This window comes from Pseudoalteromonas sp. APC 3694 (assembly GCF_030407565.1).
Classification (GTDB): domain Bacteria; phylum Pseudomonadota; class Gammaproteobacteria; order Enterobacterales; family Alteromonadaceae; genus Pseudoalteromonas; species Pseudoalteromonas tetraodonis.
In genome coordinates this window covers 1-48,585 of record NZ_JASDDE010000030.1, presented here as the reverse complement: position 1 = coordinate 48,585, position 48,585 = coordinate 1, and the positions used below count along the sequence as shown (strand labels likewise).

41 protein-coding genes are annotated in these 48,585 nt (G+C 40.8%); 22 read left to right on the top strand and 19 right to left on the bottom strand.

Annotation, left to right across the window (positions count from 1 at the left end; all coding sequences use genetic code 11):
* Nucleotides 1-88: 88 nt before the first annotated feature.
* Nucleotides 89-487, bottom strand: coding sequence for an 8-oxo-dGTP diphosphatase MutT (gene mutT, locus QMA00_RS11590; RefSeq protein WP_076923115.1), 399 nt, complete (start codon nt 485-487; stop codon nt 89-91).
* Nucleotides 488-557: 70 nt separating this feature from the next.
* Nucleotides 558-3,266 (bottom strand): preprotein translocase subunit SecA, encoded by a 2,709-nt coding sequence (secA, locus tag QMA00_RS11585; protein WP_013463887.1) that lies wholly within the window; start codon nt 3,264-3,266, stop codon nt 558-560.
* Nucleotides 3,267-3,884: 618 nt separating this feature from the next.
* On the opposite strand from secA, the gene QMA00_RS11580 reads away from it, so the two are divergent.
* Entirely contained in the window at nt 3,885-4,655 is a 771-nt protein-coding gene (locus QMA00_RS11580; protein WP_076923114.1) for an NADP-binding protein, read from the top strand.
* Here the strand turns inward: QMA00_RS11580 and hutH are convergent.
* The 3 genes from hutH to hutC are packed head-to-tail and all read right to left on the bottom strand — an operon-like array spanning nt 4,652 to nt 8,611.
* Nucleotides 4,652-6,184, bottom strand: coding sequence for a histidine ammonia-lyase (gene hutH / locus QMA00_RS11575; RefSeq protein ID WP_076923113.1), 1,533 nt, complete (start codon nt 6,182-6,184; stop codon nt 4,652-4,654). The two genes, QMA00_RS11580 and hutH, sit on opposite strands and share 4 nt — an antisense overlap.
* Entirely contained in the window at nt 6,181-7,860 is a 1,680-nt protein-coding gene (hutU, locus tag QMA00_RS11570; RefSeq protein ID WP_290157306.1) for a urocanate hydratase, read from the bottom strand. The genes hutH and hutU overlap by 4 nt, the downstream gene beginning before the upstream one ends.
* 22 nt (nt 7,861-7,882) lie before the next feature.
* A complete protein-coding gene (gene hutC / locus QMA00_RS11565) occupies nt 7,883-8,611 on the bottom strand; it encodes a histidine utilization repressor (protein WP_028834481.1) in 729 nt (242 codons plus the stop codon).
* 110 nt (nt 8,612-8,721) lie between these two features.
* On the opposite strand from hutC, the gene hutI reads away from it, so the two are divergent.
* Complete coding sequence (gene hutI, locus QMA00_RS11560) at nt 8,722-9,969, top strand: imidazolonepropionase (protein ID WP_076923111.1); 1,248 nt, start codon at nt 8,722-8,724, stop codon at nt 9,967-9,969.
* Nucleotides 9,970-10,028: 59 nt separating this feature from the next.
* Nucleotides 10,029-11,753, top strand: a complete 1,725-nt coding sequence (locus QMA00_RS11555; RefSeq protein WP_076923110.1) for a GGDEF domain-containing phosphodiesterase — start codon at nt 10,029-10,031, stop codon at nt 11,751-11,753.
* Here the strand turns inward: QMA00_RS11555 and QMA00_RS11550 are convergent, their stop codons facing one another.
* Both QMA00_RS11550 and rraA read right to left on the bottom strand, forming a co-directional pair.
* Nucleotides 11,754-12,803: a formimidoylglutamase gene (locus QMA00_RS11550; RefSeq protein ID WP_013463896.1), complete on the bottom strand. Its 1,050-nt coding sequence runs from the start codon at nt 12,801-12,803 to the stop codon at nt 11,754-11,756. It abuts the gene before it with no gap.
* Nucleotide 12,804: 1 nt separating this feature from the next.
* Nucleotides 12,805-13,302, bottom strand: a complete 498-nt coding sequence (gene rraA, locus QMA00_RS11545) for a ribonuclease E activity regulator RraA (RefSeq protein ID WP_008115004.1) — start codon at nt 13,300-13,302, stop codon at nt 12,805-12,807.
* A gap of 420 nt (nt 13,303-13,722) precedes the next feature.
* Here rraA and QMA00_RS11540 point away from each other — a divergent pair, with 420 nt between their 5' ends.
* Nucleotides 13,723-15,603 carry a methyl-accepting chemotaxis protein gene (locus QMA00_RS11540; RefSeq protein ID WP_008115005.1) on the top strand — a complete coding sequence of 627 codons (1,881 nt, stop codon included), beginning with the start codon at nt 13,723-13,725 and terminating at the stop codon, nt 15,601-15,603.
* A 269-nt stretch (nt 15,604-15,872) separates the two neighbouring features.
* Here the strand turns inward: QMA00_RS11540 and QMA00_RS11535 are convergent, their stop codons facing one another.
* The 5 genes from QMA00_RS11535 to priA all read right to left on the bottom strand — a co-directional run bounded on the left by QMA00_RS11535 (nt 15,873) and on the right by priA (nt 20,984).
* The gene (locus tag QMA00_RS11535; protein ID WP_008115008.1) at nt 15,873-16,247 is read right to left on the bottom strand and encodes a gamma-butyrobetaine hydroxylase-like domain-containing protein; all 375 of its coding nucleotides are present in this window, start codon (nt 16,245-16,247) and stop codon (nt 15,873-15,875) included.
* A 65-nt stretch (nt 16,248-16,312) separates the two neighbouring features.
* Entirely contained in the window at nt 16,313-17,641 is a 1,329-nt protein-coding gene (gene hslU, locus QMA00_RS11530) for an HslU--HslV peptidase ATPase subunit (protein WP_013463899.1), read from the bottom strand.
* Nucleotides 17,642-17,653: 12 nt separating this feature from the next.
* Complete coding sequence (hslV, locus tag QMA00_RS11525; RefSeq protein WP_008115012.1) at nt 17,654-18,172, bottom strand: ATP-dependent protease subunit HslV; 519 nt, start codon at nt 18,170-18,172, stop codon at nt 17,654-17,656.
* Nucleotides 18,173-18,252: 80 nt separating this feature from the next.
* A complete protein-coding gene (locus tag QMA00_RS11520; RefSeq protein WP_008115014.1) occupies nt 18,253-18,780 on the bottom strand; it encodes an SPOR domain-containing protein in 528 nt (175 codons plus the stop codon).
* Between the two features lie 20 nt (nt 18,781-18,800).
* The gene (gene priA, locus QMA00_RS11515) at nt 18,801-20,984 is read right to left on the bottom strand and encodes a primosomal protein N' (protein ID WP_008115016.1); all 2,184 of its coding nucleotides are present in this window, start codon (nt 20,982-20,984) and stop codon (nt 18,801-18,803) included.
* 230 nt (nt 20,985-21,214) lie between these two features.
* On the opposite strand from priA, the gene rpmE reads away from it, so the two are divergent.
* Complete coding sequence (gene rpmE, locus QMA00_RS11510; RefSeq protein WP_008115018.1) at nt 21,215-21,430, top strand: 50S ribosomal protein L31; 216 nt, start codon at nt 21,215-21,217, stop codon at nt 21,428-21,430.
* A gap of 523 nt (nt 21,431-21,953) precedes the next feature.
* Nucleotides 21,954-23,195, top strand: coding sequence for a malic enzyme-like NAD(P)-binding protein (locus QMA00_RS11505; protein ID WP_008115020.1), 1,242 nt, complete (start codon nt 21,954-21,956; stop codon nt 23,193-23,195).
* Nucleotides 23,196-23,263: 68 nt separating this feature from the next.
* Here the strand turns inward: QMA00_RS11505 and metJ are convergent, their stop codons facing one another.
* Entirely contained in the window at nt 23,264-23,584 is a 321-nt protein-coding gene (gene metJ, locus QMA00_RS11500) for a met regulon transcriptional regulator MetJ (RefSeq protein ID WP_008115021.1), read from the bottom strand.
* 198 nt (nt 23,585-23,782) lie between these two features.
* Here metJ and metB point away from each other — a divergent pair, with 198 nt between their 5' ends.
* Nucleotides 23,783-25,030 carry a cystathionine gamma-synthase gene (gene metB / locus QMA00_RS11495; protein WP_008115023.1) on the top strand — a complete coding sequence of 416 codons (1,248 nt, stop codon included), beginning with the start codon at nt 23,783-23,785 and terminating at the stop codon, nt 25,028-25,030.
* A gap of 49 nt (nt 25,031-25,079) precedes the next feature.
* Nucleotides 25,080-27,425 (top strand): bifunctional aspartate kinase/homoserine dehydrogenase II, encoded by a 2,346-nt coding sequence (gene metL, locus QMA00_RS11490; RefSeq protein ID WP_076922869.1) that lies wholly within the window; start codon nt 25,080-25,082, stop codon nt 27,423-27,425.
* Between the two features lie 48 nt (nt 27,426-27,473).
* On the opposite strand, the gene QMA00_RS11485 is transcribed toward metL, so the two are convergent.
* A complete protein-coding gene (locus QMA00_RS11485) occupies nt 27,474-29,948 on the bottom strand; it encodes a penicillin-binding protein 1A (protein ID WP_008115027.1) in 2,475 nt (824 codons plus the stop codon).
* 131 nt (nt 29,949-30,079) lie between these two features.
* Between QMA00_RS11485 and QMA00_RS11480 the strand changes: the two genes are divergently transcribed.
* The 9 genes from QMA00_RS11480 to QMA00_RS11440 all read left to right on the top strand — a co-directional run bounded on the left by QMA00_RS11480 (nt 30,080) and on the right by QMA00_RS11440 (nt 39,212).
* Nucleotides 30,080-31,159, top strand: coding sequence for a pilus assembly protein PilM (locus QMA00_RS11480; RefSeq protein ID WP_013463905.1), 1,080 nt, complete (start codon nt 30,080-30,082; stop codon nt 31,157-31,159).
* Nucleotides 31,147-31,719: a PilN domain-containing protein gene (locus QMA00_RS11475; RefSeq protein WP_008115031.1), complete on the top strand. Its 573-nt coding sequence runs from the start codon at nt 31,147-31,149 to the stop codon at nt 31,717-31,719. The genes QMA00_RS11480 and QMA00_RS11475 overlap by 13 nt, the downstream gene beginning before the upstream one ends.
* Nucleotides 31,709-32,311: a type 4a pilus biogenesis protein PilO gene (locus QMA00_RS11470; protein WP_008115035.1), complete on the top strand. Its 603-nt coding sequence runs from the start codon at nt 31,709-31,711 to the stop codon at nt 32,309-32,311. The genes QMA00_RS11475 and QMA00_RS11470 overlap by 11 nt, the downstream gene beginning before the upstream one ends.
* A complete protein-coding gene (locus QMA00_RS11465) occupies nt 32,311-32,847 on the top strand; it encodes a pilus assembly protein PilP (protein WP_175610062.1) in 537 nt (178 codons plus the stop codon). The genes QMA00_RS11470 and QMA00_RS11465 overlap by 1 nt, the downstream gene beginning before the upstream one ends.
* Nucleotides 32,834-34,924 (top strand): type IV pilus secretin PilQ family protein, encoded by a 2,091-nt coding sequence (locus QMA00_RS11460; RefSeq protein WP_036955760.1) that lies wholly within the window; start codon nt 32,834-32,836, stop codon nt 34,922-34,924. Before QMA00_RS11465 ends, QMA00_RS11460 begins: the two co-directional genes overlap by 14 nt.
* Before the next feature lie 447 nt (nt 34,925-35,371).
* A complete protein-coding gene (gene aroK / locus QMA00_RS11455; RefSeq protein ID WP_008466255.1) occupies nt 35,372-35,890 on the top strand; it encodes a shikimate kinase AroK in 519 nt (172 codons plus the stop codon).
* Between the two features lie 29 nt (nt 35,891-35,919).
* Nucleotides 35,920-36,990 carry a 3-dehydroquinate synthase gene (gene aroB / locus QMA00_RS11450; RefSeq protein ID WP_033104301.1) on the top strand — a complete coding sequence of 357 codons (1,071 nt, stop codon included), beginning with the start codon at nt 35,920-35,922 and terminating at the stop codon, nt 36,988-36,990.
* Nucleotides 36,991-38,307 carry an AAA family ATPase gene (locus QMA00_RS11445; protein WP_290157294.1) on the top strand — a complete coding sequence of 439 codons (1,317 nt, stop codon included), beginning with the start codon at nt 36,991-36,993 and terminating at the stop codon, nt 38,305-38,307.
* A gap of 53 nt (nt 38,308-38,360) precedes the next feature.
* Complete coding sequence (locus QMA00_RS11440; protein ID WP_008115051.1) at nt 38,361-39,212, top strand: Dam family site-specific DNA-(adenine-N6)-methyltransferase; 852 nt, start codon at nt 38,361-38,363, stop codon at nt 39,210-39,212.
* Here the strand turns inward: QMA00_RS11440 and QMA00_RS11435 are convergent.
* Nucleotides 39,175-39,360 carry a DUF2970 domain-containing protein gene (locus QMA00_RS11435; RefSeq protein WP_008115053.1) on the bottom strand — a complete coding sequence of 62 codons (186 nt, stop codon included), beginning with the start codon at nt 39,358-39,360 and terminating at the stop codon, nt 39,175-39,177. The genes QMA00_RS11440 and QMA00_RS11435 overlap by 38 nt on opposite strands.
* 4 nt (nt 39,361-39,364) lie before the next feature.
* Nucleotides 39,365-39,664, bottom strand: a complete 300-nt coding sequence (locus tag QMA00_RS11430; RefSeq protein ID WP_008115055.1) for a hypothetical protein — start codon at nt 39,662-39,664, stop codon at nt 39,365-39,367.
* Between the two features lie 286 nt (nt 39,665-39,950).
* On the opposite strand from QMA00_RS11430, the gene rpe reads away from it, so the two are divergent.
* From rpe to trpS, 3 genes are read left to right on the top strand one after another with little or no spacing between them, the layout of a single operon-like run.
* Nucleotides 39,951-40,634 (top strand): ribulose-phosphate 3-epimerase, encoded by a 684-nt coding sequence (gene rpe, locus QMA00_RS11425; protein ID WP_076922872.1) that lies wholly within the window; start codon nt 39,951-39,953, stop codon nt 40,632-40,634.
* The gene (locus QMA00_RS11420; RefSeq protein WP_008115059.1) at nt 40,634-41,299 is read left to right on the top strand and encodes a phosphoglycolate phosphatase; all 666 of its coding nucleotides are present in this window, start codon (nt 40,634-40,636) and stop codon (nt 41,297-41,299) included. The genes rpe and QMA00_RS11420 overlap by 1 nt, the downstream gene beginning before the upstream one ends.
* Nucleotides 41,300-41,332: 33 nt before the next feature.
* Nucleotides 41,333-42,337, top strand: a complete 1,005-nt coding sequence (trpS, locus tag QMA00_RS11415; protein ID WP_008115060.1) for a tryptophan--tRNA ligase — start codon at nt 41,333-41,335, stop codon at nt 42,335-42,337.
* A gap of 55 nt (nt 42,338-42,392) precedes the next feature.
* Here trpS and QMA00_RS11410 read toward each other — a convergent pair whose 3' ends face one another.
* The 3 genes from QMA00_RS11410 to uvrA all read right to left on the bottom strand — a co-directional run bounded on the left by QMA00_RS11410 (nt 42,393) and on the right by uvrA (nt 46,308).
* Complete coding sequence (locus tag QMA00_RS11410; RefSeq protein ID WP_036979320.1) at nt 42,393-42,872, bottom strand: hypothetical protein; 480 nt, start codon at nt 42,870-42,872, stop codon at nt 42,393-42,395.
* A gap of 230 nt (nt 42,873-43,102) precedes the next feature.
* Nucleotides 43,103-43,453 carry a hypothetical protein gene (locus QMA00_RS11405; protein WP_254843687.1) on the bottom strand — a complete coding sequence of 117 codons (351 nt, stop codon included), beginning with the start codon at nt 43,451-43,453 and terminating at the stop codon, nt 43,103-43,105.
* Nucleotides 43,454-43,482: 29 nt separating this feature from the next.
* Nucleotides 43,483-46,308, bottom strand: coding sequence for an excinuclease ABC subunit UvrA (gene uvrA / locus QMA00_RS11400; protein ID WP_075170529.1), 2,826 nt, complete (start codon nt 46,306-46,308; stop codon nt 43,483-43,485).
* Nucleotides 46,309-46,471: 163 nt separating this feature from the next.
* Between uvrA and QMA00_RS11395 the strand changes: the two genes are divergently transcribed.
* Together QMA00_RS11395 and ssb are read left to right on the top strand one after the other, a co-directional pair.
* Nucleotides 46,472-47,839 carry an MFS transporter gene (locus QMA00_RS11395; protein WP_024602150.1) on the top strand — a complete coding sequence of 456 codons (1,368 nt, stop codon included), beginning with the start codon at nt 46,472-46,474 and terminating at the stop codon, nt 47,837-47,839.
* A 20-nt stretch (nt 47,840-47,859) separates the two neighbouring features.
* Nucleotides 47,860-48,561, top strand: a complete 702-nt coding sequence (ssb, locus tag QMA00_RS11390) for a single-stranded DNA-binding protein (RefSeq protein ID WP_013463917.1) — start codon at nt 47,860-47,862, stop codon at nt 48,559-48,561.
* The last annotated feature ends 24 nt before the right edge of the window (nt 48,562-48,585 follow it).

Below are 48,585 nucleotides of genomic sequence, written 5' to 3'. Positions count from 1 at the left end.
TATGGGGAATAACCACACCACATAGGCTCTGCCTTGCCTAAATACCAAACAGACTACTGCAAATTTAACCTTGAAAGATCAACAGACCCTAGTTATATTTCGTTTTTATGGCGCTGATTATCTCAACATTAGCAGCAGGAAAATCATAGTTATCAAGTTCGTCAATGCCTACCCATTCGCTTGGTTGCCCTTCTGCGCCATGAGCTTGACCGTTAAAGTTACTGACCACATGCACATTAAGTCGTACGCATTTATCGCCATAGTCATGCTCTATAGTGATAAGTTCGCTTGAACTATGAATAGTCAGTCCTACTTCTTCTAGCAGTTCACGTTTTAGGGCTTGAAACACACTTTCTCCGGCTTCAACTTTGCCACCAGGAAACTCCCATAACCCACCTTGATGTTGCTCATCTGCACGTTTACAAATAAACACATTGTTATTTTTTTTAATTACACCCACAGCAACATTGATAATTACTTTAGTCATTACCTCTCCCTTAAATAGCATAAAAAAAGCGACGCAAGCGTCGCTTTTTATCTAACGTAACAAAGTGGTGTTATTTTAATTTACCACAACATTGTTTGTATTTTTGACCTGAACCACATGGACATGGATCGTTACGGCCAACTTTTGGCTCGCTACGCGCCATAACCTGAGCGCTTTGCGGTGCTTCACCACCTACGTGTTCTGCTTCTTCATGTTGATATTCGCGAGGGGCATTTTCACTTTTACGGTGTTGCTCTTCTACTTTTTCAACATCTTCTTCAGCGCGAACTTGCACTTTACTTAAAATACCGACCACATCGACTTTTAAGTTTTCTAGCATTTCAGAGAATAACTCAAACGACTCACGTTTGTATTCTTGCTTAGGATTCTTTTGTGCGTAACCACGTAAGTGAATACCTTGGCGTAAGTGATCCATTGCAGCAAGGTGGTCTTTCCAATGTTGGTCAAGACTTTGAAGCATAATGGCTTTTTCAAACTGACGAAGTACAGAATCGCCGACCATTTCTTCTTTTTGCTTGTAAGCTTGTTCAACCGCTTCTTCAATACGCTCACGCAGTTTTTCTTCGTACAGTTTATTGTCATCAGCTAACCACTGAGTAATTGGTAACTCGATTAAGAAGTCTTGTTTTAAGCGTTCTTCAAGTCCTGGTATATCCCACATTTCAGCCAAGCTTTGTGGAGCAATGTATTGATCAATCACACCAGCGAGCACATCACCACGGATAGCAGTAATCGTTTCTGAAATATCACCTTCTTCAAGCAATTCGTTACGTTGTGAGTAAACAACACGACGTTGATCGTTTGCTACATCATCGTACTCAAGTAGCTGTTTACGCACATCAAAGTTACGTGCTTCTACTTTACGCTGAGCGTTTTCGATTGCGCGGTTAACCCATGGATGTTCAATCGCTTCACCGCGTTGCATACCTAGTTTACGCATCATATTAGTCATGCGCTCACCAGCAAAAATACGCATTAACGCATCGTCCATCGATAGGTAGAAACGGCTTGAACCGGCATCACCTTGACGGCCAGAACGACCACGTAATTGGTTATCAATACGACGTGATTCATGACGCTCAGTACCAATAATGTGTAAGCCGCCAGCATCAATTACCGCATCATGGCGAATTTTCCATGCGGCTTTTATTTCAGCAATTTGTTCGTCAGTTGGGTTCTCAAGTTTTTCAACTTCGCTGTTCCAATTACCACCAAGTACAATATCGGTACCACGACCGGCCATGTTGGTGGCAATGGTGACTGTGCCCGGTAAGCCCGCATCAGAAACAATGTCTGCTTCTTGTGCGTGGAATTTAGCATTAAGTACGTTGTGCTTAATTTTTTCTTTGCGTAAAAACTGCGATAAGTACTCAGAGCTTTCAATTGAGATAGTACCTACAAGTACCGGCTGACCACGTTCTTGACAGTCTTTAATGTCTGCTAAAATCGCTTCGTACTTTTCTTCTTGCGTTAAGTAAACTAAATCAGCGCGATCATCGCGGATCATTGGTTTATTGGTTGGCATAACCACAGTGTCTAAACCGTAGATAGACTGAAACTCAAACGCTTCTGTGTCGGCTGTGCCTGTCATACCTGCTAGCGTTTCGTACAAGCGGAAGTAATTTTGGAACGTAATAGAGGCTAATGTTTGGTTCTCGTTTTGAATTTTCACACCTTCTTTTGCCTCTACAGCTTGGTGTAAACCTTCTGACCAACGACGTCCTTCCATAGAGCGACCTGTGTGCTCATCGATAATGATGACTTCGTTTTCTTTAATAACGTAGTCAACATCTTTTTGGTAAAGCTTGTGCGCACGAAGAGCTGCATAAACGTGACTAAGTAGCGTGATGCTCGCTGCTGAGTACAGTGAATCACCTTCTTCAATTAAGCCGCGCTCTGTAAGTAGCTCTTCAACTTTTATTTGCCCACGCTCAGTTAGATGAACTTGCTTAGATTTTTCATCGATAGTGAAATCGCCATCGCCTTCAATCCCTTCCTCATCTTCTTTTTCTTGTAGTTCAAGTAAAGGAACAATGGTATTTATTTCAGTGTATAGCTCAGAGCTATCTTCAGCGGGACCAGAAATAATCAGTGGCGTACGTGCTTCATCAATAAGGATTGAATCCACTTCATCCACTACAGCATAAAATAATGGGCGTTGTACGCGCTCATCAATACTAAATGCCATGTTGTCACGCAGGTAATCAAAACCAAATTCGTTATTGGTACCGTAAGTGATGTCAGCTGCATAAGCTTGTTTTTTCTGTTGTGGCATCATGCCCGGAACATTACAGCCTACGGTTAACCCTAAAAATTCAAATAATGGGCGATTGGTTTCAGCATCACGTTTGGCCAAGTAGTCATTCACGGTAATGACATGAACACCTTTACCTGTTAAACCATTTAAATAAGCCGGCAGTGTCGCTGTGAGTGTTTTACCTTCACCGGTACGCATTTCTGCGATACGACCTTGGTGTAAAACCATACCACCTAATAACTGCACGTCGAAATGACGCATACCGTTTACACGCTTTGATGCTTCACGCACCACTGCAAATGCTTCTGGTAGAATATCACCTAAGCTTTGTCCGTTATCGTAACGCTCTCTAAACTCGGCTGTTTTAGCTTTTAAATCTTCATCTGAAAGCGCTTCTAGCTGCGTTTCAAGTGCATTGATCAGTGCGACCGTCTTTCTTAGGTTTTTAATAGTGCGGTCATTGCGACTACCAAAAATCTTGGTAAATAAATTAGATATCATGATAAAACCGTTACAATGTGTTTTTTGCTAGCCGTGCATCGGCTAACCCATTTTTTACAATTGATAATTAATGTATTCTTTAAATTAACCTTTAGGACACATTAATTAGCAATTTTGTATTAAGCTGCTTAAAAAGCACTGTTTATTACCTGCGCTACTATACCAGACTCTGCTAAACATCAAACTACCTCAATAAAAAGATCTTCATTTAAAACAGGAAAATGAGATCTCGCTCATAAAAATAGCGTTATGTAACGAAACTTGATTAAAACTGCAGATAAACAGACCCTTAAGATATGGTGCTGAATAAATTAAAAACAAGAGCGAAGCGCTTAAATTTCACCCTTAAATGCCTTGTTTGTCGCTATCGTTTTTTAATCCTTAAATTGAGCAATAATTTTATTAATTAATCTCGGTAGGTCACTTAAGTCATGCGGTTTATCGGCAGATGTGTATGCACGGAAGCTTTATCATTAAGAGGTTGTTAATCGTAAAAAAGGTGTATGTTAATATCTTCTGCAACCAGCGTTTGCTAATATTATTTTTAGTCGCATAAAGTTAATTATATTTTTTATCGCTATAAAACGCGATGATTGAGTTTTAATAAGGGTAAATAAAGTGCAAACCAACAAAGATAATTTAGTCGTTCTTGGCGCTGGCTGGCTTGGCCAAGCCTTATGTATTGATGCACAAAAACAAGGCTGGCAAGTGCAGGGAACTCATCGAAGTGACACTCATCAATTTGATTTTGAACGTCAGTTTGTTTTACAAAACGGCGAGTTGCAGCACCAAGTGGATTTACAAAATGCGTATTGGGTCTGTGCAATCCCGCCTCGCAGTCGAGATAGCGAAAGTGATTATCCGCAAGTGCTTGAGCAGGCGTTAAAGCTGGCAACTGAGCTTAATTGCAAAGGCTTTTTATTGTGCTCATCGACTGGGGTATATGATCAAGAACCTGGCGTTTATAGTGAAAGCAGCGATATATCAGGCACTAACGAGCGACAAATAAAGCTGTATGACGCCGAAGAGCAAGTGCTTGAACAGCAAGGTAAAGTGCTTCGCTTAGCTGGATTGTTAGGGCCAAATAGAGAGCCTGGTCGTTTTGTGGCGGGTAAAGAACTCAATACTTCTAGTAAGCAAGTAGTGAATATGGTGCATCAACAAGATGTGATCAATGCTATTTATGCGGTCCTTAATAACTGGTCGCAAGGACAGAGCATTTATAATGTGGTGAACCCAGCGCACCCGAGCAAAGAAGATTATTATGCACAAAAGTGTGAGCTGTATGGCACACAAATGCCAAGCTTTAGTAGTAATGAGGTCGCTGAGCGCAAAGTTATTGGCTCAGCGATAGAAGCACTGGGTTTTAGTTATCAGTATGGTATTTAATAAGAAGGTAAGGGGGAGTGGCTTATGAAGTCACACAACTTACCTTCACTTAGTAGCGTGTTGGCCGCTTCAATATCGGGAGCAAAATACCGGTCTTTGTCGTAATAGCTAACATGTTGGCGTAGCAGTGCTTTGGCACTTTCTACTTTATCACACGCGCGTAGTGGCGCTCTAAACTCAAGCCCTTGGGCAGCACTGAGCCATTCTATGGCCAGTACGCCTTGCGTATTATTAGCCATATCAACCAGTCGTCGTGCTGCAAACGTTGCCATAGAAACATGGTCTTCCTGATTTGCTGAAGTCGGTAAGCTATCTACCGAGGCAGGGTGTGCTAAGGATTTGTTTTCAGAGGCGAGAGCAGCTGCGGTGACTTGAGCAATCATAAATCCTGAATTTACCCCACCGTTTTTTACTAAAAATGGCGGTAATTTAGATAAATTAGAGTCAATCAATAGAGCAATACGTCGCTCAGCTAAGGCGCCAATTTCAGCAACAGCAATCGCCAGGTTATCAGCGGCCATAGCAACGGGCTCAGCATGAAAGTTTCCGCCTGAAATAATATCCCCTATATCGGCAAATACGAGAGGGTTATCGGTTACCCCGTTTGATTCACAAAGTAATACTTCGGCGGCTTGGCGTATTTGGGTTAAGCATGCACCAAGTACTTGAGGTTGGCAACGCAGGCAATAAGGGTCTTGTACTTTTTCACAATTAATATGTGAGTCACTAATTTGTGAGTGCGTATCGAGTAATTCTCTAAATACATGCGCGGTATCAATTTGTCCTTGTTGACCACGAACCTCATGAATACGAGCATCAAATGGTGCGCGACTGCCCATGGCCGCTTCTATACTGATAGAGCCAATTACACAGCTTTGTGCGTACAAGTCTTCGGCTCTAAATAATCCCTGAAGTGCAAATGCAGTAGAGGCTTGCGTGCCATTTAATAAGGCTAAGCCTTCTTTTGCAGCTAATGTTAGTGGCTCAAGCCCTGCAATGTTGAGTCCTTGTGCAGCACTTATCAGCTCACCTTGGTAACGCATTTGCCCTTCACCTAATAAAGGCAAACACATATGCGCAAGCGGTGCTAAATCGCCCGATGCGCCCACTGAGCCCTTTTTAGGCACGCAAGGGTAAACTTCACTTTTAAGCAGCTGCATAAAAAACTCAAGCACAGCTAAGCGAATGCCAGAATAACCGCGCGATAAGGAGTTTATTTTTAGCGTGATCATCAACCTAACGGTGCTGTCATCCATTAACTCACCAATACCTGCGGCGTGTGAAAGCACGATACTGCGTTGTAATAGTTCGAGTTCATCGTCAGCGATTTTAGTATTGGCCAATAACCCAAAGCCAGTATTAATACCATATACAGTGCGATGTTCGTTTATCACGTTTTGTACTGTTTGGGCACTGGCTGCTATTTGCGCCTGTGCATCATTGGCCAGAGTTAAGTGTATGGCTGATTTGTTAATTTTTCTTAGCGTGTTTAAGTCAAGCTGACCCGGTTTGAGTGTATATGAAATCATGACTTATCCTCATTAAGGATTGGTAAGTCTAGCTGCTGCTGTTGCGCACAGTTTTTTGCAATTTCATAACCCGCATCAGCATGGCGCATTACACCGGTGGCGGGATCGTTCCATAATACTCGAGCAAGACGCTGCTCTGCTTCATCAGTGCCATCGGCAACAATCACTACGCCTGAGTGCTGGCTAAACCCCATACCTACACCACCGCCATGATGAAGCGATACCCAAGTAGCACCGCCTGCGGTATTAAGCAGAGCATTTAATAGTGGCCAGTCGGAGACCGCGTCGGAGCCATCTTTCATACTTTCAGTTTCACGGTTAGGACTGGCAACTGAACCTGAGTCGAGATGATCTCGTCCAATAACTACCGGCGCTTTAAGTTCACCGCTTTTAACCATATCGTTAAAGGCAACAGCAAGGCGCGCTCTATCTTTTAAACCGACCCAACAAATACGTGCAGGCAAGCCTTGAAATTGAATTCGCTCACGCGCCATATCAAGCCAATTATGCAGGTGTTTATCATCTGGAATGAGCTCTTTTACTTTTGCATCGGTTTTATAAATATCTTCAGGATCGCCAGATAGCGCTACCCACCTAAATGGACCAATACCTTCACAAAATAATGGACGAATATACGCAGGCACAAACCCAGGGAAATCAAATGCATTACTCACGCCTTCTTCTAGGGCCATTTGACGAATATTATTGCCATAGTCGGTTGTTGCTGCGCCCGCTTTTTGTAGTGCCAGCATCGCCTTTACTTGGACTGCCATTGACTGTTTAGCCGCTTTTACAACTGCTTGTGGGTTATCGATTCGCATTTTAGCTGCGTATTCCATACTCCAATCTTGTGGCAGGTAACCGTTAAGTGGATCATGAGCTGAGGTTTGATCGGTAACTATATCGGGGGTCACCTCACTTTTTACTAAGGTACTAAACACATCGGCGGCGTTACCTAGTAAACCCACAGAAAGCGCTTCACCTTTTATGCAAGCATCTGTTATTAATTTTAGTGCATGCTCAAGATCTGTGGCTTTTACATCGACATATCCTGTTTTTATCCGAAAATCGATACGGCTTTCATCACATTCCACCACCAAGGCACTAAAGCCTGCCATGGTAGCCGCTAATGGTTGTGCGCCCCCCATACCTCCAAGGCCACCCGTTAATACCCACTTACCTTTAGCATTACCAGCAAAATGCTGTTTTGCCATAGCCACAAACGTTTCGTAAGTGCCTTGCACTATGCCTTGAGAGCCAATGTAAATCCAAGACCCTGCGGTCATTTGGCCATACATCATCAAGCCTTTTTTATCTAGCTCGTTAAAGTGCTCCCAGTTTGCCCAGTGCGGTACTAGGTTAGAATTTGCAATTAATACCCGTGGTGCATTGCTATGAGTTTTAAATACACCCACAGGTTTGCCTGATTGCACTAATAAGGTTTCGTCATTTTCAAGGCGTTCAAGTGTAGCAATTATTTTGTCATAACTTGGCCAATCACGTGCAGCACGGCCAATACCACCATAAACCACCAGAGCTTGAGGGTGCTCTGCAACATCAGGGTCTAAATTATTCATTAGCATGCGTTTAGCCGCTTCGGTTTGCCAGCTTTTGGTGGTTATTTTATTGCCATGTTGCGCGCGTATTTCGCGTTGTGTGTCCAGTCGATGATTCATTGTTCACTCCTGTTAAATAGTATTAAGCGTTATGCGCTTTATTATTATTTTTAAATGTTAATTGTCCGCCCAAGCGGTACTTACTACCCGGCGATATAAGTCGTGCAAAGCTTACAATCCCGTTAACCGACCAAGTGCGGCGTATTACTTGTAAGCATGGCTCTTCGTTATATAGGTTAAGCCATTGGCACATTTCACTGCTTGGTGTAATAGCCTCTACCGTGTGCCTTGCTTGTGTTAAAGGGGCAACCGTTGATAGGTATTCGTGTGGGGTAAGAGCGGTAAAATTTTGTTGTAAATAATCCTTGGCAAGTAACGGGTTTACAAAGCGTTCTTCAACTTGCAAGGGACTGTCATTTTCGTTATGAATAATGACACTTCTATACACCACACTATCTACCTCAACACCTAAAGCAATAGCAATTGGCGCCACGGCATTGATTGATTCCAGCACCTGTACTGTGCAGCTGTAGTTTCCGTTTCGCTCTTTGACTTCATGTGCAATGTTTTTTATTTCGAGTAATGATGACTGCGACTTAAAGCTTGCGACAAAAGTACCTAGCCCTTGGCTACGGGTTAAAATGCCTGTATCAGTTAGCTCACTTAACGCTCGACGTGCGGTCATTCTGCTTACCGCAAACTGCTTTGCCAGTTCATTTTCTGAGGGCACGCGTTGGTTTTCAAGCCAAAGCCCACTGCGTATTTTGTCCACAATAAACTGTTTTATTTGTGTAAATTTAGGTGTTGGCATAAACGCTTTTGGTGTATTAAAAATAAACAATACTTAATAAGATGGCATAATTACCTTGTATATACAAGATGTGTTGTTAAACTCATTTGAACATTATCGCGGAGAAACTTATGCAAGCCACAGAGTCTACAGACCAGTTAAATGATATCGATTTATTGCTCACAGATGCCAACATTGCGACCATGGATAGCAATATTGATGCGCCTTATGGGGCGATAGAAAATGCGGCGCTAGCTATTAAAAATGGCAAAATAGTGTGGCTAGGTAAACAAGCTGATTTACCTAATTTTGATGTGTTAGCCACTCCGATATTAAGTGTAAAAGGGCAATGGTTAACCCCAGGCTTAATTGATTGCCATACACATTTAGTGTTTGCCGGTTCTCGTGCGCAAGAGTTTGAGCAGCGTTTGCAGGGCGTGAGCTATCAGCAAATAGCCGTGCAGGGAGGGGGAATAGCAAGTACAGTTAAAGCAACCCGAGAGGCTGACCACGAACAGTTATTTGTAGCAGCAAAAGAGCGTTTAAATGCATTGTTAGCTGAAGGGGTGACGACGGTTGAAATTAAGTCAGGGTATGGGCTTGATATAGACAATGAGAAAAAAATATTGGAGGTGGCTAGGCTGTTAAATCAACATCACCCCATTGAAGTAGTTAACACCTTTTTAGGGGCACATGCGCTACCTTTGGAGTTTAAAAACCGCAGTGATGATTACATAGATTTGGTATGCAATGAAATGCTAAGCACGCTTGTTGAAAATGACCTAGTAGATGCAGTTGACGTATTTTGTGAAGACATTGGCTTTAGCTACGCACAAACTCAACGCGTATTTGATGCAGCTAAAAAACAGGGTTTGGCAATCAAGTGTCATGCCGAGCAATTATCAAATCAACACGGTGCAGCGCTGGTAGCACAATACAATGGCCTGTCGGCTGATCATTTAGAATACCTTGATGAAGCAGGCGTTAAAGCTATGGCAAACGCAGGCACTGTGGCGGTATTACTGCCTGGGGCTTTTTATTTTTTAAAAGAAACGAAATACCCACCAATTGAGCTGTTAAATAAATACAAAGTACCCATTGCGATCGCCAGTGACTTTAATCCCGGCACATCACCCTTGTGTTCGTTGCAATTAATGATGAATATGGCCTGCACCTTATTTAATTTCACCCCAGAGCAGGCATTAACTGGCGTAACAGCACATGCGGCTCGTGCTTTAGGTTTTACTGATAGAGGGGTATTAAAAGTTGGCGCTCGCGCAGATATCGCTCATTGGCAAATTGACCATCCTGCACAATTAAGTTATCAGTTTGGGGTAAATGAACTGTTAAATCTATGGATATTGGGTAAACTTAGTTAGTTTGTATAAAATTAACTCTTAAACCTATGTTTTATTTAATGTCAGTGAGTACGTCAGCTATGGATGGAACGTTATTGAGCTACAGCAATTTAGCTATTTTTTTAAGTGGTGCACTTTTAATGGCAATGGTTGCCACACTATTAACCGTTAAAAGTAACGTAATGAGACTCAGCTTTTTATGTACTGGGCTCATTGGCTTAGCTATGGTCAGTAGTGCAATACCTTGGCTCGCTATTTTACTAGCGCTAGGTTTTGGTTTTAATTTATATCAAGCGAAATTACAAAAGCAAAAAAAACCATTTCTTATCAGTGCCTGTGCAAGCGCATTACTTGCTTTATTGTTAATAGGGTATCTCTTTTTTACGCTGCATTTAGCGTGGTTGCTCATGGCTATTTTACTGCTCTCAGTCAGTGGTTTTTTAGCTGATAATGAGCCTAAAGCTACTACGCCTTTAAAGCCACAAACCGAGCCTGAGGTGTATGTTGAAAACTCACCCTTAGCCAGCTTTCCCGATAAACAACAGTTACGTCAAAAGTATAATGAGCTTACCAATGAAGGTTCATTCAGAGCCGCACTTACTGTATTAAGGCTAGAGGGGTTTGCGCAGGTAAATCAGCATATTGGACGAGATTTTGGTGACTTATTGTTGTCGCAGTCGGCAAATCGAATAAAAGACTTACTAGGCAGTGATGAAGTGTTGTTCCTTGCTCCGCACGCTAAATTAGCGCATTTAGGCGGGTTAAATTTTGCGTTTATTTGTGATCTACAAAGCTATAATCATTTACATCAACAGCTTATCAAGCAAATTATTTGCGCTACATTAAAGCCCTTTAACGTGGCTAATTGCACTATTGAAGTAAAGGTAAGAGCCAGTTATGTTCATTGCGATCAACAAAGTACGAGCTTTGATGATTTAATTAGCCATGCGTATTTGGCACTTGATAGTCAGCCAAGCAAACAAATAGTGGCTTATCATCAACAAATGACGGTTGAGCATTTAGAGCAACAAGCGCGATTAACAGAGCTTGCGAATATCAGCTTTGCTGATGAGTTTGAGCTGTTTTTTCAACCCGTTATTCGTAACGGTGATGGCCAAATTGAATTTTTAGAATTGTTATTACGTTGGCAACACCCCACGCAAGGCACCTTATCGGCAAGCCGATTTATAAATGATATTAGAATTGCAGGGCTTGGTTATTCACTGGCTACCTTTGTTATAGAGCGTGCTGGCGAATTAGCCATGGCACTTCGTATGGAAGGGATGTCGGTACCTTTGAGTGTTAATTTATTTGGCCCAGAAATGCTCAATGAAGAGTTTGTTGATTTTGTTTACGGAGTCATTGGTGAGCATCAACTAAGGCCAGGCGATTTAATTATTGAATGTCCGCTTCATGTTTTTACCAGTCTAGATGATAAAGGCAGAGCCATGATCGCAAGGCTTAACAGTTTAGGTTTAAAAGTATGCGTTGATGGCTTGGGAGATAACCCCGTATTATTGTCTAAATTACCAAGTTTAGCGGTGGAGTATATTAAGGTATCTCCTGCCTTAACTGCTGACTTTAGTAATCAAAATAATATACGCAGCTTAGTAAGCGGTATGGTGGAAATGCATAATCAGCAACAAACAAAAGTGATTTTTGAAGGTGTTGAAACACTGGACCAACTTAAATTTGTGAAAAGTTTGAAAGCTTATGCCTCACAAGGCTACTACTTTGGACACCCTTTAAGTAGCTTAGGGTTAATGAGTTGGTTTAAACAGTGGTTACAGGCACAAGAAGACTAATTAGATTTTTTGCTTTGTTTGGAGGTAGGTATTTACTAAGGCGCTGATTACTTGACCACATTGTAATTTACCCGCAGCAAGAGAGTGAGGATGTTGCGACGGTGCTGCTTCGCATAAATGTAAATAAGCACTGTGATGATTACTTGCAGCTAAATAAACATAATGCTCGCCATCGCTAACATCAAAACCGCAATAATTAAATGCACTTGCAGGCATGTTGGTTAGGCTATCTAAATCAACTTCTATTCCTAACGGTGCGTTATCAAATGCGTTTAGTGCATTGTTAGTTGCCTCCGTTAAACTTATTTCTCGCCTAACATTAATCGCTTGATAGCTGGTGAAACTAAATTTTGCACTTTGCATCGCATTAAAAATTTGTTGATTATTTTTAAGCTCATGTAAGCCAATTACATGGTAACTGTTAAGGTGCTGCTCTTGATAGGCGTAATGAAAACCATTGCCACTGTGTCTGCCTTCACACTCTCTAAAGTCGGCATGGGGGTCTAAATTAATGGCGTTAATTGCGCTGTTTTTATATTTTGCAAGCGAGCGAATAATACCTAAGCAGTTATTATGTCCGCCACCAATAATGATGGGTTCAAGACCGGCTTTAAAAATCATGCTTAAAATTGCTTCAACCCGCACATCAATCTCAGCGCACAACTGACGTAATTGGTCTAAATCGAGAGGATTTTGGTTATCAAGCGGGTGTGCTTGTTCCATTAAGTCATCGAGGTTTACTTCGCCAAGGAGTAACACTTTTTGCATGGCAATAGCGTGATTGTGAGGTTGGTTTAAAAAGTGTTGTAAAAAAGCGGGCCAAGCATGCTGTGCTCCGCCTTTACCTAAATTGGCTCTAGGTCCAATGTCTTCGCAAACGCCCAGTAAAACAAAGCGCATACCAAATTGTGCAGCATCAGTAAGCGCTTGTTGTATATTAACGTTTGCGTCAAGTAATGCCATTGACTGCCACGCTTTTTGTTCACCTGCACGGTTAGAACAAATGCGCTTGAGTGTGCTTTCGTTATATACTTTAAGGTGTGCTGTCACGCTACAGTTCTATTATTTCTAGCTCTAATTCTTCAGCAGAAAGTACAATACCTGTACTGTCGGCATAAACAAAATCATCATCGAAAAATGATACACCCGCAAAGTTAACGCCTATGCCGCTTTCACCCGCGCCTTCACTGTCAGCTGCAACCGGAATTGATCCAATGGCTTGAATTCCTAAATCCAGTTCTTCAAGTTCATCAACATGGCGCAGTGCACCATATACAATAATACCTTGCCAATTGTTTTCAAGTGCCAGCTCAGCCAGTTCAATATCAATTAAGGCTCTACGAGTGGAGCCTCCACCATCAATAAGTAAAATCTGATCTGTACCATCTTGAGAAAGCAATTGACGGATCAGTTCATTATTTTCAAAACATTTTACCGTTTTAATGCGGCCACCAAAACTGTGTCGACCACCAAAGTTGATGAACATAGGTTCAAGCACGTCAACCACATCAGCGAAATGGTCACATAAATCAGAAGTGCTGTAATCCATTATTTTATCCTCAAAAGATACATAAGTTAGTAACTTAGTATACCCTCCTTATATTCAATAACAACGACTTAATTGCAGTAAATTTAGCCAGAAATAGAACTAAATCAATAACACGACTCATAATTTTTTAATAAAATTGTCATCTTTATAAATAAATATTTTTAAAGCTATGGACTGAGCGTTTATAAGTGCGAGAGATTTAAGTTCTGATTGGCGAGACTGTTAAAATTAAACAATACTGTGGATGATTATATTGTCCATTTGTATAAAGGGAGTTTGTTAATGGTTAAATTTTACTGGTAGCCCTTTTTTATGGTTTTTAATGATAGGCATTATTGTTTATTTCATGTAACAAAATTACGTTAAGACAAGAAAGCATCACGTTATACTGAACTGGCAAATTTAATATAGGTATTTACAATGAACTTTTTACAGAATCTAACGATTAAACGTCGTTTACAATTTAACGCATTAATCGTTGGCTTAGCCATGATTGTTATGCTGTGCATCATCATTTATGAAGCACGTATTATGCTTAAATTAAATGAAACTATTCAGTACGCTGAAGAGCTAGATGTGCATGAGCTTTCGATGCGTAAATACGAAAAAGACTTTTTGTTTTACAAAGATGAGTCTAGTTTAGAGCTATTTGCACAAGAATATAAAAAACTACAATTTAAACTAGAAAAGCTATCTGTTTTATCTGCAGATTTAAATATTGCTACGACTCAGGTCAATCAATTTTCTACGTTAGCCCAACAGTACTATGACGACTTTCAAAATGTTGTAAAACTACAGCGTAAAATCGGGTTGCACCCAAAAGACGCTTTATATGGCGAGCTGCGAGAAGCAGTTCATAAAATAGAAACATTGCTTAGTGAGCAAAATAATTACCAATTACTCACCACTATGCTACAGCTGCGTCGAGCTGAAAAAGATTTTATGCTACGTTTAGATACCAAGTATTTAGATCGATTTAATAAATTAGCAAGCGAGTTAAAACAACAAGTAAATGCTGCAGAGCTACCCAATAATACACGTAATCAATTAGCCTCCTTAATGACCAACTACCAAAATAAATTTACTGCATTGGTAGAGGCGCAGGTGGAATTAGGCGTCGATTTAAATTCGGGTGCCCTAGGGAAAATGAGAATAAGTGTTAAGAAAAGTGATGAAGTGGTTACTTTGATCACTAATGCGACTAAAGAGCAAGTAGCTGAAACGGCGCAGCAGGCGCAATTATTAGCAATAGTCATTTTTATAATTGCAAGTATTATCGTTATGCTGCTTGTGTACTTAACCAGTCGTTCAATTATCCAACCTATAGAAAAAGTTTATCAAGCAATAGGTAAGATCAGACAAAGCAATGACTTAAGCTTGTTTATAGAGCATAAAGGGAAAGATGAAGTAACGAGGATGACCATAGACTTTAATAGTTTAATTAGTGACTTTAAAGATCTCATCTATGAAGTAAATACGGCTCTAACAACGCTTAATATAGCAACAGGGAATCTATCTGAAACAACCTCAGCGACTAGCTCCGGTATGCAAGAGCAATTACATGAAGCGGATATGGTAGCAACCGCTGCTACAGAAATGCAGGCAACGATTCAAGATATTTCACACAATACTGAAGCCGCCGCTAAAAAAGCTGAATCGACCAATGTAAGCGCCCAGCAAGGTCAGGTTGAAGTAGAGTCAACTATTAAGCATATTAATGCCTTATCTGATTCACTTGGTAAAGCTTCCAGCGTGGTGTCTCAGCTAGAAAAAGATGGTGAAACCATAGGTTCTGTACTTGATGTGATACGTGCGATTGCAGAGCAAACTAATTTACTTGCTTTAAATGCTGCCATTGAAGCGGCGAGAGCGGGTGAACAAGGTCGTGGCTTTGCGGTTGTTGCAGATGAAGTGCGCTCACTTGCACAGCGTACGCAGGAGTCAACCAGCGAAATAGAAGGCATTATTAACACCCTACAACAGCGTACTCAAGAAGTTGTGAGTATCATGCACCAATGTCGTACTCAAGGTGGCGAAAGTGCTACACAAGCAACAAAAGCGGGTGAGCTGCTAGGATCAATTACCATTGATGTGCAAACTATTATGGAAATGAGTACACATATTGCTACCGCTATTGATGAGCAAAGTCAGGTGGCTTCTGAGGTAAATAAAAACGTGGTCCGTATTCGAGATATTGCCGAGGGGGCTGCGGCTCACTCACAAACTAATGCGCAAACCAGTGAAGAGGTCTCTGAGCAAGCAAGGGTACTTCATCAAGCAATTTCAAAATATAAGGTTTAACTACTAACAGAAAAAAGTGGCTTAATTGCCGCTTTTTTCTCATTCACAGAGTATAAGTTCAGACTAAATAACCTGAACTCTGGTTAAGAGACTTACTAACATATTGAATCAAAATGATATTTATTTTTATTTTCTCAAGCTAGAGATTTTTAGTGAAAACAAGGCGAAATTACGCGTCAATAGCTAGCCTATTGCAAGTAAATTCAACGCAGTTAGCGCTGAAAATAGCTGCTTGAGATGGATTTATTATCCGGAGTTCAGGTTAAATACTAGGGGACAAACTTTATGGGTACGCTGTCTTTGTTGTTTTCATGTTGTTTAACACGCTCTAAATACGTATCCCATAAGCTTGTTTGTTCAGCTTGTAACTTAGCAAAATATTGCCAGCTGAACAGCCCGCTGTTATGGCCATCGTCAAACTCTAAACGTAACGCGTAATGCCCTACCGGCGTAATGGTTTTAATACCCACTGCTTGTTTATTTAGTACTAACTTCATAGGCTCAGATCCATGGCCTTGAACCTCTGCTGAGGGAGAGTGTACCCGTAAAAACTCAGCGCTAAATATAACTTCAGAGTTATCATCAAAATAAACATCTAAATTTTTACTCACACTATGATAGTGCACTTTTGTAACTTGTTTCATCGTCATCTCGCTTACAAAAAAGCCTCCATATTGGAGGCTTTTAGTATAACTGTTTGTGTTTTCAATTAAAGAATAAAACGACTTAAGTCTTCATCTTCAACTAGCGCACCTAAGTGTTTTTCAACGTAGGCGGCATCGATAACAAGACTTGAACCCGCTTTTTCAGAAGCATCATATGAAATCTCTTCCATTAGCCTTTCCATAACTGTATGAAGGCGACGCGCACCGATATTTTCGGTTTTTTCGTTTACTTGCCATGCTGCCTTAGCAATACGCTCAATTGCGTCGTCGCTAAATTCAATAGCGACTTGCTCTGTTTTGAGTAGCTCGCGTTGTTGCTCAGTAAGTGACGCGTGTGGCTCCGTTAGTATACGTTTAAAGTCATCGGCTGTGAGTGCTTCAAGTTCAACACGAATAGGTAAACGGCCTTGTAACTCAGGGATCATGTCTGATGGTTTAGACATTTGGAATGCGCCTGAGGCAATAAACAACATGTGGTCAGTTTTTACCATGCCGTGCTTGGTATTAACGGTAGAGCCTTCAATAAGCGGAAGTAAATCACGTTGTACACCTTCACGACTTACATCTGGGCCTGAGGCTTCACCACGTTTACAAATTTTATCTATTTCATCAATAAACACAATGCCGTTTTGCTCTACTGCAAAAATGGCCTGTTCTTTTAATTCTTCAGGATTAACCAGTTTACCGGCTTCTTCTTCAGTAAGTAACTTAAACGCTTCTTTAATTTTAAGCTTACGCTTAGTGCGTTTATCACCACCCATGTTTTGAAACATTCCCTGTAACTGGTTGGTCATTTCTTCCATACCAGGAGGAGCCATAATTTCAATATTAGGTTGAGCTTGGGCTAAATCAATATCAATTTCTTTGTCATCTAATTGGCCTTCGCGTAACTTTTTACGAAACGATTGGCGTGTCGATGAATTTTCATCGCGCTGAACTTCACCGTATTGATCTTTCGCTGGAGGCAGTAATACATCTAAAATACGTTCTTCAGCCGCTTCTTCAGCGCGATGTTTGAACTTTTTAGTTTGTTGCTCTCGTGTCATTTTAATTGAAACATCAACTAAATCACGGATGATAGTTTCAACTTCTTTACCGACATAACCTACTTCTGTAAATTTAGTAGCTTCAACTTTAATAAAAGGTGCGTTGGCAAGCTTTGCTAAACGACGAGCAATCTCAGTTTTACCTACACCCGTAGGGCCAATCATTAAGATATTTTTTGGCGTTACTTCTGCGCGTAAGTCTTCGTTTAACTGCATACGGCGCCAGCGATTACGAAGGGCAATAGCAACCGCTTTTTTCGCTTTAGCTTGGCCAATAATATGTTGGTCTAGCTCATGAACAATTTCTCTTGGGGTCATATCAGACATAGCGAGTTCCTATTACAATTCTTCGATAGTTTGGAAGTTATTCGTAAATACACAGATGTTGCCAGCAATTGTTAGACTTTTCTCTACAATTTCACGAGCACTTAAGTCGGTATTTTCTAATAAGGCGGTTGCAGCTGATTGCGCAAAGTTACCGCCGCTGCCAATTGCGATTAGGTCGTTTTCTGGTTGCACCACGTCACCGTTGCCGGTGATAATTAGCGAAGCTGTTTCATCAGCAACAGCAAGTAAAGCTTCAAGTTTACGCAGGGCACGATCGCTACGCCAATCTTTAGCCATTTCTACAGCAGCTTTAGTGAGGTTACCTTGGTGCATTTCTAATTTGCTTTCAAAACGTTCGAAAAGAGTAAAGGCATCAGCAGTGCCGCCAGCAAACCCAGCGATAACTTTGCCATTATAAAGGCGTCGAACTTTTCGGGCATTGCCCTTCATTACTGTGTTACCAAGAGATACTTGGCCGTCACCACCAATAACAACTTTGTCATCACGGCGTACACTTACGATTGTAGTCATGTTATTCCTCATCATCGCGCTGCAAGGGGCAGCGCGTAAAAAACGATTATGAAGAGGTTATATGGGTGAATGGTTTAAATTCAAGTCCAGCCCCAAATTCCGCAGCCGACAATATTAATTCGTTTAAGTTTGTTCTTGTCACTTTCTGCATGACGCTTGGTTTCATAAGGCCCTAAACGCACTTTGTACCAAATACCATTGCTGCCTGTGGTTTTTTTGATTTCTGAAATTAATCCTGCAAAGGCTATTTTAGCTTTTAAGGTTTCAGCTTGCTGATGGGTTCTAAATGAACCACATTGCATGACATAAGGGCCTTTTTGTTCAAGTTCTTTTACTTCAACCTGAATCTCATGCTCTTTAATTTCTTTAATAAATTTAGGTGGCCGCGGTTTAGCTATTTCTACTTGTTTTTCGGGTGTTGGATTTGCTTGCTTTTCAACAAGCTCTGGATCGGCATTGTTTTTAACAAACCAGAGTCCGTATGCAAAACCACCGATTAGTAACAAGGCAATAATGATTAACAAAAACGGGAAGGGTTTTTTAGCCGGCTCTTGTTTAGTGTTTTTTCTATTTTTTGGTTTTTTATTAATATAATCGTGCTGTGCCATGGTGTTATATGTGGCCTTACCTAAATCATGTCTGTAGGGTCTACGTCTAAACTCCAGCGAACTTTTTGTGCAAGTTTGCTAGTGCTGAGATAATCAACCATTTGCGCGAGATACTGATGTAGTATGCGTCGATCTTGCGCTTGAATATGTAATTGAAAACGATACATTCCCGCAATTTTTTCTAAAGGCGCGGGGATCGGTCCGAGCAATTGTATACCAGATACCCCATTGACAGGAACCAAATCCGTTAGAAAGTCGACGACTTGCTTTATGTTATGCCCTTGTGCGCGAACAATTGCCATACTCGTAATAGGTGGCAACTGTGCATCACTTCGCTCAGTGAGTGCAAAGCGGGCAAAATCTTGATAGCCATTATTAACTAAGTCTTGTAATAACGGGTGCTCAGGAAAGTGCGTTTGTAATAATACTTCACCGGGTTCGCCAGAACGTCCCGCGCGTCCTGCAACTTGTGTTACTAATTGTGCTAAATGCTCAGTAGCCCTAAAGTCACACGAATACAAACCACTATCGACATCTAAAATAAGTACTAAGCTAACATCAGCAAAATGGTGACCTTTTGCCAGCATTTGCGTACCAACTAAAATACGTGCGCCGCCTTGGTTTATTTCATCCAGTGCTTTTTCAAGGCTACCTTTACGCCGAGTTGAGTCACGGTCGATACGGCTGATCGGGGTGTCTGCAAATTCACTACTTAAAAACTCTTCTATTTGCTCGGTGCCCTTGCCGTTAGGAAATATTTGCGTACTACCACAGTCAGGGCATTGATGCGGTACATGATATTGATCGCCACAATGGTGGCAAATCATTTGGCCTATTGCCTTATGAAAAGTCGCACTGGTGCTGCAGCGGTTACATTCACTCAACCAACCACATTCATGACAAATCAAAGTTGGAGAAAACCCACGGCGATTTAAAAATACCATCACCTGCTTTCCTCTATTCAGGTGCTGGCGCATTATCGCTAGGCTCGCATGCGCAATACCGGCTCTATCAGGCTGACCTTTCATGTCGAGCAGCTTAAACTGATTATCGGTGGCGGTTTGTGCGCGCTCACTTAATGTAAGCAACTGGTATTTGTTATTAATAGCTTTATGCAGTGTTTCTAGTGCTGGCGTAGCGCTACCCAAAATAAGTGGAATTTGATGCTGATAGGCACGATACGCAGCTAAATCACGGGCATGATAGCGTAAAGTGTCTTGTTGTTTAAATGAGGCATCATGCTCCTCATCAACCACAATCATCCCAAGCTTTAAAAATGGCAGAAAAATACTCGAACGGGTGCCTATAACAATGGCACAACTGCCTTTTTCGCAAAAACGCCATGTTTGTAGACGTTCGTTATCGGTTAATGCCGAGTGCCATAACATAATAGGGGTGTCAGGAAAGCGACGTCTAAAACGATTGACCGTTTGAGGCGTTAGCCCTATTTCAGGAACGAGCACTAACGCCTGTTCGCCACGTTTTAATACTTCTTCTAGGCATTGCAGGTAAACTTCGGTTTTTCCGCTGCCAGTGACACCTTCTAGCAAAAAGCTAGTAAACCCCGTACTTTGATTAATTGCAGTGCAGGCAATGGCTTGCTCTTTATTTAAACGGGGTTTGCTGCCAACCGTTGGCGAGGTATGTTGCCATTGATTGTCGTGCTCAATGGTTTGAACTATTAGCTCTTTATCTAAAAGGGTATCAATGGTTTTTTTATTAAACCCGAGGGCTTTGAGTTCGGTTAATGATGATTTACCGGATGCTGATAATTGCTTAAGCAAATTAAGCTGTGTTTTAGCTTTTAAAGACGGTAAAAGTGCCCCCTTTTCGCTTAATGTCACCATGTTTATACTGGTTTTATCAGGGCACTCACCTTGGCGCAGTGCACTGGGCAATGCAATATGAATAGTTTCACCGAGTGGATAGCAATAATAACGCGCTGTAAATTTCAGTAGCTCTAAATGCTGCGCAGATAACACCGGTGAGTCGTCAATAACTTCAATAATAGATTTTATTTTGCCTTCGGGGACTGCTGTTTCCGCTTTTAAGCTAAGAATAACCGCTACTTTACGTTGATTGCCAAAAGGGACTAACACGCGCATACCAGGCTGTAATTGAGTCAGCGGTACTAATTGCTCATCCACTTTATAATCAAAGGTGCGAGGCAAGGGGACTTTTATTGCAACTTCAGCAAAACGCATAACAACTCAACCAATTAACGTAATGGTTTAATGTACTAAAAATAGCATTAAAAGCCTACCGACAAATCAGTAATGAATAGGTGTTTGCCGACTTTTTAGCAAAAAGGGTAATTAAAGCTTGTGTGTGTGTGGGTTGTTGGATAAAATTCGCGACCAATAAATTTGTTTTAACGACGTATGGTGCCAGACTTCGGGTTTGGAGAGCGATGCGGCCTTAACTAGAGGTTCCTATGAAAGAAGGTATTCACCCTAAGTACGAAGTAATTTCTGCAACTTGTTCATGCGGAAACAAATTCGAAACTCGTTCTACTCTGTGTAAAGACATTCACTTAGACGTATGTTCTGCGTGTCACCCGTTTTACACTGGTAAGCAAAAGATTTTAGACACTGGCGGCCGTGTTGATCGCTTCAACAAGCGCTTCGGTGCACTTAGCAGCAAAAAATAATTTTTTGTTTCTATGTAAAAAAAGCACCTTAGGGTGCTTTTTTTGTGGCCAAAATTTACTTTCCTACCTGCTTTCTTAGCAATTTTGTATTTATTTTTTTTGCATAACTATTTCCTGTTCTTATTCTGAGTATGCATAAACATTTGCAGACAAAACAGCCAATATTCTCTATATTTTTATTTGTTAAACTTTAAAGATGGTACTCAAATGCAGGTAACGTGAGGTTATTTGTGTTTAAAGTTAAATAAAATTCGGTATTTCACTATTTTAATTTAAGACTAAAAAATACGCTTTATAAAAATAGAATAAGGGCAAAAAGTACCTGTGTTTTTCATTTTTATGACGAATTTATATTTTAAAAATGTCAGGATAATCTAGGGAAGTTGCTGATAAATAACTTAAAATTAACAGTTCTAGCATATAACAGGATAGACCTGATATTGCTTGGAATTTAAAAATAATAAAGGTATCGTAGATTAAACTACCTCTCACTTTAACTTAAATTGCAGGATATAATCGCGTTATGTCAGATTTTCGTGAACAAGCACTACATTACCATGCCCATCCCGTTCCAGGTAAAATCAGTATTGAGCTGACCAAGCCCGCTGAGACGGTTAAAGACCTCGCGCTCGCATACAGCCCCGGTGTCGCAGAACCTGTTCGTGAAATTGCCGCTGATCCAGCAAATGCCTACAAATATACTGGTAAAGGAAATATGGTTGCGGTTATTACTAACGGCACTGCAATTTTAGGCTTAGGTAATTTAGGTCCACTGGCTTCAAAACCCGTTATGGAAGGTAAAGCGCTACTATTTAAGCGTTTTGCAGGGTTAGACTCTATAGATATTGAAGTTAAGCACCGTACTACCGAAGACTTTATTAACACGGTGGCTAATATTGCCGACACCTTTGGTGGAATTAATTTAGAAGATATTAAAGCGCCCGAGTGTTTTGAAATAGAAAAAGCGCTTATAGAGCGTTGTAGCATTCCTGTTTTTCATGATGATCAGCATGGTACGGCTATTGTAACGGCTGCGGGTATGCTAAACGCGCTGGAAGTACAGGGCAAAGCAATTGAAGATGCAATTATTGTATGTTTAGGTGCCGGCGCTGCAGCTGTTGCCTGTATGGAGCTTTTAATTAAATGTGGCGCGTTGCGTGAACATATTTATATGTTAGATCGCAAAGGAGTTATTCATACGCGTCGTGATGACTTGAATGAATATAAGCAATTATTTGCAAACAATACCGATAAACGTACTTTACAAGATGTAATTGAAGATGCCGATGTGTTTGTGGGTGTATCGGGCCCTAATTTATTAGCCCCTGAAGATTTAAAATTAATGGCTGATAGACCCGTGGTATTTGCTTGTTCAAACCCCGATCCTGAAATCGATCCGCAATTAGCACACGCTGCACGTAACGATTTAATTATGGCTACAGGTCGCTCTGATTATCCGAATCAAGTTAATAACGTATTGTGTTTTCCGTTTATTTTCCGTGGTGCGTTAGATGTACGTGCCAGTGAAATAAACGACGAGATGAAAATTGCTGCTGTAGAAGCAATCCGCAGTATTGCTAAAGAGCCCGTACCGGCTGAAGTGCTTACTGCCGCAGGCATCGACAAATTAGAGTTTGGTGCTAAATATATTATACCAAAACCAATGGATCCACGTTTGTTACCACGTATAGCTAAAGCGGTTGCGCAGGCGGCGGTTGATTCAGGTGTGGCACTAATTGATATGCCAGAAAACTACATGGCGTAATTGTTAAGTGTAAATTAGCGCAAAAAAAACCTCAGCATTTGCTGAGGTTTTTTTGTATAAAGACCCTTCTAGTCTTCATTTAAAATAGGCACTTCTAGTCCCATTTCTTGCATTATTTTCTTCACTTCTTCAGGTACTTTTTCTGCGTTATCTTTACGCAAATCATCATCATTAGGCAGCGGTTGCCCGGTAAACGCATGCAAAAACGCTTCGCATAAAAGCTCGCTATTTGTTGCATGACGTAAGTTGTTTATTTGACGACGAGTACGTTCATCAGTTAATACTTTTAATACATTTAGCGGGATCGAAACGGTGATCTTCTTTACTTGTTCGGATTTTTTCCCGTGTTCTGCGTATGGGTGAATATATTCACCATTCCATTTAGCCATAAGATGTATCGTTGCCTCAGATTATAAATTGCTCACACAGCATCAAAGCGTGTAAATATGCGTGAAATTCTATCGGTTTAAAAAAGATAGTCAAATACTAGTTATTTAGCTATCTAGACATTTAAATGTTTTGACATCTTAAATTGCATGCGCTACCTTTTAGACGTCTAAACATCCAAATTAGTAAAGGTAGCGAAAATGAGTGAAAAAAATAAGGCAACAATTGCTGTTCGTAGTGGAATAGAAGCCGACAAACAGCATGGTGCGGTTGTTCCACCGCTTTATTTATCAACAACTTACTCATTTGCTGACTTTGATACAAAGCGCCAATATGATTATGGCCGCAGTGGTAACCCTAATCGTGACATTTTGGCTGAGGCGCTCACGGAGCTTGAAGGTGGCGCTAAAGGCATTATTACCGCAACAGGCATGGCAGCCGTTCACCTAACAACACAATTACTTAATAGTGACGATACGTTAGTGATCCCTCATGACTGTTATGGGGGCAGCTATCGCTTATTTACTTCGCTAGAAAAGCGCGGCTTATTAAAACTAGAAGTGGTCGATTTTACCAAAAGCGACAGTCTGACACGCATCCTTGCTATTAAACCTAAGCTGATTTGGATTGAAACACCTAGCAATCCTATTTTACGCTTAACAGATATTAAAGCGGTAACTGATACAGCTAAACAGTGTGGTGCACTGGTTGCCGCCGACAACACATTTTTATCGCCAGCATTACAAAACCCGATTAAGTTTGGCGCTGATATTGTGGTGCACTCAACCACAAAATATATCAATGGCCATTCAGACGTTGTTGGTGGCGCGGTTATCGCAGCGACTGCTGAGTTAGGTGAAGAGTTAGCGTGGTGGGCAAATAACATTGGCATCACCGGCGCGCCATTTGATAGCTATTTAACGCTCAGAGGCTTACGTACTTTAAACGTGCGTTTAAGGCAACACCAAGAAAATGCACTCGCCATTGCACAGTATTTAGAACGCTCCCAGTTTGTTGCCCAAGTTTACTACCCAGGTCTTGAATCACACCCTCAACATGCGCTAGCTAAGGCGCAGCAGCTTGGCTTTGGTGCTATGGTTAGCTTTGATATAAAAGGCGATATAAACGATGCTGCAGCGTTTTTAACGCGTTTAAATGAATTTAGCTTAGCGGAATCATTAGGTGGAGTAGAAAGTTTGATTTGTCACCCTGCGACTATGACCCACGCCGGTATGGACGCAACCGCGCGTGCAGAAGCCGGAGTAGGCGACACGCTTATTCGTATCTCGGTGGGTATTGAAGATGTAAATGATTTACTCGCTGACTTAGACAGGGTATTTAATTTGGTGCGCCTAGGGCAAGCCAATCTCGGCCTATCGGCAAAAAGTGGTGCTAGTGAATCATTTGGTTCAGCAAAGTTAAACGCGGCGCATCCGGCGTTATGGTAGTGCATACCAATCTTCAAAATACAAAACATAAATGCGAGTCGGTATTAATATGGTAAATCAGGTTCATAAATTTGGTGGTTCGAGTTTAAGCTCAGCGGATCGCTTTAAAAGTGTCGCAAATATTATTTTAACTCATGCTCAAGCTGGGGATTGTGTGGTGGTATCGGCTGCCGGTAAAACCACCGATACCTTAGTTAAACTGTGGCAAAGCTATCAACAGCAAGACACTCAAGCTATTGCTGATATTGTATTGCTATTGAGTAACCATCAAATAGCTCTGATTGAGCAATTATTAATAGCTAACGCTAAGCACCATGCGCTTGATTTACTTGAAACTGAGCTCAGTATTATTACCAAGCAGGCTAAGCAAGGAACATTAGCTGAAGCTGCGTTATTAGCACATGGTGAATTGTGGTCTGCAAGGTTACTAAGCGCTTACTTAGAACAGCTTAACGTTAGCGCTTGTGCCCATGACGCTAGGCAGTTATTTACGTTAGATGCCGGGCAGCTGCAGCATGCTAATAATCAGCAGCAGTGCTTAAAAGCCATAGAAACGAGTAAAATTAATGTAGTTACGGGGTTTATTGCGGCTGATTTACATGGTGAAACAGTGACCTTAGGGCGAAATGGCAGTGATTACAGTGCCACTTTATTAGCGCGGTATTGCAATGCTAAAAAAGTCTCTATTTGGACTGACACTCAAGGTGTTTTTAGTACTGATCCGCGTAAGGTTGCTAATGCGGTTAAGTATGCGCGAGTGTGCCGTGATCAAGCGAATTTATTAGCGAGGCTAGGTAATCCAGTATTACACGCTAAAACATTATCGCCATTAAAAGATACCGATATAGAATTAGTTGTTCGCAGTAGTTACGATCCTCAAGGCAGTCATACCGAAATAGTTAAACTAGGAATGAGTAAACAAAAACGCTTTTTAACCACAGTAAATAATGTGGATTTACTCATTGTTGATGATCTGAGTGAAGGCGAAGTAGCACATGTTAGCCAACTTATTCAGCATAGTTTGCATCACTTTGAACACGAAGGCGAAATCTACTTACTAGTCCCTGCGTCAGCGACACATCAGGTGGCTAATTATTTTGCTGGCCGCGCCAATATTAGTGAGTCAAACTTAAATGGGGTGGCGATTATTGCACCTGATCAAGAGGTAGCGCCGCTTGGTAAGCAAAGTGAAGCCTTATTACAAACACAATCTATCCAGCCTCGGTTTACCCATTACGGTGAGGGATATACGTTACTATTAACCGATCAAGTACTTGAAAGTGATGTGCTGAGCCTGTTACATGACAAGCTCATTAATAAAGCACAAGAAATAGCTTTAATTATTGCAGGACTTGGTAATGTAGGTGCTGAGTTTATGCGCCAATTACCTGCTCAACTAGCACGCTTATCAACTGATTTTAACGTCAAGTTAGTAGCGCTTTTACGCTCAGAGCAGATGCTGGTGAATGCTAATGGATTAGACTGTGAAAGCTGGCAACTTCAATGGGAAAACCATGCAAGCTCCTATAAACAAGCCGATTTATTGTCATACATAGATACTCTTGAGTATGAACATAAAATAGTGATCGACATTACCGCCAGTGAACATTTTAGTCAGCTTTATAGTAAGTTAGTTGAATTAAACTGCCATCTAATTAGTGCTAATAAATACGCGGGAACCGCATCGCTTTCGTGGTATCAAACACTACGTGAAAGCCTTGCTCAACGTGGCTTACATTGGCGTTATAATGCAAGTGTAGGGGCCGGACTACCGATTAATTTTGCCTTGGCTGATTTACAAAATAGTGGCGATAAAATAACGCGAATAGAAGGCGTGTTTTCAGGCACGCTGTCATGGTTATGCAGTATGTATGATGGCAGTAAAGCGTTTTCAGATTTAGTTCTAGAAGCGCAAGCTTTGGGGTTCACAGAGCCTGATCCTCGAGAAGACTTATCTGGACGAGATATGCAACGTAAGTTGCTTATTTTAGTGCGTGAATTAGGTATTGAATTGGAACTTGATGACATTTCTTTATCCGCTTTGATGCCCGATGAGTTAAGTGCTGGCAGCTGGAATAACTTTATTGATAATAAGGCTCGTTTAGATGCGTTTATTGAGCAGCATGCGCAAGCGGCTCAGCAACAAAATGCTGCACTGTGCTACACCGGGTTATTAGAGTTTGAAAACAACACGCTAAACGCTAAGGTAGGGATTACCTATGTACCAAAAAGCGAAGCGGTTGCGAATTTGACCCCCGGAGATAATATTTTTGTGATTAATACCCAGTGGTATAACCAAAACGCATTAGTGATACAAGGCCCCGGTGCGGGTAAAGAAGTGACTGCTGCTGGCGTTCACTCTGACTTATACTGGTTGGTACAAAATATTAGTTAGACCATCAAAAAGGCCGCTAATTTGCGGCCTTTTCACTGTTCACTATATTTAAAATAGCTCTTCTTCAGTTTTAGTGTTTTCTTCAAATATATCATTTGGTTGTGATAACACATACTTGGTAGGAGCGGTGCCTTTTTCAAAGTATTCAAAACGGCTGGTGTAATCGTTTTTATGACTTAATAATCCGGTTTCTAAATCAATACGAATAGAAACTAAGCCTTCAGGTGGTTCGATGGGCGCAGCAGGTTTGCCATCCAGTGCGGCGCGCATAAAATCAACCCATGCAGGCTGAGCTGTTTTTGCGCCTGACTCAGCACCTGATATTTGACCACTTCCTAAGTTGTTATTGTAGGTTGAGCGTCCCAGTGTATTACCTGGGTTATCAAAGCCAACCCAAACTGATGTCATCACATCGCGGTTAAAGCCACTAAACCAAGTATCTACAGAATCATTAGTCGTGCCTGTTTTACCAGAAAGATCGCGACGTTTTAGCGCTTGTGCACGCCAGCCTGTTCCACTCCAACCGGTTTTATGTGACCAGCTACCGCCACCCCAAATAGCACTATTCATTGCGCTGGCAATTAAAAATGCATTTTGTTTAGAGATGATCTGCGGCGCACAATTTGGTGCTACTTGCTCACCTAGCATTAGCGAGCTAGGTGTTGTCGTTTCATCATCACAAATAATGGTGGGATTGGTTTTAAATAAGGTATTACCCATTGCATCTTGGATTTGTGAAATAAAGTACGGCTCAATTAGGTGACCGCCATTAGCAAAAGCACTCATCCCACGAGCTAATTCAAGCGGCGTAATGGATGCACTGCCTAATGCCAGTGACTCACTACGATTTATATCTTTATCGTCAAAACCAAATTTTAATAAATGATCGGCTGTTCTTTGCAGTCCAACGCCCCTTAATAAACGTACGGAAATTACATTCTTAGATTGGGCTAAAGCACGACGAATGCGAATTGGGCCATTATAAATAGCTGGGCTGTTTTTTGGTCGCCATGCAACGCCTTGGCTCTTATCCCATTGATTTATAGGAGCATCATTTAAAATTGACGCTAGTGTGTAGCCTTTTTCAAGCGCAGCTGAATATATAAACGGCTTAATATTTGAGCCTACTTGGCGTTTAGCTTGTACAGCTCGGTTATATTGGCTTTGTTCAAAACTATATCCACCAACAATGGCTTTTATGCGCCCGTCTTGTGGGTCTAAAGAAACAATGGCGCTCGCCGCTTCAGGTATTTGACTTAAAATATAGCTATTATCGTCATTTTTGCGCAGCCATATTTGCATGCCTGGAGTTAATATATCGCTTGCTGTTTCAGGCGCAAAGCTTTGGCGATAGCGTGTAATAAACTTACGTGCCCATTTTAGGTTATCCCAAGTAAGGGTTGTGCGCTCGCCGCTTTTAAGTATAACTTCAGCGCTTTTATCGCTCACGCTTAACACCGCAGCCGTTTTTAAAGGGCCAAATTCATTAACAGCTTTTAAAGTATTTAATAATTTCGACTGCGTTAATGGCGGCTCTGTTTGCGGATCCCACAATATGGCTTCAGGGCCTCTAAAACCATGGCGCATATCGTAGGCATGCAGGTTATTAACTAGAGCTGTTTGTGCTGCTTTTTGAACATCTGATTCAACAGAAGTGTACACTTTAAACCCTGAGTTATAGGCTTTATCTATACCGTAGCGTGACACCATTTCTGCTCGTACCATTTCTGAAATGTACGGCGCGTATAAGTCAATTTCAGCTCCATGAAAATACGCGGTAATTGGTTGGTTAGTGGCTTCATTATACTGCGCTCTTGAAATATACTTCTCTTCAAGCATTCTTCCTAACACCACATTTCTTCTTGCTTTAGCACGTTCTGGATTACGAATAGGATTAAGTGCCGAAGGAGCTTTTGGTAAACCAGCAATCATTGCCATTTGCGCAAGAGTTAACTCTTTTAGTTCTTTACCATAATAAACTTGAGCCGCAGCACCAATACCAAAGGCACGATTTCCTAATTCTATTTTATTTAGGTAAAGCTCAAATATTTCATCTTTTGAGAGGAGGTTTTCGATATGAATGGCAATAAATATTTCTTTTACTTTACGAATGTAGGCTTTTTCTCGTGTTAAAAAGAAGTTACGAGCTAATTGCATGGTAATAGTACTGGCACCTTGCTTTTTCTCACCAGTAGAAATAAGTACTAGCGCTGAGCGCACAATACCAATTGGATCAATACCGATATGATCGTAAAAGCGGTTATCTTCAGTTGCCAAAAAAGCCTGCAATAAAGGCTGGGGAATTTGGTCTATAGTTACAGGGATCCGTCTTTTTTCACCAAATTGGTTGATTAAAAGCCCATCTTTAGTAAATACTTGCATAGGCGTTTGTAATTGCACGTTTTTTAAAACTTGCACGCTGGGAATATCGGATTTAACGTAGTAATAAAGGCTGAGCAATGTAATTAGTGCAAGTAATGCACAAATGATCAAAAATTGTAAAGTTCTTTTTAATAAAATCACTGATATTTCCCTAAACGGACTCCCAATTACAGGTTGAGACTGCTAGTATATATTGATTAAAAATTGAATAATATTTTTTAAGATATAAATTATAACTTGTTTATTATTAAAACAAAGGCAAAGTTGCAAACATGCTAAGTCAACTAATAAAAAAACCATCACCAATGATGGTAGGTATTGATATTGGATCGCACTCTATCAAGGCCGTACTTTTAAGTGAAACAGAAACTGGGCTTCGACTAGAAGCACTTGCAATTGAACCTATGCCAAAAGGCGCTATGAGCGAGCGTAATATTCAAGATATTGAAGCAATTGGTAATGTGATAATCAAGTTAAAACGAAAGCTACCAAAGTCGCTAAAATTCGCGTCTGTTGCCGTCTCTGGGCAAACCGTGATTACCAAAGTTATTTTCATGGATGTTTCCTTAAGCGACGCTGAATTAGAGTCGCAGATTGAAATTGAAGCCGACAGCTTAATTCCTTACCCACTAGATGAAGTGAGTCTTGATTTTGAAAAGCTCTCTACAAATAGTGCTGACCCGAGCAAAATAAATGTACTGCTCTCTGCCGCTAGAACCGAAAGCGTTGAAGCTAGAGTCGGTGCGTTAAGTGCTGCGAATTTAACCGCAAAAGTAGTGGACGTTGAAAGCTATGCGCTAAGTCGCGCTATGGATGTTTACTACCAACAGTTACCATCAGATGCATATGACAAAACGGTTGCAGTGGTTGATATTGGTGCTGTACTCACCTTGGTGAGTGTAGTGCAATCTGGTGAGACAATTTATACCCGTGACCAAGTATTTGGTGGCGACCAATACACAAATAGTATCGTTGCTTACTACAACAAAGGCTTTGATGAAGCTGAAATTGGCAAAACAACCGGTGATTTACCTCCAAACTATACATTTGAAGTGTTAGCTCCTTTTCAAACATCGTTACTCCAGCAGGTTCGTCGTGCTGTTCAAATGTTTTTAACCACCACAGGTAAAGAACAATTGGACTATATTGTATTGACGGGCGGCTCAGCGATGATTAAAGGCATTGATAGATTGCTGATTGAAGAATTAGGAATACACACAGTTGTTGTTGAACCATTTGATAAGATGGAAATATCCCCTAGAGTTGATCGTAATATAATACAGCGCCACCGCACTCAATTTGCAATTGCGACTGGCCTGGCGTTGAGGAGCTTTTCATCATGCCACATATAAATTTATTACCTTGGCGTGAGCTACAGCGTGAGCAGTCTAAAAAGAAATTTATAACACTTCTTATGGCTGTGGTTATCGTCTGTTTTGCTGGTATGTATATGCTGAGTGTGTTTTATGGTGCTCTAAAAGAAGGGCAAACCTTAAAAAATAATTATCTTAGTTCAGAAATTACAACGCTCGACAATAAAATTCGCGACATACGTGATCTAGACAAGAAAAAAGAAAACTTACAACAACGTATGCGTTTAATTGAAGAGTTACAAAGTAGCCGTAATTTAGGCACCCAAATAATGGATGAAGTGGCAAAAATAGTGCCCGCAGGGGTTTATTTAACCAAGCTGGAGCGCAAAGGTAATCAAATTCATGTGTTAGGCAAAAGTGAGTCTAATAATCGTTTATCTACTATGCTCAGACAGGTACAAAGCTCTTACTTATTAGAGCGCCCGACTATGCAAGGTATTGTTGCCGGCGATCAATCTTCACGTTTACTCAGCGATTTTAATATGGAGTTTTACGTAAAACCATTTGGCAAAATAGGTGAGGTACGTAATGAACCTTGATTTTAAATCGTTTACAGAAATCGATTGGAATGAAATCGAGCTCGATAACATCGGTGAGTGGCCCGTTATTGTAAAAGCAATATGCGGAACTTTTGTAGCTTGTTTGGTGTTGTTTTTTAGCTACAGCTTATTAGTGTCGGATGAAATAGACAGCTACCACAATGCGGTTGCTAAGGAAATTGAGTTACGCACAACCTACCGAACTAAATATGCAGTTGCCAGTAAGCTTGATATTTATCGTGAGCAAATGGTTGAGATGGAAGATAAATTCTCTCAATTATTAAAACGCCTACCTACTTCAAATGAGACGCCAGGATTATTGGACGACCTTTCTTATGTGGGTACAACCAGCGGGTTAACATTTTTAAAAATTGGTTGGTTGCCAGAAGTTGAAAAAGAGTTTTATACCGAGTTGCCAATTAAAATTGAAGTGGTAGGTACTTATCATGAGTTTGGCGAATTTGTAGGGAAAGTGGCTCAACTACCAAGAATTGTCAGTTTACATGACTTTTCTATTTTATCATCTGGCGAAAAGCAGCTAACATTCAGTGTAGTAGCAAAAACTTACCGTTATGAAGAGGGGGTGAGATGATGAAGCAGCTTCTCTTTTTAACCACTGCGATGTTTTTGCTCAGTGGCTGTAACGAGGATACATCGGAGCAAAAAGAATTTATTGATCAGGTTAAGGCAAATACCACGGCACGTATTGAAAAAATACCTGAGCTAGTTAAGTTTGAGCACTTTGAGTATAACGCCAAAGACTTACGTAGCCCTTTTGTAGCGCCAGAACCAGAAATTATTCAAAACAAGCTAACACAAGTTAAAAACTGTCTTCACCCAGATCCAGAGCGTGTTCGTCAGCCACTGGAGAAGTACCCATTAGATAATTTAGCAATGAGGGGCACAATAGGATCGAACGGCAAAATATGGGCGCTCATTACAGCTGCTGATGACACCTTGCACCGAGTAACAATAGGAAGCTATTTAGGCACCTATGACGGAAAAGTAAGCAGTGTTAATAGTGACTATATTGAATTAGTAGAATTAATCCCTGATGGGTCAGGTTGTTGGAAAGAACGTTTGACCAAATTAGAAATGTTAGAGGCGGCAACCAATGGCGCAAATTAATAAGAAAAAAGGTATACCCTATATGCACAAAGGTGAGTGTTCGCATCATCGTATTTTATCTGCTTTATTGTTTGTTTTTTTACTACTAATGACAAAAGCCGTAAGTGCAGCCCCTTTACTCTATGACGTTCGATATAATCCATTGCTTAAAGGTGAAACCGAATTACAGCTAGTTTTTGATGAAGAGTTGCAGCAGCAACCAGCAGTACAAGTTTTTAATAGCCCTGCAAGAATAGAGCTACTATTTGATGGGGTAGAATTAGATGAAGGGTTGACGAATATCGCTATCAACCAAGCTGGTATCAGTAACATCACGAGTATGATGACCAGTGCGGGTTTAAAAGTGACCATTAACTTGGACCGATTAAAAATTTATGAGACTGAAGTAAACAATAATTTAGTTTCTATTAGAATTTCTGATAACCCACTCACAGAGCAAATTTTAGCAACCAGCGAAGATAAGCCTGCTTACACGTCTAATTATATTAACGGTATTCAAGCAATTGACTTTCGACGTGGAGAAAAAGGTGAAGCGAAAGTACTTGTTTATCTACAAGATACTCAGGCAGCTGTAGAGGTGCATGAAAGCGGCGGAAAAATCATTGCCGAGTTTCATCATACCGATATTTTAGATGATTTATTGTATGAATTAGATGTACTTGATTTTGGTACTGTGGTGAGCAGTATTGAAACGTTTAAAGAAGATAACCTTACACGTTTAGTGATTGAACCGAACACTGCTTTTGCCTATACCTATCAGCAAATTGAGAATATTTTTACCTTAACGGTTGAGAAAGATGAAACGCAAAATGCCTACTTAGATGGTGGTAAAGAGTACTTGGGTCGTCCTATGACGCTTAATTTTCAAGATATCTCTGTTCGTGCTGTGTTACAGATTATTGCTGGTTACAATGATTTTAACTTGGTAACAAGCGACTCAGTGACAGGCAATATTACTCTTCGCCTTGATGGGGTTCCGTGGGATCAGGCGTTAGATGTCGTGCTTAGAATAAAAGGCTTAGACAAACGCATGGACGGTTCTATTTTAATGGTTGCACCATCTGAAGAGCTGGCTGCCCGTGAAGCAAAAGAGTTAAAAGCTAAACAGCAAGTTGAGGATTTAGAGCCACTTTACAGTGAATACATCCGCTTAAATTATGCAAAAGCAGAAGATTTTGCCGACTTATTAAAAACAGATACCAATAGTATTATTACAGCCAGAGGGAGCGTGTCTGTTGATCAACGTACTAATACGTTATTAATGAAAGACACTGCAAAAAGTATTGAAAGTGTTCGTCGTATGGTCGAGACCTTAGATATACCGGTTAAACAAGTGGTTATTGAAGCGCGTATGGTAACCGTACGTGATAACGTAACTGAAGACTTGGGGGTTCGTTGGGGGTTTAGTGATCAGCAAGGCTCAGACGGTGTTTCTGGCACATTAGAAGGAGCTGAAACGATTTCTAATGGTAATATTCCTAGCCTTTCTGATCGACTTAACGTTAATTTACCTGTGGCGAATCCATCGGCAAGTATAGGTATGCACATTGCTAAATTGGCTAACGGAACATTAATTGATTTAGAATTAACCGCCCTTGAAGAAGAAAACAAAGGTGAAATCATTGCAAGCCCACGCATTACTGCTGCTAATCAGCAAAAAGCGCGTATTGAACAAGGTACTGAGATTCCGTATGTGGAGTCAGCTTCAAGTGGTGCAACAACCGTAAGTTTTAAAAAGGCGGTACTAAGCCTAGAGGTGACACCTCATATCACACCCGATAACAAAGTTATTTTAAATTTAATCATTACTCAAGATACCCGAGGGGATACGGTTCAAACAGGTACAGGCCCAGCGGTTGCCATCGATACGCAACAAATTGAGACTCAAGTACTCGTTGAGAATGGACAAACGGTAGTGTTGGGTGGTATTTTCCAACAGCAAATTATTAATTCGACCAAAAAAGTACCTTTATTGGGCGATCTTCCTTACGTAGGAAGACTATTTAAAAGCACAAGCGAGTTCAATGAAAAGCGCGAACTGCTGATTTTTGTCACACCTAAAATCCAAATAGACTAAATATTTAAGCTATCTAGGTTGAATACCAGCCTAGATAGTATGGGTATGTAATTTAGTTATCGTGGTGTGAACACTCCCTATAAATGTACAATAAGACAGTATATAATTTTGATCATGTACTGTACTGCGGATGTATTTAAGGCTGCGTTTATGTTGTTTGTAATTCAGGCTCTTGTAAAGTTACCATGCAAAAGCTTTCATGAAGCAACAATGTAGTAACCTTAATTGCATGATTTTTAACCCTAGAAGATAAACTTGCCTATAACAAGGTGCTTTTTTGTTAACCAGTGGGTAATTATTTAGTTTAATTGCTCGTTATATGGCTTTTTATCCTAATTGACTTGAAATACCCGACCGATTACTGAGATAATCCCTTTCTTAATTTTGGGGCCAGGTCGTTAGGCGGGGTTTTATTTCAAATTTTAGAGTTCGTTTGTACTAAAAGATATGGCTGAGAAACGTAATATATTTCTAGTTGGCCCCATGGGGGCTGGCAAAAGCACGATTGGTCGTCACATCGCTGACCAATTACACCTTGAATTTGTTGATTCTGATCAAGAAATCGAACGTCGCACGGGCGCAGATATTGCCTGGGTATTCGATCTTGAAGGTGAGGAAGGCTTTAGACTTCGTGAAGAATCTGTTATTGGTGACTTAACCGAAATGCAAGGTATTGTACTTGCAACCGGTGGTGGCTCAGTAATGAGTAAAGAAGTTCGAAACAAGCTTTCGGCTCGCGGTATTGTTGTATACTTAGAGACACCGATTGAAAAGCAAGTTGCACGTACGCAACGCGACAAGCGTCGCCCATTACTGCAAACAGAAGAAGCACCTCGTGATGTACTTGAGCGCTTAGCAGAAGAGCGTGAACCATTATATAAAGAAGTAGCTGATTTTGTTGTACGCACTGATGAGCAGAGCGCGAAAGTTGTTGCTAACCAAATCATCGAGAAATTGGATTTTTAAAAGCCAGTATTAAAAAGGACTAACCCAGCATGCTTGAATTAACTGTTAATTTAGACGAGCGAAGTTATCCTATTTATATTGGTCAATCTGCACTTCAAGATACAGGCCGTCTAATCCATCACATTGGTGATTGTCGGCCTATCATCATTACTAATGAAACGATTGCACCGCTGTACCTTCAACAGTTGCTTGATTCATTAGCACAGCTAAACCCACTGCATTTTATTATTCCAGATGGTGAGCAATATAAATCACTCACTTGGTTTGAAAAAATTTCGGCATTCCTACTTGAGAATAATTGCGGCCGTGACACCTGCTTAATTGCATTAGGTGGTGGCGTTGTAGGTGATTTAACTGGATTTGTTGCTGCTTGTTATCAGCGTGGCGTCCCTTTTATCCAAATACCAACCACTTTATTATCTCAAGTTGATTCTTCAGTTGGCGGCAAAACAGCGGTTAATCACCCGCTAGGTAAAAATATGATTGGGGCTTTTTATCAACCCCAAGCTGTATTTATTGACACGCGTTCGTTGCATACCTTACCAACACGCGAGTTTGCTGCAGGCATGGCTGAAGTTATTAAGTATGGCTTGATTTACGATACTGAACTGTTTGCTTATCTAGAGCATAACATCGCTAAATTACAACAATTAGACGAGACGTGTTTACAGCACATCATCTTCAGATGCTGTGAAATTAAAGCGCTTATTGTTGCACAAGATGAAAAAGAGCAGGGCCTTCGTGCGTTGTTAAATTTAGGGCACACGTTTGCGCATGCTATTGAAGCACAAATGGGTTACGGTGTTTGGTTACATGGAGAAGCGGTCGCGACAGGTATGGTGCTTGCTGCAAAGCTTGCTTATACTCGCCAAGATTTAACACGAGAAGATGTAGAGCGTATTGCTACATTAATAGCGCAATATAGCTTACCAATCGAGATACCTAGCGATATGACCAGTGAGCACTTTTTACTGCATATGCGAAAAGATAAAAAGAATAAAAAAGGGACTATCCGATTCATTTTACCCACCGAATTTGGTCAATGTGCATTAGTTGATGATGTGTCTGATGATCAAGTCAGAGCATTGATCGAGCAATAAATGCAGTCACAAATTTTACCGAGCCGTGCGGCTTTGGTGGATAGAATCGCATTGCAATTTGAATATGGTCAAAACCTAATTGTTTTGTTGGGCACTTCTGGTTTAGGTAAAAGCTATTTGCTTGAAACCTTCATCACTGATAAATATAACGATTTTAATAAAGTGTTTGTGCAAGTTGGCGCTCAAATGACTGATGTGCAATTGATGACTCAATTATTAGAGCAAAGCTTTAATGCCCCTTTAATTGATCACAACCTGAGCTTATCACAAAACTATTATCAATTAGCGAAGCAACAACAATGCGGCGCGTGTTTATGGGTTATCGATGGCGGCAGGCACCTATCTGAAGAACTAATTGCAGAGCTCGAGCTGTTATCAAAAAGTGCGCCCAATGTGCTTTACATTATGATTGCATCGCAATCTAAATTGCCGTTTAAAGAGGCAGTTAATATTCATTTAGAGCCATTAAACTTGGTTGAAAGTAAGCAGCTAATGGGATGGTACTTCACGGCTTTACCTTATGATGAAGACCCTGTATTTAAAACCTTTTTAGTTGAAGCCCAAGGTAACCCAAGTCTTTTATTAGCCTGGCAGCCTAGCGAACAAGTTGCTGATATTATCGTAAAAGACAAAGTATCTTGGCGCTTACAGTTGCTCACACTATTACTCATAATTATGTTATTGATTATTGGCGTTGTATACAAAGCTGATATGACCCAATGGTGGAAAAATGCTAATAGTCAAAGCGATGAGCAAGTCCTCACAACCGCTATTACAACCGAGCAAGCTATTCAAAATAAACAACAACCGGTTAAATCACCACCCCTGTTTACTTCACCACAGCCTATAACTAAAGAGCCAACTACAGATGAGAGTGCCCACAATGACGTGCCAGCAATTGTAGGAAGTTTAACTGAGCCATCGACTTTAACTGAACAAGAAAAGCCAGCACCGCCGCCGGTTGAAGAAGCCATTAGCGTACCTGAGGTGGTAAAGCAGCAAAGCCAAATAGTAAAAATACCCAGTAACTGGTACCTAGAACAACCTGAAGATAATTTTGTTATTCAGCTATTAGCCGTAACTCAGCAGCAGGTAGGCAATGAGTTTATTGCTGAACATAAGCTAGAAAGTATTACCAATACATATCAAACTAAACGAAATGGTAAAATGTGGTGGGTGGTAACAACAGGCAGTTTTGCTAACTTAAATGAGGCAAAACAAGCACTGCAAGCACTCCCTGCTGGAGTAAGAAAAAATAAACCTTTCTATAAAAAAATTAGCAAAATAAAACAAGAAATTGCACGAGTTGATCAGTAAACTCAGTGACTTTAGTGTAAAATCGCGCAACACCGAATTGAAGTAAAGAGCCAATGCAGCAAAAGAGTAGAGCCTTCCTTAAATGGGCTGGCGGAAAATACAGCCTCGTTGAAGATATTAACGCGCGACTAAATCAAGCAAGTAAACATGCAGATACCTTGGTTGAACCTTTTGTTGGTGCGGGCTCAGTGTTTTTAAATAGTAATTTTAAACACTATGTACTTAACGATATAAATGCTGATTTAATCAATTTATATAAAGAGCTCAAACGTTCGCCGGATGAGTTTATTAGCGATGCAAAAAAACTATTTGTTGATTTAAATAACCATCCAGATGCGTATTACGATTATCGTGTGCAGTTTAACCAAAGCAGCGATGTGTATGAGCGAGCTATTTTATTTTTGTATATGAACCGCCATGGTTATAACGGATTATGTCGCTATAACTTAAAGGGCATTTTTAATGTGCCTTTTGGTAAATATAAAAAGCCTTATTTTCCTGAAAAAGAAATGTACTTTTTTGCCAACAAAGCACAAAAAGCAACATTTACCTGCTTAGGCTACGATGATGTATTTAAACTGGTCCCTAAAAATGCGGTGATATACTGCGATCCGCCCTATGTGCCATTAAGTAAAACCGCATCGTTTACCTCTTACGCTAAAGGCGGATTTAACTTAGATGATCAGGCTAATTTAGCTAACTTGGCTGAGCAAGCGGCATTTGAGAATAACACGCCAGTCCTTATTTCAAACCACGATACCGTGTGGACACGCAAAATTTACAGTCAAGCATCACTGGATAAAATTCAGGTTAAACGTACGATTAGTCCAAAGGGCGGTTCACGAAATAAAGTGGATGAGCTAATGGCTATGTATTTAGCACCGAAGTCACGGTTGCATAAATAGCCAGTACAAATAATACAAACAGTACTACGGCAATAGCTATCAGCGTAATTGGAGAGTGGTACTTAAAGTCTGTTTTGCGCTTATCTTCAGATTGAACACCAAAAAATGCAGCCAGTACGCTTTGTAACGCGCTAAAAAAGTGCTGCATTTAATTAAAATAATGGCTTGATTGAAGAGGGTTTGTGTTTGTCATCAGTACCCGTTAACAACTCTAGCAAGTCTAAGTAATGAAACTGAGCGCTACGACTATCGCCTGTTAACCAAGAGGCCCAAGACGAATCTTCTTCAATTTGAATGCAACGGGTTGCGCTATTATTAATAGCGTTGGTTTGCTCTTTATGAAGACAAATGTTGGCTGAGCCTAAATCTTGCTCAGTATTTGAGCAAAGCGATGTTGCTCCAATAATAACACTTACCGACGTGATTAATAATCCAATTTTAAAAGCACGCATAATATAAACCTAATGATTTAGTTCTTCGCGCAGTATAACAAAAACTGCTTAAATAATACACTTTATTTTTTTATTTGTATTGTGTTTTAAATACTGAGTGACACCCGCTTAAAAACTGATTTTTTTAATTATAAAGCCTACATCCTCAGCAGGTTATTCTTTTTCATGAATAGCCGCAATAAGGCTTTAACATTACTTATTTGGCGCTATTTTTAAAGGTGCTACTTGGGTAACTTCGCTAATTAAGTTACATTAACGGCATAAATTATTTATTAACGGATTAGCGATGCTCAACTGTGAACAAAAATACTTAATAGCGCCCTCAATATTATCTGCAGACTTTGCACGATTAGGCGAAGATGTCGACAAAGTGTTAGCTGCAGGTGCTGATGTCGTTCATTTTGATGTAATGGATAACCATTACGTACCTAACTTAACGATTGGCCCAATGGTATGTAAAGCAATTCGCGACTACGGGATTAAAGCCCCGATTGATGTGCATTTAATGGTAAAACCGGTAGATAGCTTAATTCCACAATTTGCCGAGGCGGGTGCATCAATTATTACCTTCCATCCAGAGGCGAGCGAGCATATTGACCGTACTTTGCAATTGATAAAAGATGAAGGTTGTCAAGCAGGCTTAGTGTTCAACCCTGCAACAAGTTTAAGTTACCTCGATCACGTAATGGATAAAGTAGATGTGATCTTATTAATGTCAGTAAATCCTGGGTTTGGTGGGCAAAGTTTTATTCCACAAACACTCGAGAAACTGCGAGAGGCAAAACAACGCATTGTTGAATCTGGACGTGATATTCGTTTAGAAGTAGATGGTGGTATTAAAGTAGATAACATAGCCGCGGCGGCTGAAGCGGGTGCCGATATGTTTGTTGCAGGCTCAGCTATTTTTAATCAGGCTGATTATAAAACAGTGATTGATGAGATGCGTCAGCAATTAGAAAGTGTTAAATAATGAAATATGATGCAGCGTTTTTTGACTTAGACGGCACCCTAGTTGATAGCGTGTACGACTTGTATATGGCTTTAAATTTAACACTTAGCGATTTAGCGTTTCCAATTGTCAGTCAGCGATTAGTTGAAAGCTGGGTAGGTAATGGCATTGAGGTGTTAGTGAAACGAGCTCTTTGCGGCGATATGCAAATTAGTGAGCACCTCGATGAGGCTTTAAGCGAACGAGCTATCAATCTGTTTTATCAACATTACAGTGAGCAGGTCGGTGAATACAGTGTGTTATATCAGCATGTTGAAACTGGTCTTGCTGCTCTCAGTGGTATGCCTAAAGCACTTATTACTAATAAAGCACGCCGCTTTACTGAAATGCTTTTAGATAAGCTCGCTATTCGCAGTCATTTTGAAGTGATTGTTTGCGGTGACGACATGGCAAAAAAACCGTCACCTGAGCCGCTATTATTTGCTTGCGATGCATTAAATATAACGCCTGATAAAGCGATTATGATTGGTGATTCAAAGAGTGACATACTCGCAGCGCAAGCCGCTAACATTGACGTGATAGCGCTCACTTATGGGTATCACCAGGGAGAGCAGTTAGCGGATTATAATCCGCAGTACCTATGCGATAACTTCTTAGCTATAATACCGACACTAACACAGCGTTAAGCATTTTTAATTAAGTAAAAATAAAGGAAAATCATGAGTAAACCAGTAGTATTAAGTGGCATGCAGCCAACCGGTGGTATGACAATAGGCAACTATGTTGGCGCTATTAACCAGTGGGTTAAGCTACAGGAAGAATATGATAGCTACTTTATGCTTGCAGACTTGCATGCAATTACCGTACGCCAAGACCCTGAATTATTGCGTGCTCGTGTACTCGATGGCGTTGCGTTATATACGGCATGCGGTATTAACCCAGAAAAAGCGGCATTATTTGTACAATCTCAGGTACCTGAGCATGCGCAACTTGGCTGGGTATTAAACTGTTATGCGCAAATGGGTGAGCTTAATCGCATGACCCAGTTTAAAGATAAGTCGGCAACGCATGCTAATAATATTAATGTGGGGTTATTTGCTTATCCGGCTTTGCAAGCGGCTGATATTTTACTGTACCAAGCAGACAAAGTACCTGTAGGTGAAGATCAAAAACAGCACCTTGAACTAACGCGTGATATTGCAACTCGCTTTAATAATGTTTACGGCGATATTTTTACGCTGCCAGAACCGTATATTCCAGAGTTTGGTGCGCGAGTAATGAGCCTGCAAGATCCACTGAAGAAAATGTCTAAGTCAGATGAAAATCCAAATGGCTTTATTATGATGTTAGACGAGCCGAAAAAGATTGAGAAAAAGCTTAAAAAAGCAGTTACCGATTCTGACGAGCAAGCGCGTATTTACTTTGATCGCAAAGAAAAGCCAGGTGTATCTAATTTACTTACGCTTCTAAGTGTGGCAACTAAGCGCTCAATTGAAGAGTTAGTCCCTGAATACGAAGACAAAATGTATGGCCATTTGAAAAAAGACACCGCAGCAGCTGTTGTCAGCATGATTGAGCCAATTCAAACACGTTTTAAAGAAATTCGTGAAGATCAAACACTTCTTAATGACATCATGAGAACAGGGGCTGAAAAAGCCAGCGCGCGTGCAGAAACTACATTAAAAGCAGTTTATGATGCGGTTGGGTTTATTCCACGCCCATAAGCGCGTTTATTTGCAGATACAAAAATGCCGCTAATTTAGCGGCATTTTTTATATTTTAATGTTTTGTAGCAGAAATACCCGCAGACTCACAGGCTCTAACTATAAATTTATAACCGTAAGGCATGCTTTGATCAGGCGTTATTTCAATAATTTCGTAATCATTGAGCTCGATTGACTTACTCTCTGTTGATTTCTTACAGCGTGAATAACTGTCTGCTTCATAACTATAGGCAAACATGGCAATTAAGCGCTTACTACGTTCAAAGTAGCCTTTAGTATCTAAAAACTGCCTAACCGTTTGAGTGTTCTCATCTTCGCCTTCTAAGTGAATACCAAATGTTTTTGTCTGAGCGCCGTCATTGTCTGAAGAGGGGAGTTTTTTCTCTATTTGCTCACTCAACTTTTCTATGGCTTGCTCTTGTTCAGCGGGGGATTTATTTGCGAGCGATTGGCTATTTTCAAAGCTATTTACTATATCGTTTAATACTTTTTCAGGCGGTTTTTCATCAATAAATGCAATCAGACTTACAAACACTACCGTCGCTAAAAAAAGCGGGTTAATGCAGTTAGAAGTGGTGAGTAGCTTTGGCTAATAAACTTTATGCGATCAGATCCAAATGGCTTAATTAGTAATAACACTATGATGTAAAAAGGCAAAATAAGTTGTAAGCCGAGCAGTGTTGCCAGAGTTATTCCTAGTGTCCAAGGCGGTAAATATAATAAAGTGGCAAAGTTACGAGTGTAATTAAAGTGATTAGCTGATACCTAAGTGACTTCATTTACAATGCCACTAGTACTTGCTAAAACAAAGTTACCAATACTGGCATAAAATACCAAAATAAGTGCTTTACCGGTGAGTGAATTCCATAGTTGATTAAACTGAGGCCAAAATTTTATGATCAGTGCAACAATGGTGATGCTGGCGCACAACCAGGTTAACTTAAAAATGGCTAGAGTTATAAACGCAAGCAGATAAAGTTTTTGCGCGGTGTTAAGGTTAAACCATATGCTTTTTATATGGCTAAGCAGTTTAACTTGGTGTGGTTGCCAGCTTTTTTGCTGTTGCTTAAACTGCTTATTAGCACGCCATTTTGCAATTTTTAAATACCTTAACACCGACTTTCCTTATCTAAAGCGTATTACCGTTATTTATTTAATAACGGTTTTAAGTAGTGCCCAGTATGAGAGCGCTGGCATTCAGCCACTTCTTCTGGTGTACCTGCAATCAGTATTTCACCGCCGCCAGCACCACCTTCAGGGCCTAAATCAACGATCCAGTCGGCTGTTTTGATGACATCTAAATTGTGCTCAATCACTACAATGGTATTGCCATGATCGCGCAGACGATGCAGTACTACTAATAACTGCTCTATATCTGCAAAGTGTAGGCCTGTTGTTGGCTCATCTAATATGTATAGCGTTTTACCGGTATCACGCTTAGAAAGCTCACGTGCTAACTTAATTCGCTGTGCTTCACCACCAGAAAGTGTTGTAGCGGCTTGGCCTAAACGAATATAAGAAAGTCCAACATCCATTAGGGTTTTAAGTTTACGTGCTATAGCCGGTATTTTATCAAAGTAGTCATGGGCATCTTCAACGGTCATGTCGAGCACTTGGTTGATGTTTTTGCCTTTATATTGTACTTCTAAGGTTTCGCGATTATAACGTTTACCCTTACACACATCACACGGTACATAAACGTCTGGTAAAAAGTGCATTTCTACTTTAATAACGCCATCACCTTGGCATGCCTCACAACGCCCACCTTTAACATTAAAACTAAAGCGACCCACTTTGTAACCACGTGAACGGGCTTCTTGAGTACCCGCAAACAGCTCACGAATACCGGTGAAAATACCAGTATAAGTGGCAGGGTTTGAACGCGGTGTGCGGCCAATTGGACTTTGGTCAATATCAATTACTTTATCAAAGTGCTCAAGTCCTGCAATTGACCCATAAGGAGCTGCTTCTGCAGTAGTTGCACCGTTGAGTTCAGTGTGGGCAAGTTTAAACAAGGTATCGTTAATGAGTGTAGATTTACCCGAGCCAGATACACCGGTAATACAGGTCATTAAGCCAAATGGTATTTTTAAATCAACATTTTTTAAGTTATTACCCGTCGCTCCAAACAGCTCTAGCCATTTATCGTTAGTAGCATGGCGCTCTTTAGGCACTTCAATTTTACGTACGCCAGATAAAAATTGGCCGGTAACCGAGTCTTTGCTTGCTAAAATATCATCGCGTGTACCTTGAGCAATAACATGTCCGCCATGTACGCCAGCACCTGGGCCAATATCAATAATATGATCAGCGGCACGAATGGCGTCTTCATCGTGTTCTACAACAATAACGGTGTTACCTAAATCACGTAAATGAACTAAAGTTTTTAATAAACGGTCGTTATCACGTTGGTGCAAACCAATTGAAGGTTCATCCAATACATACATAACACCCACTAACCCAGCACCAATTTGACTCGCTAAGCGAATACGCTGTGCCTCACCGCCTGAAAGTGTGTCGGCGCTACGCTCAAGTGATAAGTAATTTAGACCTACATTAATTAAGAACGATAGGCGATCGCGAATTTCTTTTAGAATTTTTTCGGCGATTTGGCCTTTTTGCCCAGTTAAATGCAAGCCTTCAAAAAAGCTCATCGCCTCACCAATACTCATATGCGTAATGGTTGGCAAGTTAGTTTGACCAATAAATACATTGCGTGCTTCTTGGCGCAAACGTGAGCCTTTACAACTAGGGCAGGCTTGGCTGGTTTGATACTTGGCTAGTTCTTCACGCACTGAGTTTGATTCAGTTTCGCGGTAGCGGCGGTTCATATTGTTTAACACGCCCTCAAATACATGATTACGTGTAATTAAATCACCGCGGTCATTACGATAATTAAATGCAATTTTAGTATCACCAGAGCCATCTAAAATAATTTTTTTATGTTCTTTTGCAAGCTCTTGATAAGGAACATCTAAATCAAACTCGTAATGTTGTGCAACTGCTTGCAACATTTGATAATAGTAAAAGCTGCGTTTATCCCAGCCTTTAATTGCACCGCCAGCTAAACTTATTTCAGGGTTATGAACCACGCGATTAGGGTCAAAGTATTGTCTTACGCCTAAACCATCACAGCTTTGACAAGCTCCTGCAGGGTTATTGAACGAAAATAAACGCGGTTCAAGTTCGGTCATCGCATAGCCACAGGTTGGGCAGGCAAAATTTGCTGAAAACAGCATTTCTTCAGCACTGCTATCGTCCATAAAAGCAATGTTGGCAACGCCGCCTGACATTTCAAGTGCTGTTTCGAATGATTCCGCAAGACGTTGTTGCTGGCCGTCTTTGACTTTAAAGCGATCCACCACGACTTCAATAGTATGCTTTTTATGTAAATCTAGCGGTGGTGGATCGGATAAGTCGCATACTTCACCATCTATACGAGCGCGAATGTAACCTTGACTGGCAAGTTGTTCTAATAGTTTTACATGCTCACCTTTACGGTCTTTAACAACAGGAGCAAGTAGCATTAACTTAGTGCCTTCAGGCAGCGCTAATGCGGTATCGACCATTTGACTAATTGTTTGCGCTGCTAAAGGAAGATCATGAGTTGGACAGCGAGGTTCGCCAACCCGTGCAAACATTAAACGCAGGTAATCGTAGATTTCAGTAATGGTTCCCACGGTTGAACGGGGATTATGCGAGGTTGATTTTTGTTCAATGGAAATAGCAGGGGAAAGGCCTTCAATATGATCTACGTCAGGTTTTTCCATTAATGACAAAAACTGCCTTGCATAAGCAGAGAGTGATTCAACATACCGGCGTTGCCCTTCTGCATATAGCGTATCAAATGCAAGTGATGACTTTCCTGAACCAGATAAGCCAGTGATAACAATTAGTTTATCACGTGGGATGGTTAGGCTGATGTCTTTTAAATTGTGCGTGCGGGCGCCTCGGACTTCAATGTTTTCCATGCTATCTCGTTTATTGCCAAAATTATTTGTTCAGTATCGCATAATACGCTGCAATATTAATCCTTGATCATTGAAAAAATCCTTAGTTATAGACGATTAATTATTGCCAAGCTTGTGATAGAATCCTTGCCTAATTTTTTCACACAGTAAGATCACGCAAATAATGACCGCATCTTCACTTAATTCACGAGAGAAACGCGCCGCCGTATCGTTAGCGAGTGTGTTTGCATTTAGAATGCTCGGCTTGTTTATGCTGATGCCTGTTTTAGCTATTTATGGTCAAGAGCTTGAAGGCTTTTCACCTATCTGGATTGGTTTTGCAATTGGTGCGTATGGTTTAACTCAGGCCGTATTACAAATCCCAATGGGGAGACTTTCCGATAAAATAGGTCGTAAAAAAGTCATAGTCGGTGGTTTGGCGGTGTTTGCTTTAGGTTCGGTAATTGCCGCTTTGGCAGAGTCTATTCAAATGGTGACGGTAGGGCGTGCGTTACAAGGCATGGGAGCTATAGCCAGCGCATTATTAGCGTTTGCATCAGATTTAAGCCGAGATGAACAGCGCCCCAAAGTCATGGCGGTGATTGGCATGAGCATCGGCATGAGTTTTGCGTTTGCGATGTTATTAGGGCCGATAGTGGCAGCTTCGTGGGGCATTGCAGGCGTATTTTGGCTAACGGCTATTTTGGCTGTGTGTGGTATTTTTATAGTCACTATGCTCGTTCCCAGTGCAATAAATAAAGCCCCTAAAGGCGATACGCTTGCCAGTTTTAGTGACATCAAAAAATTGATTAAACACCCACAGCTGGCACGTTTAAATGCAGGCGTATTATTGCTGCATCTAACATTAACGACTATTTTTGTAGTATTACCAAGCCAATTAATTAAAGATGGCTTAGTGGCCGAAAACCATTGGCAGCTTTATATCCCAGTTTTATTTTTGGCGTTTTTTTTAATGGTGCCAGTAATGATAGTGGCGATTAAAAAAGAGAAAGAAAAACAAGCATTTATTGGTTCTGTTATGGTTTTAATAGTCAGCATGTTAAGTATGTCTATGTGGGCAAACAGCGTTGTTGGTATTGCGGTTTGTATGCTGTTATATTTTGTTGCGTTTAACTTTTTAGAAGCCACTATGCCGGCTCTTGTGTCGCGTATTGCTCCAGCAAGCCAAAAAGGCTCAGCCATGGGGGGGTATTCATCGAGCCAGTTTTTAGGCGCTTTTTTAGGCGGCATGCTTGGCGGGTATGTAGCACAAACAACTAGTACGCAAGCTGTGTTTGCGGCGGCGGCACTTGTTGGGGTAATATGGCTTATTATTGCGTGGAAAATGCAAGTCCCACCGAAAAGTAAAGTTATTAGTTTAATGACCCAATTAGATTCTGAAGAGCAGGCACAAACACTGGCTTCTCAGTTAGTTGCTTTACCCGGCGTAATAGAAGCAACCGTAGTTCGCGATGAAAGTCGTAGCTACTTAAAGATTAATGATAAAGAATTTGACCTAGACCAAGCCCGAAGAGTGGCTGGTTTAATCTAACGTTTATAGGAGATGGTTCCATGGCACGCGGTGTGAACAAAGTAATTTTGGTTGGTAATTTAGGGCAAGATCCTGAAGTTCGTTACATGCCTAATGGTAATGGTGTAGCAAATATTACCTTAGCAACTTCAGACAGCTATAAAGATAAAAACACTGGCCAAATGGTTGATAAAACTGAGTGGCACCGTGTGGTATTTTTTGGCAAATTAGCTGAAATTGTAGGCGAATACTGCCGCAAGGGTTCACAAATTTACGTAGAAGGTAAGCTTCAAACTCGTAAATGGACTGACCAACAGGGCCAAGAAAAATACACCACAGAAATTGTTGTTGATGGTTTTACAGGTCAAATGCAAATGTTAGGTGCACGCGGTGGCGACCAACAAAGCGGTGGCTATCAAGGTAACCAAGGTGGTCAACAAAGTGGCGGTTATCAAGGTAACCAAGGCGGACAGCAAAGCGGTAGCTATGGTCAAAATAACCAAGGCCAGAATAGTCAGCAAGGCAATTATGCTCCACAGCAACAATCTGCACCTGCCCAGCAGCCGGCTCCACAACAAAATAACCAGTACCAACCACAGCAACAAGGTGGCTTTGCACCTCAGCAAAATAATGCACCACAACAGCAAGGCGGGTTTGCTCCTAAGCCGCAAAATGCACCGCAAGGTGGCGCATCAAACCCTATGGAACCAACAATCGACTTTGATGACGATATTCCGTTCTAAACGTATAAATTAAAAGTGTAAATA

What these genes read in the sequence shown, in the direction of transcription:
- QMA00_RS11435 (WP_008115053.1), bottom strand. Translation starts at nt 39,360, where the DNA reads ATGCAGCACTTTTTTAGCGCGTTACAAAGCGTACTGGCTGCATTTTTT.
- metL (WP_076922869.1), top strand. Translation starts at nt 25,080, where the DNA reads ATGGTAAATCAGGTTCATAAATTTGGTGGTTCGAGTTTAAGCTCAGCG.
- hutH (WP_076923113.1), bottom strand. Translation starts at nt 6,184, where the DNA reads ATGATTTCATATACACTCAAACCGGGTCAGCTTGACTTAAACACGCTA.
- rpe (WP_076922872.1), top strand. Translation starts at nt 39,951, where the DNA reads ATGCTCAACTGTGAACAAAAATACTTAATAGCGCCCTCAATATTATCT.
- aroB (WP_033104301.1), top strand. Translation starts at nt 35,920, where the DNA reads ATGCTTGAATTAACTGTTAATTTAGACGAGCGAAGTTATCCTATTTAT.
- rraA (WP_008115004.1), bottom strand. Translation starts at nt 13,302, where the DNA reads ATGGATTACAGCACTTCTGATTTATGTGACCATTTCGCTGATGTGGTT.
- hutI (WP_076923111.1), top strand. Translation starts at nt 8,722, where the DNA reads ATGCAAGCCACAGAGTCTACAGACCAGTTAAATGATATCGATTTATTG.
- priA (WP_008115016.1), bottom strand. Translation starts at nt 20,984, where the DNA reads ATGCGTTTTGCTGAAGTTGCAATAAAAGTCCCCTTGCCTCGCACCTTT.
- metJ (WP_008115021.1), bottom strand. Translation starts at nt 23,584, where the DNA reads ATGGCTAAATGGAATGGTGAATATATTCACCCATACGCAGAACACGGG.
- QMA00_RS11465 (WP_175610062.1), top strand. Translation starts at nt 32,311, where the DNA reads ATGAAGCAGCTTCTCTTTTTAACCACTGCGATGTTTTTGCTCAGTGGC.
- QMA00_RS11475 (WP_008115031.1), top strand. Translation starts at nt 31,147, where the DNA reads ATGCCACATATAAATTTATTACCTTGGCGTGAGCTACAGCGTGAGCAG.
- hslV (WP_008115012.1), bottom strand. Translation starts at nt 18,172, where the DNA reads ATGACTACAATCGTAAGTGTACGCCGTGATGACAAAGTTGTTATTGGT.
- QMA00_RS11505 (WP_008115020.1), top strand. Translation starts at nt 21,954, where the DNA reads ATGTCAGATTTTCGTGAACAAGCACTACATTACCATGCCCATCCCGTT.
- rpmE (WP_008115018.1), top strand. Translation starts at nt 21,215, where the DNA reads ATGAAAGAAGGTATTCACCCTAAGTACGAAGTAATTTCTGCAACTTGT.
- ssb (WP_013463917.1), top strand. Translation starts at nt 47,860, where the DNA reads ATGGCACGCGGTGTGAACAAAGTAATTTTGGTTGGTAATTTAGGGCAA.
- QMA00_RS11440 (WP_008115051.1), top strand. Translation starts at nt 38,361, where the DNA reads ATGCAGCAAAAGAGTAGAGCCTTCCTTAAATGGGCTGGCGGAAAATAC.
- trpS (WP_008115060.1), top strand. Translation starts at nt 41,333, where the DNA reads ATGAGTAAACCAGTAGTATTAAGTGGCATGCAGCCAACCGGTGGTATG.
- metB (WP_008115023.1), top strand. Translation starts at nt 23,783, where the DNA reads ATGAGTGAAAAAAATAAGGCAACAATTGCTGTTCGTAGTGGAATAGAA.
- QMA00_RS11535 (WP_008115008.1), bottom strand. Translation starts at nt 16,247, where the DNA reads ATGAAACAAGTTACAAAAGTGCACTATCATAGTGTGAGTAAAAATTTA.
- hutC (WP_028834481.1), bottom strand. Translation starts at nt 8,611, where the DNA reads ATGCCAACACCTAAATTTACACAAATAAAACAGTTTATTGTGGACAAA.
- QMA00_RS11445 (WP_290157294.1), top strand. Translation starts at nt 36,991, where the DNA reads ATGCAGTCACAAATTTTACCGAGCCGTGCGGCTTTGGTGGATAGAATC.
- QMA00_RS11555 (WP_076923110.1), top strand. Translation starts at nt 10,029, where the DNA reads ATGGATGGAACGTTATTGAGCTACAGCAATTTAGCTATTTTTTTAAGT.
- QMA00_RS11395 (WP_024602150.1), top strand. Translation starts at nt 46,472, where the DNA reads ATGACCGCATCTTCACTTAATTCACGAGAGAAACGCGCCGCCGTATCG.
- QMA00_RS11480 (WP_013463905.1), top strand. Translation starts at nt 30,080, where the DNA reads ATGCTAAGTCAACTAATAAAAAAACCATCACCAATGATGGTAGGTATT.
- QMA00_RS11520 (WP_008115014.1), bottom strand. Translation starts at nt 18,780, where the DNA reads ATGGCACAGCACGATTATATTAATAAAAAACCAAAAAATAGAAAAAAC.
- QMA00_RS11420 (WP_008115059.1), top strand. Translation starts at nt 40,634, where the DNA reads ATGAAATATGATGCAGCGTTTTTTGACTTAGACGGCACCCTAGTTGAT.
- mutT (WP_076923115.1), bottom strand. Translation starts at nt 487, where the DNA reads ATGACTAAAGTAATTATCAATGTTGCTGTGGGTGTAATTAAAAAAAAT.
- aroK (WP_008466255.1), top strand. Translation starts at nt 35,372, where the DNA reads ATGGCTGAGAAACGTAATATATTTCTAGTTGGCCCCATGGGGGCTGGC.
- uvrA (WP_075170529.1), bottom strand. Translation starts at nt 46,308, where the DNA reads ATGGAAAACATTGAAGTCCGAGGCGCCCGCACGCACAATTTAAAAGAC.
- QMA00_RS11460 (WP_036955760.1), top strand. Translation starts at nt 32,834, where the DNA reads ATGGCGCAAATTAATAAGAAAAAAGGTATACCCTATATGCACAAAGGT.
- hslU (WP_013463899.1), bottom strand. Translation starts at nt 17,641, where the DNA reads ATGTCTGATATGACCCCAAGAGAAATTGTTCATGAGCTAGACCAACAT.
- QMA00_RS11540 (WP_008115005.1), top strand. Translation starts at nt 13,723, where the DNA reads ATGAACTTTTTACAGAATCTAACGATTAAACGTCGTTTACAATTTAAC.
- QMA00_RS11470 (WP_008115035.1), top strand. Translation starts at nt 31,709, where the DNA reads ATGAACCTTGATTTTAAATCGTTTACAGAAATCGATTGGAATGAAATC.
- secA (WP_013463887.1), bottom strand. Translation starts at nt 3,266, where the DNA reads ATGATATCTAATTTATTTACCAAGATTTTTGGTAGTCGCAATGACCGC.
- QMA00_RS11430 (WP_008115055.1), bottom strand. Translation starts at nt 39,664, where the DNA reads ATGCGTGCTTTTAAAATTGGATTATTAATCACGTCGGTAAGTGTTATT.
- hutU (WP_290157306.1), bottom strand. Translation starts at nt 7,860, where the DNA reads ATGAATCATCGACTGGACACACAACGCGAAATACGCGCGCAACATGGC.